At 65.0% G+C, this 55,863-nt stretch carries 52 protein-coding genes and 1 pseudogene (1 of these 53 only partly in view); 29 read left to right on the top strand and 24 right to left on the bottom strand.

Annotation, left to right across the window (positions count from 1 at the left end; genetic code table 11):
- The 3 genes from lepA to AC1RUR_RS30520 form a co-directional block, all read left to right on the top strand.
- Positions 1–259 carry the 3' portion of a translation elongation factor 4 gene (lepA, locus tag AC1RUR_RS30530; protein WP_492850956.1) on the top strand. It extends 1,553 nt beyond the left edge of the window, so 259 of the gene's 1,812 nt are visible here — the last part of the coding sequence; its start codon lies off the left edge, out of view; it ends in the stop codon at positions 257–259.
- 304 nt (positions 260–563) lie between these two features.
- Positions 564–806, top strand: a complete 243-nt coding sequence (locus AC1RUR_RS30525; protein WP_492850954.1) for a hypothetical protein — start codon at positions 564–566, stop codon at positions 804–806.
- 7 nt (positions 807–813) lie between these two features.
- Entirely contained in the window at positions 814–1,161 is a 348-nt protein-coding gene (locus AC1RUR_RS30520) for a hypothetical protein (RefSeq protein WP_492850952.1), read from the top strand.
- Between the two features lie 353 nt (positions 1,162–1,514).
- Here the strand turns inward: AC1RUR_RS30520 and AC1RUR_RS30515 are convergent, their stop codons facing one another.
- Together AC1RUR_RS30515 and AC1RUR_RS30510 are read right to left on the bottom strand one after the other, a co-directional pair.
- Positions 1,515–1,931 (bottom strand): SRPBCC family protein, encoded by a 417-nt coding sequence (locus AC1RUR_RS30515; protein ID WP_492850950.1) that lies wholly within the window; start codon positions 1,929–1,931, stop codon positions 1,515–1,517.
- Between the two features lie 180 nt (positions 1,932–2,111).
- Positions 2,112–3,413 (bottom strand): serine hydrolase domain-containing protein, encoded by a 1,302-nt coding sequence (locus AC1RUR_RS30510; RefSeq protein ID WP_492850948.1) that lies wholly within the window; start codon positions 3,411–3,413, stop codon positions 2,112–2,114.
- A 207-nt stretch (positions 3,414–3,620) separates the two neighbouring features.
- On the opposite strand from AC1RUR_RS30510, the gene AC1RUR_RS30505 reads away from it, so the two are divergent.
- Both AC1RUR_RS30505 and AC1RUR_RS30500 read left to right on the top strand, forming a co-directional pair.
- Positions 3,621–4,121: a GrpB family protein gene (locus AC1RUR_RS30505; protein WP_492850946.1), complete on the top strand. Its 501-nt coding sequence runs from the start codon at positions 3,621–3,623 to the stop codon at positions 4,119–4,121.
- A 34-nt stretch (positions 4,122–4,155) separates the two neighbouring features.
- Complete coding sequence (locus AC1RUR_RS30500; RefSeq protein ID WP_492850944.1) at positions 4,156–4,602, top strand: GNAT family N-acetyltransferase; 447 nt, start codon at positions 4,156–4,158, stop codon at positions 4,600–4,602.
- A gap of 139 nt (positions 4,603–4,741) precedes the next feature.
- Here the strand turns inward: AC1RUR_RS30500 and AC1RUR_RS30495 are convergent, their stop codons facing one another.
- A complete protein-coding gene (locus tag AC1RUR_RS30495; RefSeq protein ID WP_492850943.1) occupies positions 4,742–6,382 on the bottom strand; it encodes an amidase family protein in 1,641 nt (546 codons plus the stop codon).
- 78 nt (positions 6,383–6,460) lie between these two features.
- Between AC1RUR_RS30495 and AC1RUR_RS30490 the strand changes: the two genes are divergently transcribed.
- Positions 6,461–6,925 carry a GNAT family N-acetyltransferase gene (locus AC1RUR_RS30490; RefSeq protein ID WP_492850941.1) on the top strand — a complete coding sequence of 155 codons (465 nt, stop codon included), beginning with the start codon at positions 6,461–6,463 and terminating at the stop codon, positions 6,923–6,925.
- 24 nt (positions 6,926–6,949) lie between these two features.
- Here the strand turns inward: AC1RUR_RS30490 and AC1RUR_RS30485 are convergent, their stop codons facing one another.
- A complete protein-coding gene (locus tag AC1RUR_RS30485; RefSeq protein ID WP_492850939.1) occupies positions 6,950–7,342 on the bottom strand; it encodes a VOC family protein in 393 nt (130 codons plus the stop codon).
- 153 nt (positions 7,343–7,495) lie between these two features.
- Between AC1RUR_RS30485 and AC1RUR_RS30480 the strand changes: the two genes are divergently transcribed.
- Entirely contained in the window at positions 7,496–8,647 is a 1,152-nt protein-coding gene (locus AC1RUR_RS30480; RefSeq protein ID WP_492850937.1) for an acyl-CoA dehydrogenase family protein, read from the top strand.
- A 196-nt stretch (positions 8,648–8,843) separates the two neighbouring features.
- On the opposite strand, the gene AC1RUR_RS30475 is transcribed toward AC1RUR_RS30480, so the two are convergent.
- Both AC1RUR_RS30475 and AC1RUR_RS30470 read right to left on the bottom strand, forming a co-directional pair.
- Complete coding sequence (locus AC1RUR_RS30475; RefSeq protein WP_492850935.1) at positions 8,844–11,015, bottom strand: EAL domain-containing protein; 2,172 nt, start codon at positions 11,013–11,015, stop codon at positions 8,844–8,846.
- Between the two features lie 436 nt (positions 11,016–11,451).
- Positions 11,452–11,895 carry a L,D-transpeptidase gene (locus tag AC1RUR_RS30470; RefSeq protein WP_492850933.1) on the bottom strand — a complete coding sequence of 148 codons (444 nt, stop codon included), beginning with the start codon at positions 11,893–11,895 and terminating at the stop codon, positions 11,452–11,454.
- A gap of 138 nt (positions 11,896–12,033) precedes the next feature.
- Between AC1RUR_RS30470 and mepA the strand changes: the two genes are divergently transcribed.
- The 5 genes from mepA to modC all read left to right on the top strand — a co-directional run bounded on the left by mepA (position 12,034) and on the right by modC (position 16,085).
- Positions 12,034–12,978: a penicillin-insensitive murein endopeptidase gene (gene mepA, locus AC1RUR_RS30465; protein WP_492850931.1), complete on the top strand. Its 945-nt coding sequence runs from the start codon at positions 12,034–12,036 to the stop codon at positions 12,976–12,978.
- Between the two features lie 244 nt (positions 12,979–13,222).
- Complete coding sequence (locus tag AC1RUR_RS30460; protein WP_492850929.1) at positions 13,223–13,726, top strand: hypothetical protein; 504 nt, start codon at positions 13,223–13,225, stop codon at positions 13,724–13,726.
- Positions 13,727–13,914: 188 nt separating this feature from the next.
- Positions 13,915–14,697 carry a molybdate ABC transporter substrate-binding protein gene (gene modA, locus AC1RUR_RS30455; protein ID WP_492850927.1) on the top strand — a complete coding sequence of 261 codons (783 nt, stop codon included), beginning with the start codon at positions 13,915–13,917 and terminating at the stop codon, positions 14,695–14,697.
- Between the two features lie 27 nt (positions 14,698–14,724).
- Complete coding sequence (modB, locus tag AC1RUR_RS30450; RefSeq protein ID WP_492850925.1) at positions 14,725–15,420, top strand: molybdate ABC transporter permease subunit; 696 nt, start codon at positions 14,725–14,727, stop codon at positions 15,418–15,420.
- 2 nt (positions 15,421–15,422) lie between these two features.
- A complete protein-coding gene (gene modC / locus AC1RUR_RS30445) occupies positions 15,423–16,085 on the top strand; it encodes a molybdenum ABC transporter ATP-binding protein (RefSeq protein ID WP_492850924.1) in 663 nt (220 codons plus the stop codon).
- Positions 16,086–16,396: 311 nt separating this feature from the next.
- Here the strand turns inward: modC and AC1RUR_RS30440 are convergent, their stop codons facing one another.
- Positions 16,397–18,190, bottom strand: coding sequence for a potassium/proton antiporter (locus tag AC1RUR_RS30440; protein ID WP_492850922.1), 1,794 nt, complete (start codon positions 18,188–18,190; stop codon positions 16,397–16,399).
- A 465-nt stretch (positions 18,191–18,655) separates the two neighbouring features.
- Here AC1RUR_RS30440 and AC1RUR_RS30435 point away from each other — a divergent pair, with 465 nt between their 5' ends.
- The 3 genes from AC1RUR_RS30435 to radC all read left to right on the top strand — a co-directional run bounded on the left by AC1RUR_RS30435 (position 18,656) and on the right by radC (position 21,710).
- Positions 18,656–19,972, top strand: coding sequence for a mechanosensitive ion channel family protein (locus AC1RUR_RS30435; RefSeq protein WP_492850920.1), 1,317 nt, complete (start codon positions 18,656–18,658; stop codon positions 19,970–19,972).
- A gap of 115 nt (positions 19,973–20,087) precedes the next feature.
- Positions 20,088–20,906, top strand: a complete 819-nt coding sequence (map, locus tag AC1RUR_RS30430) for a type I methionyl aminopeptidase (RefSeq protein ID WP_492850918.1) — start codon at positions 20,088–20,090, stop codon at positions 20,904–20,906.
- A 90-nt stretch (positions 20,907–20,996) separates the two neighbouring features.
- A complete protein-coding gene (gene radC / locus AC1RUR_RS30425) occupies positions 20,997–21,710 on the top strand; it encodes a RadC family protein (protein ID WP_492850916.1) in 714 nt (237 codons plus the stop codon).
- A 252-nt stretch (positions 21,711–21,962) separates the two neighbouring features.
- On the opposite strand, the gene AC1RUR_RS30420 is transcribed toward radC, so the two are convergent.
- A complete protein-coding gene (locus AC1RUR_RS30420) occupies positions 21,963–22,931 on the bottom strand; it encodes an outer membrane protein (RefSeq protein WP_492850914.1) in 969 nt (322 codons plus the stop codon).
- Positions 22,932–23,278: 347 nt separating this feature from the next.
- On the opposite strand from AC1RUR_RS30420, the gene AC1RUR_RS30415 reads away from it, so the two are divergent.
- Positions 23,279–24,313 carry an AraC family transcriptional regulator gene (locus AC1RUR_RS30415; protein WP_492850912.1) on the top strand — a complete coding sequence of 345 codons (1,035 nt, stop codon included), beginning with the start codon at positions 23,279–23,281 and terminating at the stop codon, positions 24,311–24,313.
- A gap of 227 nt (positions 24,314–24,540) precedes the next feature.
- A pseudogene (locus AC1RUR_RS30410) lies at positions 24,541–24,668 on the top strand (JAB domain-containing protein); the annotation flags it as partial.
- 39 nt (positions 24,669–24,707) lie between these two features.
- Here the strand turns inward: AC1RUR_RS30410 and AC1RUR_RS30405 are convergent.
- The 7 genes from AC1RUR_RS30405 to AC1RUR_RS30375 form a co-directional block, all read right to left on the bottom strand.
- The gene (locus AC1RUR_RS30405; protein WP_492850910.1) at positions 24,708–25,028 is read right to left on the bottom strand and encodes a YMGG-like glycine zipper-containing protein; all 321 of its coding nucleotides are present in this window, start codon (positions 25,026–25,028) and stop codon (positions 24,708–24,710) included.
- A 166-nt stretch (positions 25,029–25,194) separates the two neighbouring features.
- On the bottom strand, positions 25,195–25,569 hold the full coding sequence (locus AC1RUR_RS30400) for a hypothetical protein (RefSeq protein ID WP_492850908.1): 375 nt from the start codon (positions 25,567–25,569) through the stop codon (positions 25,195–25,197).
- A gap of 81 nt (positions 25,570–25,650) precedes the next feature.
- Positions 25,651–26,373 (bottom strand): AprI/Inh family metalloprotease inhibitor, encoded by a 723-nt coding sequence (locus AC1RUR_RS30395; protein ID WP_492850906.1) that lies wholly within the window; start codon positions 26,371–26,373, stop codon positions 25,651–25,653.
- Positions 26,373–27,362: a 2-hydroxyacid dehydrogenase gene (locus tag AC1RUR_RS30390; protein WP_492850904.1), complete on the bottom strand. Its 990-nt coding sequence runs from the start codon at positions 27,360–27,362 to the stop codon at positions 26,373–26,375. Before AC1RUR_RS30390 ends, AC1RUR_RS30395 begins: the two co-directional genes overlap by 1 nt.
- Positions 27,362–28,177 carry an ABC transporter permease gene (locus AC1RUR_RS30385; RefSeq protein WP_492850902.1) on the bottom strand — a complete coding sequence of 272 codons (816 nt, stop codon included), beginning with the start codon at positions 28,175–28,177 and terminating at the stop codon, positions 27,362–27,364. The genes AC1RUR_RS30390 and AC1RUR_RS30385 overlap by 1 nt, the downstream gene beginning before the upstream one ends.
- Positions 28,174–28,989 (bottom strand): ABC transporter ATP-binding protein, encoded by an 816-nt coding sequence (locus AC1RUR_RS30380; RefSeq protein ID WP_492850900.1) that lies wholly within the window; start codon positions 28,987–28,989, stop codon positions 28,174–28,176. The genes AC1RUR_RS30385 and AC1RUR_RS30380 overlap by 4 nt, the downstream gene beginning before the upstream one ends.
- A 104-nt stretch (positions 28,990–29,093) precedes the next feature.
- Complete coding sequence (locus tag AC1RUR_RS30375) at positions 29,094–30,116, bottom strand: ABC transporter substrate-binding protein (RefSeq protein ID WP_492850898.1); 1,023 nt, start codon at positions 30,114–30,116, stop codon at positions 29,094–29,096.
- A 151-nt stretch (positions 30,117–30,267) separates the two neighbouring features.
- Here AC1RUR_RS30375 and AC1RUR_RS30370 point away from each other — a divergent pair, with 151 nt between their 5' ends.
- The 5 genes from AC1RUR_RS30370 to AC1RUR_RS30350 all read left to right on the top strand — a co-directional run bounded on the left by AC1RUR_RS30370 (position 30,268) and on the right by AC1RUR_RS30350 (position 36,954).
- Positions 30,268–31,074 carry a creatininase family protein gene (locus AC1RUR_RS30370; protein WP_492850896.1) on the top strand — a complete coding sequence of 269 codons (807 nt, stop codon included), beginning with the start codon at positions 30,268–30,270 and terminating at the stop codon, positions 31,072–31,074.
- 139 nt (positions 31,075–31,213) lie between these two features.
- The gene (locus AC1RUR_RS30365) at positions 31,214–31,474 is read left to right on the top strand and encodes a hypothetical protein (RefSeq protein WP_492850894.1); all 261 of its coding nucleotides are present in this window, start codon (positions 31,214–31,216) and stop codon (positions 31,472–31,474) included.
- A gap of 342 nt (positions 31,475–31,816) precedes the next feature.
- A complete protein-coding gene (locus tag AC1RUR_RS30360) occupies positions 31,817–33,856 on the top strand; it encodes a carbohydrate porin (protein WP_492850892.1) in 2,040 nt (679 codons plus the stop codon).
- Positions 33,857–33,885: 29 nt separating this feature from the next.
- Entirely contained in the window at positions 33,886–35,619 is a 1,734-nt protein-coding gene (locus tag AC1RUR_RS30355) for an ABC transporter permease (RefSeq protein ID WP_492850890.1), read from the top strand.
- Positions 35,620–35,634: 15 nt separating this feature from the next.
- The gene (locus AC1RUR_RS30350; RefSeq protein WP_492850888.1) at positions 35,635–36,954 is read left to right on the top strand and encodes an ABC transporter ATP-binding protein; all 1,320 of its coding nucleotides are present in this window, start codon (positions 35,635–35,637) and stop codon (positions 36,952–36,954) included.
- A 32-nt stretch (positions 36,955–36,986) separates the two neighbouring features.
- On the opposite strand, the gene AC1RUR_RS30345 is transcribed toward AC1RUR_RS30350, so the two are convergent.
- Together AC1RUR_RS30345 and AC1RUR_RS30340 are read right to left on the bottom strand one after the other, a co-directional pair.
- Positions 36,987–37,718 (bottom strand): sulfite exporter TauE/SafE family protein, encoded by a 732-nt coding sequence (locus AC1RUR_RS30345; RefSeq protein ID WP_492850886.1) that lies wholly within the window; start codon positions 37,716–37,718, stop codon positions 36,987–36,989.
- A 115-nt stretch (positions 37,719–37,833) separates the two neighbouring features.
- Positions 37,834–39,909: a methyl-accepting chemotaxis protein gene (locus tag AC1RUR_RS30340; protein ID WP_492850884.1), complete on the bottom strand. Its 2,076-nt coding sequence runs from the start codon at positions 39,907–39,909 to the stop codon at positions 37,834–37,836.
- 247 nt (positions 39,910–40,156) lie between these two features.
- Between AC1RUR_RS30340 and AC1RUR_RS30335 the strand changes: the two genes are divergently transcribed.
- A complete protein-coding gene (locus tag AC1RUR_RS30335) occupies positions 40,157–41,455 on the top strand; it encodes a hemolysin family protein (protein WP_492850882.1) in 1,299 nt (432 codons plus the stop codon).
- 171 nt (positions 41,456–41,626) lie between these two features.
- Here the strand turns inward: AC1RUR_RS30335 and AC1RUR_RS30330 are convergent, their stop codons facing one another.
- The 3 genes from AC1RUR_RS30330 to AC1RUR_RS30320 all read right to left on the bottom strand — a co-directional run bounded on the left by AC1RUR_RS30330 (position 41,627) and on the right by AC1RUR_RS30320 (position 44,826).
- Positions 41,627–41,866, bottom strand: coding sequence for a PilZ domain-containing protein (locus tag AC1RUR_RS30330; protein WP_492850880.1), 240 nt, complete (start codon positions 41,864–41,866; stop codon positions 41,627–41,629).
- A 105-nt stretch (positions 41,867–41,971) separates the two neighbouring features.
- Complete coding sequence (locus AC1RUR_RS30325; protein WP_492850878.1) at positions 41,972–43,690, bottom strand: FMN-binding glutamate synthase family protein; 1,719 nt, start codon at positions 43,688–43,690, stop codon at positions 41,972–41,974.
- Between the two features lie 362 nt (positions 43,691–44,052).
- Positions 44,053–44,826 (bottom strand): ferredoxin--NADP reductase, encoded by a 774-nt coding sequence (locus AC1RUR_RS30320; RefSeq protein ID WP_492850876.1) that lies wholly within the window; start codon positions 44,824–44,826, stop codon positions 44,053–44,055.
- 375 nt (positions 44,827–45,201) lie between these two features.
- Here AC1RUR_RS30320 and AC1RUR_RS30315 point away from each other — a divergent pair, with 375 nt between their 5' ends.
- Positions 45,202–46,011 carry an ATP-grasp domain-containing protein gene (locus tag AC1RUR_RS30315; protein ID WP_492850874.1) on the top strand — a complete coding sequence of 270 codons (810 nt, stop codon included), beginning with the start codon at positions 45,202–45,204 and terminating at the stop codon, positions 46,009–46,011.
- A 434-nt stretch (positions 46,012–46,445) separates the two neighbouring features.
- On the opposite strand, the gene AC1RUR_RS30310 is transcribed toward AC1RUR_RS30315, so the two are convergent.
- Both AC1RUR_RS30310 and AC1RUR_RS30305 read right to left on the bottom strand, forming a co-directional pair.
- Positions 46,446–47,372, bottom strand: a complete 927-nt coding sequence (locus AC1RUR_RS30310; RefSeq protein ID WP_492850872.1) for an amino acid ABC transporter substrate-binding protein — start codon at positions 47,370–47,372, stop codon at positions 46,446–46,448.
- Positions 47,373–47,381: 9 nt separating this feature from the next.
- Positions 47,382–48,680 carry a dicarboxylate/amino acid:cation symporter gene (locus tag AC1RUR_RS30305; RefSeq protein WP_492850870.1) on the bottom strand — a complete coding sequence of 433 codons (1,299 nt, stop codon included), beginning with the start codon at positions 48,678–48,680 and terminating at the stop codon, positions 47,382–47,384.
- A gap of 212 nt (positions 48,681–48,892) precedes the next feature.
- On the opposite strand from AC1RUR_RS30305, the gene AC1RUR_RS30300 reads away from it, so the two are divergent.
- From AC1RUR_RS30300 to AC1RUR_RS30280, 5 genes are all read left to right on the top strand, one after another.
- Positions 48,893–49,894, top strand: coding sequence for an NADP-dependent oxidoreductase (locus tag AC1RUR_RS30300; RefSeq protein WP_492850868.1), 1,002 nt, complete (start codon positions 48,893–48,895; stop codon positions 49,892–49,894).
- A 260-nt stretch (positions 49,895–50,154) separates the two neighbouring features.
- Positions 50,155–50,988: a hypothetical protein gene (locus AC1RUR_RS30295; RefSeq protein ID WP_492850866.1), complete on the top strand. Its 834-nt coding sequence runs from the start codon at positions 50,155–50,157 to the stop codon at positions 50,986–50,988.
- A 122-nt stretch (positions 50,989–51,110) separates the two neighbouring features.
- Positions 51,111–51,326 (top strand): hypothetical protein, encoded by a 216-nt coding sequence (locus tag AC1RUR_RS30290; RefSeq protein WP_492850864.1) that lies wholly within the window; start codon positions 51,111–51,113, stop codon positions 51,324–51,326.
- A gap of 191 nt (positions 51,327–51,517) precedes the next feature.
- Positions 51,518–52,672, top strand: a complete 1,155-nt coding sequence (locus tag AC1RUR_RS30285) for an FAD-dependent monooxygenase (protein ID WP_492850862.1) — start codon at positions 51,518–51,520, stop codon at positions 52,670–52,672.
- Positions 52,669–54,282, top strand: coding sequence for a benzoate-CoA ligase family protein (locus tag AC1RUR_RS30280; protein WP_492850860.1), 1,614 nt, complete (start codon positions 52,669–52,671; stop codon positions 54,280–54,282). The genes AC1RUR_RS30285 and AC1RUR_RS30280 overlap by 4 nt, the downstream gene beginning before the upstream one ends.
- A gap of 355 nt (positions 54,283–54,637) precedes the next feature.
- Here AC1RUR_RS30280 and AC1RUR_RS30275 read toward each other — a convergent pair whose 3' ends face one another.
- Together AC1RUR_RS30275 and maiA are read right to left on the bottom strand one after the other, a co-directional pair.
- Positions 54,638–55,150, bottom strand: a complete 513-nt coding sequence (locus AC1RUR_RS30275; protein ID WP_492850858.1) for a MarR family winged helix-turn-helix transcriptional regulator — start codon at positions 55,148–55,150, stop codon at positions 54,638–54,640.
- Positions 55,140–55,772 carry a maleylacetoacetate isomerase gene (maiA, locus tag AC1RUR_RS30270; RefSeq protein ID WP_492850856.1) on the bottom strand — a complete coding sequence of 211 codons (633 nt, stop codon included), beginning with the start codon at positions 55,770–55,772 and terminating at the stop codon, positions 55,140–55,142. Before maiA ends, AC1RUR_RS30275 begins: the two co-directional genes overlap by 11 nt.
- Positions 55,773–55,863 lie beyond the last annotated feature (91 nt).

Genomic DNA, 55,863 nt, shown 5'->3' with positions numbered 1-55,863 from the left:
GGTCGAGAAGATGAAGGAGCTGATCCCGCCGCACATGTTCCAGATCCCGATCCAGGCGGCGATCGGCGGCAAGGTGATCGCCCGCGAGACGGTGCGCGCACTGCGCAAGGACGTCACCGCAAAATGCTACGGCGGCGACATCACGCGTAAGCGCAAGCTTCTGGAGAAGCAGAAGGAAGGCAAGAAGAAGATGCGGCAGTTCGGCAAGGTCGACATCCCGCAGGAAGCCTTCATTGCCGCGCTGAAGGTGGATAGCTGAGGGGCTGACTGGACCAGTTTGACGTAACGAGACTGGTCAGGCCCGGCTATCCGGGACCGGCAAACTAAAACCTCGAAAACAACCCCATGCACAGTAACCGGCCCGTTGTCGGCATTGCGGTTTTTTGATTTACCGAAATTTGCGTGACCCGTCGGGCAAAACAGTGGCAGGATGGCATCATCGCGGGTGTGGCGCAGAGCCCGACCGTCAGCTCCGGGCAACCGGATTGGTTGCCACCGTTCATATTGCTGCAAGGCGATTTATATAATCAGGTGAGTTCAGCCGCACTCACCGGGAATCTGTCATGGCCGACATCACAGTACACCTCGACGATGAGCTTTACGACAAGGCCTCGCGAGTTGCCCGACTGGACAATGTGAGCGTCAAGGAACTCGTCGAGGACGTCATGCGCCGCCATCTCGACTACGTCGAGGTGGTACAGGATTTTTCCAAGATGCCACCGTTCTCGCTCGAGAACTATGAGCTTCATCGCGATGCCGACGAAAGCGATGAGGACTACGCATTCAGGCGCTCACTTTTCCAGTGAGTCCTGAATGGCTCCGCCTTTCCGACGTGGCGACATGGTCTGGAGTTACTTTCCTTTTGCCGAGACTCCCGACATACCCGCGCGGACACGACATGCGGCGATCATAGTCGGTGCTTTTTCTGCAATCGAAGCCTCCCGGATGCTGGGACACCAGTCGCCGGCGTATGGGGCCGCGGTGGCGGTTTACACCTCGTCTCAAGTCAGAAAATTTGGTGGCAATCTGCCGATCGGAATCATCCAAGTGCCATTGGACCGGGCGCGCCAGAACAAGAACAACTCCGCGTTCTTCATCGATACGCGTCCGGGCATACCTTCCGATCCACAAGGACTACTTTCCCGATCTGGATGCGCCTGATCATGGTCTCATCACGTCCATTGATCCGGGATTGTTCAAACGCGTCATGGAAGAGTTTGCACGAGTCAACGAGCGGGCAAGAGAGCAAATCGTAACGGTAGGGCCGCTTCGGCCGCGCTGAAAGCGGATAGCTGAGGGCCATATCATTCCGGGGCGCGCCACTTGGCGCGAGCTCGGAGTGACAAGCTCGTAGGGGTGACAAGCTCGCAGGATGGGTAGAGCGAAGCGAAACCCATCACCCCGACGGGGGGACGCGGTATCTCGCAATTCTCGTTGGCTCGATCCGATTGCGAGGATGAAGTTTGATGGGTTTCGCTTCGCTCTACCCATCCTACGAACTGCCCCGCCCGGCTTCACGACGTCTCCTGCTTCGCCTCGACGTATCGTGCGAAATTGTCGAGGATCGCCTGCCAGCCGCCCTGCTGCTGCTCGACCGAATGCGTCGGTTCGCCATCGAAGACGACGCGGACGACAATGCCCTCCGGGCCGGGCTCGAACGCGACTTCGGCCTTTCGATCGCCGAACGCGTATTCGATCCGCTTGCGTTCGACGATCTTCGTGTAGGTGCCCGCGAAGTCAAAGCCCATGCTGCCGTCCTTGGCCTCCATGCGCGACGAGAAGACGCCGCCTTCCCGCAGGTCGACCGTCGCCCGGGTCGTATGCCAGTCGTCGGACGCGGCGTTCCACTTCATGATGTCGGCAGGCGTCGTATAGGCACGCCAGACCCGATCGATGGGGGCGGCTACGGTGGTTTCGACGGTGATCCTCATGAACATGGCTCCTGGTTCGGTTTTGACGGCTCGAGGTGACGACATCACTGACGTGTGCGGGTCTACCCAAGGACGATCGGGACCGGTCCATGCCGACAAGGTCGCGCCGTCAATTGTCCTAAAAATGCGATAGCGGGCAGCCAGGTACGCCGTGATGAGGCTCACGGAGCTGCCGGATCATCATTTCCCGAGCTGTTGAAGCACGGCGAACCACAACGCAAGCGGCTCCCTGAGGGCTCCCGGCTCGGACGGCTTTTGGCGAACGGCCGTGTGCACCATGACGAGCTTCGAGGCTGGATCGACCAGGATGACCTGACCGCGTATGCCGAGCAGGGCAAACCTGCGCTGCTCGCCGGGGAGGATCCACACCTGATAGCCGTAGCCGAAATAGGGTGTGGCCACGCGCGGAGCGAGATGGCTATCCTCCGGTCTGACGGTCGTGGCATCCAACAGCCACTGCCGCGGGATCAACTGACGACCTTCCCAGGCGCCGTCGTGTGCGAGCAACCGGGCCAGGCGCGCATAGTCGCGCAAGGTCGCGTTGAAGCAGCAAAAGGCAATCTCCTGCCCGCTACCGTCGATCGCCCATGAGGCATCCGCTTCGGTGCCGATGGCATCCCAGATCCGGTCGTGGAGATAGTCCGCAACCGGGGTGCCGGTGGCGGCGCGCAGGACCAGGCCCAGTATCTCGGTTTCCACGCTTGCATAGTGCCATCTGGTTCCCGGCGGGGCGGTTCTTGTATTGAATTGCGCGACGACGGCGGCCGGATCCTTTGCCTCGCCGACGAACAGGGCTCGTCCAAGCCGGGCTATGTCATCTTTCCCATCGTAGACTTCCGAAAATTCGACGCCCGAAGACATGTTCAACAAGGCCCGGATGGACGTGTTTCCATATTCCGTTTCCGCAAGGCCGGAGACGTAGCTGGAGACGAGGTCGTCGATCGACTTGATCCGCCCTTCCGAGACCGCGATCCCGACCAGCATCGCCACCAGCGTCTTGGCCATGGACTGCGAAAGAAAGCGATCGCGATCGGTCCGCGCATATTGATAGTGCTCGTACAGGATGGTGTCGTCCCTGGCGATCAGGAGCCCCGTCACCGGGTTGCGCTTGAGATAGTCCGCGATGTCCAGCCGTTCCGTGCCGAAACTGTAGGCGATCGACGGCTCCGGCGCGCGTTTGAATTGCCAGGGCGCCGTCGCGCGCGCGATCGGACGCGAGGCGTAGATCTCGCCGAAATGGCTGTAGACCCCGACGAGCTTGTCGAGCTGGGTGGTGGTCCCCCGCGTGCCGACCGGATAGCCCTCGGCCGCGCCGTAGAGCGCGGCATCCGGTCCGCTCTCCGAAAAGACCGGCCCCGGCTCGCCGGGCGAGCTTCGGACGTCCTGCGCGCAGGCTGAAGGCACCCAGACCGCGGCGGCGAGAATGACAGTGAGGAAAAGCCCGCGGCAACCGTGTGGCCTGCGGAGCGTACCCCCATTCATTGGACTTGCCTCCTCATGCATTCCTGTGTGTGCGTTCATGAGAACAACATCGCAGGCCGGTGACGAGAGGCATGCTATCATTGGGGGTAGCCGGTGTCAGCATGCGGCCCCAGAGCCGACGTCGGCCGAAATGAGCCGCCCCATTTCTGCTTCGACCGCTTGCGGCGCGAACTAGGCGGCGCTCCTGTTTCGGCTTAATGTTCAGACGTGCCGCTCACCAGCCCCATCACGCCTTACGATCCGGCCTGGCCGCAGCAATACGCGGCGGAAGAGGCGCGGCTGAAGCCCGTTTTCGGTCCGGCATTGATCGGAATTCATCACGTCGGGAGCACCGCCGTGCCCGAACTGGCCGCGAAGGCGGAAATCGACGTGCTTGCCGTGGTCCGGTCGGATAGCGGGCTGGAAGATTGGAGCCGATCCTTGGTGACCCTCGGCTATCGTCGTGGCGGCGACCTTTCCGCGGGCCACCATTTCTTCAAGCGGGACATGAACGGTGTCCGCACCCACAAGCTTCATGTGTGCCTGGATGGTCACGAACAGATTACACGGATGTTGAAATTTCGAGATCGCCTGCGCGAGCATGCCGGAGATCGTTCGAGATATCAGGAGTTGAAACTAAGGCTCGAGCGTGAAAATACCGCGGGTCTTCAACAATACCTGATCGCCAAAGATCCGTTCATCCGGGACGTTCTGGGCAACCTCGATTGATCGCTCCTCTTCCGATGGTCCGGTGAAACAGGTCATGACCATGACGTCGCTCGAGCGAACGGCCGATGCTCTTCCCGCAAGTTTTCCCGAGCTCGAGGCCGACGCCAGGGCAGATGGCCACGCCCACATGACCCGCCTGGCCGCGGAGTTCACAGCCGATCGCGCCACGTTTCACGCGATATTCACGTGCCATCTGGATGGCAGATTGGCAGGGATCGGCGCGATAACCAACGAGCCTGCGCCGACGTCGCGACCGACGTGGCGGATGCGGCGGCTTTACGTGCACCGACACTATCGAAGGCGCAAGATCGCCCAGGCGATCGCGAACGCCTTGCTGCAAGAAGCCGCGGGGACCGTCTCCATTGTCACCGTCCACGCAGGCAATGATGGCGCTGCGCGGTTCTGGGAAGCCATTGGATTCAGCCGGGTCGACGGGCAACCATGGTCGCACGAAGCCGACGTGCCGACCTTCGATCATTAAGTTGACGTCACTTCAGAAGATTGTCGCGCCGCAGCCCCTCACCCGGATTGCATCAAGCGATGCGATCCGACCTCTCCCTACGAGAGAGGTGATTCGAATTCCAGGCACGCGTTTCGATCCAATAAAAGCTCATCGCGCTTTAGAGCGCCGGCAAACCGGGCGGCGGCTTGCGCATGTTGGACGCCTGCTCGTAGGCGTAGGCGAGGCGCAGCAGCTTGTGCTCGCTCCAGGCGGGCCCAGCGAAGGTGACGCCGAACGGATGATCGGGCGTCTCCTTGTCGCGGACACCGGACACGAAGCCGCCGGGCACCGAGACGCTGGGATAGCCCGCCTTCGCAGGCATCACGCAGCCTCCGCTGCCCGGGAACAGCACCGCATCCAGCTTGTGCCCGTTCATGTAGGCGTCCATCCCGCGTGTCCTGGCGGCGAGCAGGTCCATGGCGCGCGCCGATTTGTACTCGCGCTCACTGAGGTCGCCCCGGGTCGCGTTGGCGGCGAGGAACAGGTCCTGGCCGTAACGTAGCGCCCTCTCCGCATTGGCCTCGTTGAAGGCGACGATGTCGGCGAAGGTCTTGATGTCGGTGCCGGTCGCCCAATCCTTCAGATAGAGATTGAGACCGTACTTCAGCTCGTAGAGGAAGACGATCGGCGCCCCCGTCGGATTGCCCTTGTTGGGGCTCAGCGGATTGCGGTTGAGCACGGGCATGCCTGTGCCCGGCCCACCGATCCAACCGGCCGCCGGCATAGCCGCGCGCACGATGATGGCGCCGAGGTCCTCCAGCACCTTGATCGCATCCGCCATCACCTTCGCCGATGCCGGCGGCAGCTTGCCGTAATAGGGATCGTTGAGGGGATCGGCGGGGTCGCTGGGCACGCCGATGCGCGCGCCCTTCATCGCATCGCGCGTGAGGCCAGCGGTGTAATCGTCAGGGCGCTTCTGCTGCTCAGTGGCGGGATCGCGCGGGTCACTGGCGGCCAGCACGTTGAGGAGCAGTGCCGCGTCGCGCACGGTGCGCGTCATCGGTCCCGCGGTGTCCTGGCTGTGCGTGATCGGCACGATGCCGGCGCGGCTGATCAGCCCGACCGTCGGCTTGACGGTGACGAGGCCGTTCTGACTGGCAGGAAACAGCAGTGAGCCCGAGGTCTCGGTGCCGATCGAGGCCGCGCAGAGACCTGCGGCCACGGCGACCGCCGAACCCGAGCTCGAGCCGCCGGGAGTGACGACCGGACTACCGTGCTCGTCCATCAACGCCGGTGCATAGGGGTTTTTTACCTGCCCGCCCAGCGACGAATAGCCCGAGGGCATCTCGATCGCGAGGATGTTGGCAAACTCCGTGAGATTCGCCTTGCCGAGGATCACCGCGCCGGCTTTGCGCAGCAGCTTGACGATGGTGGCATCGCCTTTGGCGCGCGCGCCCTCCAGCGCCAGCGAGCCCGCCGTGGTCGGCTGCCTGTCGCCGGTGGCGATGTTGTCCTTCACCAGGATCGGCACGCCGGCCAGCGGCCGCTTGGCCGACGGCCTCGTGCCGTCACGCTTGCCAGCGATCGCGAGTGCGTCGGGATTGAGCGCGCGGACGGAATTGAGCATGGGCCCATCGCGATCGTAGGCCTCGATGCGCGCGAGATAGGCTTGGGCCAGCGCGGTGGCGGTGATCCGCCCGGCGGCCAGGGCATCTATGATGTCGCTCATCGGCGCGTCCGCGAGCTTCGGCCCGATCGACGGCGCGGCACTGGCGGCAGCCGTAGCGCGGCGCGCGCCGCGGCGGGGTGGCTTCTTCATGACGTGCTTCTTGCATGGCCCCGAATGCGCTACTGAAGGTAGCATTGGGTTCGATAGCGCGACAAGTGGAGTTATCGCATGGACTGCACGATCCGGCCCGCGCTGGAGGATGACGCCGACGGCATCAGCGGCGTCATCCTGCGTGCGCTGCGCGAGACCAATGCAAAGGACTATACGGGCGAGATCATCGAACGGGTCGAGAGCAGCTTCAGTCCGGACGCGGTGCGGGCGCTGATCGGAAAACGCACCGTTTTCGTCGCCATCCTCGGCGGCCGCGTCGTCGGCACGGCGAGCCTCGACGGACACGTCGTCCGCACCGTCTTCGTGGCTCCCGACGTTCAGGCCCGCGGGATCGGCAGGCTGTTGATGGCCGAGATCGAGCGGACGGCGCGCGGGCGGAGCGTTGCCGCGTTGACCGTGCCCTCGTCGATCACCGCCGAGAGCTTCTACGCAAAGCTCGGGTTCACTGCCGTGCGTGACAGCTATCATGGTGAGGAACGCACGATCATCATGGAGCGGTTGCTCGACGGCGCCATCGACTAGTCCGTAGCCCGGATGGAGCCAACCTCATGGCTTCGGCTGCAGGAGGTCCCAGCGATTGCCATAGAGATCGTCAAAGACCGCGACGGTCCCATACGGCTCGACGCGAGGCACTTCCCGAAACAATACGCCTCTCGAGCGATAGGCTTCGTAATCGCGCCAGAAATCATCCGTGTGCAGGAAGAGGAACACGCGCCCGCCGGTCTGATCCCCGATGCGTTGCGCCTGATCCGCCGTGACCGCCTTCGCCAGCAGAATGCGGGTTTCCAGAGAGCCCGGTGGCGCAATTAGAACCCACCTTTTGCCATTGCCGAGGTCTGTGTCCTCAGCCAGCGCAAATCCCAGCCGCTCGATGAAGTAAGCAATGGCTTCATCGTAGTCGCGGACCAGAAGGGATACGTAACCGACGTGCTGTCGCATGGTGGAACCAGTCTACGCATCCGGCCAAGGTCTGCAACGGCCCGAGAGTCCGCTTGGCCTCGGACGCTTCGCCCCACCTTGATCCTCTCCACCAAATGGACCACCATCGCCCCCCCTACACCGCTCACAGCAAGAATGGGCGAGGAAACGCGCATGAACGCAGCTCCCGGAGTTGGCCTGGTCGAACGCGCCCGCGCCATCGCGCCGCTGATTGCGGGCGAGGCCGACGAGATCGAGCGGACGCGGCGGCTGACGCCCGCGGTCGTTTCCGCGCTGATCGAGAACGGGCTGTATCGCGCCCTCCTCCCGCAAAGCCTCGGAGGCGCGGAGGTTCCGATCGACGCCTTCATGCAGATGCTGGAGGAGATCGCGAAGGCGGATGCCTCCACCGCCTGGTGTCTCGGCCAATGCAGCGTCTGCGCGATGATCGCGGCCTCGCTCGATCACGACACCGCGCATGAGATCTTCAACGCAGGCCCCGGCATCCTCGCCTGGGGCGCGATCGCGCACGAGGCGCGCAGCGTCGAGGGCGGCTATCGTGTCACCGCGCGCTGGGACTTTGCCTCGGGCTCGCGGCAGGCGAGCTGGCTGGGCGCGCATGTGCGCATCGTGGGTCGCGACGGCGTGCCGCGCAAGAACGCCGACGGCTCGGTGGAGGTGCGCACCATCCTGTTTCCGGTCGCGAGCGCCGTGCTGCACGACGTGTGGCAGGCGATCGGGCTCGCCGGCACCGGCACGGATTCGTATGAGGTGAGCGACCTCTTCGTCCCCGAGCGCTTCACCGCGTTGCGTGACGTTGCGTCCGCATTGCGCGAGACGGGGCCGCTCTACAGGATCGGCACCGGCTCGACCTTCAGCCTGGGTTTTGCCGCGGTGTCGCTCGGCGTGGCGCGCGCCACGCTGGATGCCGCCATCGCGCTGGCGCGCGCAAAGCACCCGTCGCTGGCGACGAGCACCATGCGCGACAACCAGGCGGTCCAGGGCCTGATCGGCCGCACCGAGGGCGATTTGCGCGCCGCGCGCGCCTATCTCTATGCAACCGCCAATGCGATGTGGCGCGACCTGTCCGCGACCGGCACGTTCAGCGCGGCGCATCGCAGTGCGGTTCGCCTCGCTGCGACCTGGACCATTCACCAGTCGGCACGCGTGGTCGACGCGGCCTACCACATGGCCGGCGCCACGGCCGTGTTCCGCAGCAACCCGTTCGAGCGCCGCTTCCGCGACATGCACGCCATCGCGCAGCAGATCCAGGCGCGGGATACGCACTATGAGGATGTCGGGAAGGCGATTTTGGCGGGGGGCTGAGGCGGAATGATGACGGGGTCACTCGTGGCCCATCCTTCGAGACGCCCGCTTGTGGCGGGCTCCTCAGGATGAGGTCTTGGTTCGCGGCGAGATGTTGGACCCTCATGGTGAGGAGCCCGCCCTAAGCGGGCGTCTCGAACCATGCAGGCCGGAAAGGGCGCGGCTTGCGCAAGGGGTCGCAATGCGAGCCGCGAGCTCACGCCACCATCGCGGCGTCTTCGTCGTCGGCGCCATCGATGCCGCGCTGGGCGGCGAGCAGGCTGATGATCTCGATGTTCGGCCGGGCCTTGCTGAACAGAAAGCCCTGACCCTCGTCGCAGCCCTCGGCGCGCAGGCAGCTCAGCTCGGCCTCGGTCTCGACGCCCTCGGCGGTGATGGTGACGCCGAGGCCCTTGCCGAGGCTGACGATGGAACGGATGATCGCCTGGGCCTCGCGGTTGGCGCCGAGATCGCGCACGAAGGACTGGTCGATCTTGATCTTGTCGAAGGGGAAGCTTCTGAGATAGCTGAGGCTGGAATAGCCGGTGCCGAAATCGTCCATCGAGATGCGCACGCCGAGCGCGCGCAGCGCATGCAGCGTCGCCAGCACCTGGGCGCTCTTCTCCAGCAGCAGCGTCTCGGTGATCTCGAGCTCGAGCCGGCGCGGCGGCAGGCCGGAATGTTTCAGCGCGTCGGTCACCATCGAGAGCAGATTGCCGCTGCGAAACTGGAGCGGCGACAGATTGACGGCGACGCGGACGTCGTCGGGCCAGGTCGCAGCATCCAGGCACGCGCGGCGCAGCATCAGGCCGCCGAGCGGATTGATCAGGCCGGTTTCCTCCGCGACCGGAATGAACTCGGCCGGCGAGACCATGCCGCGCTCGGCATGCGGCCAGCGCACCAGCGCCTCGAAGCCGGTGATGCGGCCGCTCGAGAGGTCGACCAGCGGCTGGTAATAGGGGCGCAGCACGTCGTTCTGGATCGCATCGCGCAGCTCGACCTCGATCTTGCGGCGGCTCTGCGCCTTGGCATGGAGCGCCGCCTCGAAGAAGGCGAAGGTGCCGCGCGCGTCGTTCTTGGCGCGCGACAGCGCCATGTCGGCGCTCTTGAGCAGCTTTTCGGAATCATCGCCGTCGCCCGGCGCCATCGCGATGCCGATGGAGGCGCCGATCACCACGGAATGGCCGTCGAGCAGATAGGGATCGGCGATGGCCTCCAGCAGGCGCTTGGCCAGCATCACCGCGTCCTCGGGGCGCGTCAGGCCGCTCTGCACGATCGCGAACTCGTCCGAGTTGAGCCGCGCCAGCGCGTCCTCCTCGCGCAGGGTCGAGCGCAGCCGCTTGGCGACGCCGCGCAGGAGCTTGTCGCCGATCGCATGTCCGAGCGTCTCGTTGACCGCCTTGAAATTGTCCAGCCCCAGCATCAGCACCGCGACCTTCTCGGCGCTGCGGCGCGTGTGCAGCAGCATCTCGTCGACCTGCTGGCGCAGCAGGTTGCGGTTCGGCAGGCCGGTCAAGCCGTCATGCTGGGCCATGAAGGCCAGCCGCGCCTCGGCGCGCTTGCGCTCGGTGATGTCCATCAGCGCGAGCAGCACCGCGGGCCGGTCGGCATAGGTCAGTTCGCGCGAATAGATCGCAAGGTCGATCAGCGCGCCGTCGGCCTTGACGTGCTTCCAGGTCCGCGCGGCCTGCTCCTCGCTGGAGCGGTCGGTGGTCCAGGGAGGCTCGCTGTCGAAGGCCTGAAGGCTGCGAATCGTCAGCCTCTCGAACTCGGCGCGGCTGTAGCCGTAATGGGCGACCGCGGCGTCGTTGACGCCGAGGATGCGCTCGTCGTCCAGCGCGCAGACGATCATGGGGACGGGATTGCCGTCGAACAGCAGGCGGAACGAGGCCTCGCGCTGCTTCAACTCGGTGATGTCGACGCGCAGACCGACCACGCCGCCGTCGTCGGTGCGGCGCTCCTCGATCAGGATGACGCGGCCGTCCGACAGCGTCTGCTCGTGACGCGCGCCGGGCTGATAGAGCTTCTTCAGCCGCTGCGCGATCCACTCTTCCTCGTGGCCTGCGGCTTCCGGATAGTCGCCGCGGGCGACGCCAACGCGCAGCGTGTCTTCGAGGCGGGCGCCTTCGGCGAACAGATCGGCGGTCTTGCTGTAGATCTCGGAATATTGCTTGTTCCAGAGAACGTAGCGGCCTTCGGGGTCGAGGATCACGATGCCCTGCGGCAGCAGGTCGACGGCCTGGCGCAGCCGCTCATGCGATTTGCGCGCCTCGATGATCACCGCTTCGGCTTCCGCGCGGCTCTGCACGAGTTCGTCGTGTACGACGGGCCGATGCGGCGCGCGCGCGAAACGCGGCTTGCGCGGCCGTTGGCCGGCTCCGGCAAGCACGTTGCGCTTTCGCTTTCCTGGTTTTCGAGACCCCAAACTCAACTTCACATGTCCCAGTCGCGCCCCGTGGCCGCAGAGCCTCAGGGCAAGTCTTGCAGCAAGCCTTGGGGCAAGTCTTGAGGCAAGTGTCTGAAAAAAATGTAATCTTCGCCGGCCTGGCCACGGGACCGCGAGCCTTGCAGCGCGCGTGCACCCGGCCTCCGTGCCTGTTTGCAAGGCGCGAAAACCTCGGCGTGCGCAGCAAGCCGGTATCGCCGTCGCAATTGGACGGCGCGCTGGCGCAAAATTGCGCGCTCGCTTGAATCGTTTCCGCGATCGCGCACGATTGCATACCGACCGCGGTTATTCCTCATGCCGCGCACGAATTTTGGTCAATGCAGGATACGGTTATCGCGCCGTTAAGAATCGACCGGCCATCATGCGATTCTGTGATGATCTAATTGGAAATATGGATCGTCGTGTTGCGCGCGCCCTCGCGCTGGACCAGCGCGAACAGGGCCGCCGCATGGGCGGGATGCAGCCGGATACAGCCGTGCGAGGCCGGGCCGCCGAGCCGGGAGATGTCGGTCGTGCCGTGGATGGCGAAGCCGTAGTGGAAGAAGATCGCGTGCGGCATCGGTGCGTTGTAATATTTGCGCGAGAAATAGCGCCGCATCATCGCCTGCGGATGAAAGGTGCCACTCGGCGTGCCGTAGCCGCTGCGGCCCGTCGACACCGGCCAGGTGTAGCGCGGCGCACCGTCGACACGCACCGACATGCGCTGTGACGATTTGTCGATGTCGACCCTGAGGTCGGCCCGCGCCGGCGTCACGCAACATCCCGCCAGCACAAGCGTCAGAGTCGCGGCCCGCATCGCGAGCCGCACGAATTGCCCGTTCATGACCAAAGCCCCGCAGCCTCTTGTCCTGCCCGCATGATGTCGGGGCGGGACCGGCGCTGTAAAGACAGCGTGAGGCGGCAGCCGGTCGAAAGCCTAATTGTTAACCCTGACGCTGCGTTGGGCTATAAGGTGATCAGCATGAGTCCCCGCCGCTTCACCCCTCTCCTGCTTTTCATGACATTCCTGACCGCCGGCGGCGCGCTGGCCCAGGACAAGGGCAGCGTGACCCCGAAGCCGCTGCCGCCGCTCGCCAACCCCAACGATCCCAGCATCGGCGCCAAGGAGCTGTTCGCGCGAAAGCTGCTGCCCTCGAAAGGGCCGGCGCATGTCATCGGCTCCTACACCAGGGGCTGCATCGGCGGCGCCGAGCCGATGCCGCTGAACGGCGACAATTGGCAGGTGATGCGGCTGTCGCGCAATCGCAATTTCGGCCACCCCGCGATGATCGCGCTGATCAAGCGGCTCGCGGCCAGGGCGCACAAGGACGCGGGCTGGCCGGGCATCCTGGTCGGCGACATCGCCCAGCCGCGCGGCGGGCCGGCGCTGTCGGGCCATGCCAGCCACCAGATCGGCCTCGATGCCGACATCTGGCTGACGCCGATGCCGGACCATCGTCTCTCACGCGAGGAACGCGAGGAGATGTCCGCGGTGATGATGGTGCGGCAGGACCGGCTCGACATCGATCCGAAGGTGTTCACGCCGTCCCATGTGCTGGTGCTGCGCGACGCCGCGCAGGAGCCGGCGGTGCAGCGCATCTTCGTCAATGCCGCGATCAAGAAGGCGCTGTGCCGCGAGGCCAAGGGCGACCGCTCCTGGCTGTCGAAGATCCGGCCGTGGTGGGGCCACGACTATCACTTCCACATCCGCATGCACTGCCCGGCGGGCTCGAGCGAATGCGAGGGCCAGCCGTCGCAATCCGAGGACGAAGGCTGCAAGCCCGCCGATCTCGCCTACTGGTTCTCCGACGCCGTGCTGCATCCGAAGCCGCCGCCGGAGCCGCCCAAGCCGAAACCGCCGATGACGCTGGCCCAGATGCCGGCGGCCTGCAAGGCGGTGCTGCACGCGGGCGATGCGAAGCCGTAGGGCTCTGTCGTGTCGTCCCGGCCGAGTGCGCAATTGCGCACTCGACCGGGTCGACGCGTGGAGAGATCGTGCCATTTGGCTTGTCCGGGATGACGAACCAGTTGGTTGGTCCCCACCCCCCAAATGCGCTAGGATTGTCCTGCCGCCGTGCCGTAAGCCCGCGGCATTCCGGGACGCGCATCCCGCTCTCTAACAAGCCTGTCCGCAAGCCCGCACCTCGGCGCGGCCAACGATGAGATTTGACATGCGCGTCCTCATTTTCCTCGCTGCGCTCACGCTCGGCGCGACCTCCGCTCTGGCGGCCGAAGAGCCCAGCGGCTGCGACAAGTTCAAATGGCCGATCGAGCGCGAGCGTGTCGCGCTGACGGCGCCGGACCGTATCAAGCTCGCTTCGGGGAGCGAACAGCCGACCCTGCCCTCAACAGCCGTCACATTGGGCCTCGTCACGCCCGCGGATGCAAAACTGCCCTCGCCGCCGGAGCGGGCGCCGAAGGACGGCAGCTTTGCCGGCTTTACCAGCATCAAGGCGGCGAAGGCAGGCCTCTACACGGTCAGCCTGTCCAGCGGGGCCTGGGTCGACGTGGTCCAGGACGGGCATGTCCTCAAGCCCGTGGCCTTCAGCGGCGCGACCGATTGCGACGGCATCCGCAAGACCATGAAATACGAGCTGTCGGCAAAGCCTTTCGTGGTCCAGGTCAGCGGCGCCAAAGAGAATTCGCTCTCGATCGCGATCCTTCCCAGCGAGTAGCCAAGGGTCGGACCAAAGGTCGCCTTTGACCTGTTCCGCCAGCCTGTTATGGTCGCCCAGCGATATCCCGAAGGACCGTAAGTCCCGTCGGGCTCACCGGAACAGCGCGTCCGCCGATCGCACCCCTGACTCAACCAACGCCGTCTTGCGTGCGCTATTGGCGCGCATACGCGCATGGAGCGCTCCCGATGTCCCGCCTTTCCGTCGTTTTTTCCGCCTTCGTCGTTCTGCTCGCGGCCTTCGCGCCTGCCGCCGCGCAGGACAAGACCATCACCGTGTTCGCGGCAGCCTCGATGAAGAACGCGCTCGACGAGATCGACGCGGCCTACACCGCCAAGACCGGTGTCAAGTTCAGCGTCAGCTATGCCGCAAGCTCGGTGCTCGCCAGGCAGATCGAGCAGGGCGCGCCAGCCGACGTGTTCGTCTCCGCCGACACCGACTGGATGGACTATGCGGTCTCCAAGAAGACCATCAACGAGCCTTCCAGAGTCAACCTGCTCGGCAACAGCATCGTGCTGATCGCGCCGAAGGACTCCAGGATCGACAACGTCACGATCGCGCAGGGTTTCGACCTCGCAAAGCTCGCCGGCGACGGCAAGATCGCGACCGGCGACGTGAAGTCGGTACCGGTCGGCAAGTATGCGAAGGCTGCATTGGAGAAGCTCGGTGCGTGGCAGGCCGCGGAGCCGAAATTCGCCATGGCCGAGAGCGTGCGCGCCGCGCTGACGCTGGTGGCGCGCGGCGAGGCCGGCCTCGGCATCGTCTATTCCACCGACGCCAAGGTCGAGCCCGGCGTGAAGATCATCGGCACCTTCCCGGCGGAGTCGCATCCCGCGATCATCTATCCGGTCGCCGCGACCGTGACCGCGAAGGGCGAGACCGGCGACTATCTCGCCTTCCTGCGCTCGACCGCGGCCAAGGCGATCCTGGAAAAATACGGCTTCAAGTTCCTGATCAGCCCGACGACTTAGTTTTTGCGACGTGATACCCACGACTTGATGTCCGAGATCTCACCTGCCGAATGGACGGCGATCCTGCTCTCGCTCAGGGTCGCGCTCATCGCAACGCTGGTGGCGACGCCGTTCGGCATTGCGCTGGCATGGCTGCTCGCGCGGCGCGATTTCTGGGGCAAGTCGCTGCTCGATGCGCTGGTGCATCTGCCCCTGGTGTTGCCGCCGGTCGTCACCGGCTATCTGCTGCTGCTCAGCTTCGGCCGCCGCGGCCTCGTCGGCGGCTTCCTCGCCGACCATCTCGGCATCGTCTTCTCATTCCGCTGGACCGGCGCGGCGCTCGCCTGCGGCGTGATGTCGTTTCCGCTGCTGGTGCGGCCGATGCGGCTGTCGATCGAGGCGATCGACCGCAAGCTCGAGCAGGCCGCCGAGACGCTCGGCGCGGCACCGTGGAAGGTGTTCTTCACCGTGACGCTGCCGCTGGCGCTGCCCGGCGTGCTCGCCGGCATGGTGCTCGGCTTTGCCAAAGCGATCGGCGAGTTCGGCGCGACCATCACCTTCGTCTCCAACATTCCCGGCGAGACCCAGACGATTTCCTCCGCGATCTATTCGCTGATCCAGACGCCCGATGGCGACGCCGCCGCAGGCCGCCTCGTGATCGTCTCGGTGATCCTGGCGCTGGGTGCGCTGATCGCCGCCGAATGGTTCGCCCGCCGCGCCACCGCGCGCCTGCACGGGAATTGACCATGCTGCGGGTCGATATCGAAAAGCAGCTTGGCGAGTTCTCGCTGTCCGCATCCTTCGCCAGCGAAGGCCGCGTCATCGGCCTGTTCGGCGCGTCGGGCGCCGGCAAGACCTCGCTGGTCAACATGATCGCAGGACTGTTGCGGCCCGACCGCGGCACCATCGTGATCGACGGCGAGACCGTGGACGACACCGCAGCCGGCATCCACGTGCCGGCCTGGCGCCGCCGCATCGGCTATGTGTTCCAAGATGCGCGGCTGTTTCCGCACCTCAACGTCGCGCAGAATCTCGACTACGGACGGCGGATGAACCGGCTGCCGTCCGATCCGGCCCAGCACAAGCGCATCGTCGACCTGCTCGACATCGGCGCGCTGCAGGGCCGCCGTCCCGGAAAACTCTCCGGCGGCGAGCGCCAGCGCGTCGCACTCGGCCGCGCTCTGCTGTCAAAGCCGCGCCTGTTGCTGCTCGACGAGCCGCTCGGCGCGCTCGACGAAGGCCGCAAGCTCGAAATCCTGCCCTATCTGGTGCGGCTGCGCGACGAGGCCAATGTCCCCATGGTCTATGTCAGCCACGACGTCGCCGAGCTGCGGCAACTGGCGACGCAGATCGTGATGTTGAAGCAGGGGCGCGTGACGTCGTTCGGCGGGGTGAAGGTGCTGACGTGAGGCCACACTGCCGCAACACTCTCCGCCGTCGTCCCGGCGCAGGCCGGGACCCATACCGCGTGATCTATCGAGAGCGTTCGATGCGAGTCCCGGCGAAGCAGAGATAACCACGAGTCTTCGCCAAACTGCTTCCTGTGGTTATGGGTCCCGGCCTTCGCCGGGACGACACGAAGGAGATAGCGTAGCAAAATGTGCGACGGGTTGGGATGACGGTCCCCCCTCATCCACCAGTGCCCGAACGGAGAGATCACCCTACCCCGCTCGCGCTGTGTGCGATCGACCCTCCCTCTCCAGGGCAGGGCAAGAGAGCGCTAAACCCCGGCCACCGACGTCCAGATATCCGCAAGCTTCTTCCGCAGCGCTTGGCGGCGCGTCAATGGCGGCGGCGCCTCCTCGTCTTCCGGCAGGCGCAGGCCGACGACGTTGACGCGGCCGCCGGAGATGCTGCGTGCGACCAGCACGATCTCGTCCAGCGCAAGCTCGGCGCCCTCTTTCGGCGCGCGGTCGAGATGGACGTCGAAATAATCGGCAAGCGTCAGCTTGCCCTCGTCCTCGCTCACCTTCACGCCGTAGATCTCGGCGAGCTCGGCCAGCGTGTGCTCGCCGGAGACCATGAAATCGCCGAGCAGATGCGGGTCAGGCGCGGTGCTCGGCTGCATGTCGACGAAGAAGCGATCGAGCGACTCGGCCTTTTCCGGCGGCGCCAGCAGGTAGATGTAGTCTCCCGGCGCGATCGGATCGGCCTCCACTGGCGTCAGGATGTTCTCGTTGCGGATCACCAGCGTCGGCTTGGACCAGGACGGGATCAGGCCGCGGCGGAAGTACAGGCTCTTGGGCCGCACCGGATATCCGACCAGTTGCTGCTCGAGCTGGCCGGGCAGATCCAGCTCGACGCGCCGCGGGCCGCGCTCGGCACGCGGCAGCGCCACGTGCAGCTTGCGTGCGGCCGGCGCCAGCGTCCAGCCTTGCAGGAGCAGCGAGATGATGACGACGACGAAGGCGACGTCGAAATAAAGATAGGCCTTGGACAGGCCGACCAGCATCGGGATCGACGCCAGGAAGATCGCGACGGCCCCGCGCAGGCCGGTCCAGGCGATGAAGATCTTCTCGCGCCAGTTGAAGCGGAACGGCGCAAGGCACACGAACACGGCGAGCGGCCGCGCCACCAGCATCAGCACGAGCGCGACGGCGACCGCCGGCAGCACGCTCGAGCCGAGCCGGCTCGGCGAAACCAGCAGGCCGAGCAGCACGAACATCACGATCTGCGCCAGCCAGGTCGCCGCATCGAGGAAGGTCACCACCGAATTATGCGCGCGGGTCGGACGGTTGCCGATGATGATGCCGGCGAGATAGACCGCAAGGAACCCGGAGGCGTGCATGATCTGCGAGCCGCCGAAGATGACGAGCGCACCCGTGGTCACGAACGGCGCATGCAGGCCCTGCGGCAGCGCCACCCGGTTGAGTGCGATGACGACGAGGCGACCGCCGAAGAAGCCGACGACGGCGCCAAGCACCGTCTCCTGGATGAACTCCATCGCCACATGCCCGGCCGAGCTCGACCCCAGCGAGATGTATTCGACCAGCATCAAGGTGAGGAAGATCGCGAAGGGATCGTTGGTGCCGGATTCGGCTTCCAGCGTCGCGCCGACGCGCGGGCGCAGGCGCAGGCCCTGGGTGTGCACCAGCAGGAACACCGCGGCGGCGTCGGTCGAGGCCACCACGGCGCCGACCAGCAGCGCCTCCGTCCAGTTGAGGTCGAGCGCGTATTTGGCGAACGGGGCGGTGACCAGCGCGGTCAGGAGCACGCCGACGGTGGCGAGCACCACGGATGGGGCGAGCACGGTGCGGATGCTGGCAAAGCGCGTCTTCAGGCCGCCGTCGAACAGGATCAGAGCGAGCGCGACAGAACCGACCAGATAGGTGGTGCGGACGTCGTCGAACTGGAGCTGCCCGGGGCCGGAATCGCCGGCCAGCATGCCGATCACGAGGAAGACGAGCAGCAAGGGCGCGCCGAAGCGCAGCGCAAGCAGGCTCGACAGAATGCCCGCCATCACGAGGACGGCGCCGAGCAATATGGCGAGGCTGACAGAGTCGAGGGAAGCCATGCGGTGCTGCGGGTTACTCCGAGAGATCGACGAATTCAGTTCAGGGGGCCACCGGCCGGACTTTCCCTCGCCCCGCCTGCGGGGCCGGGATGAGCATAGCTCACCCTGAGAGGGTGGGGTGAGGGAGAGCCTCCGCGGGGGTGTTGACAGCGGGACTCGCGGAGAGTCCCCCCCACCCGAAATTCAAGCTGCGCTCGAATTTCGACCTCTCCCCGCAAGCGGGGCGAGGTGAAGCGTGCCGCGACCGACGGATTTGCCCCTCTCGAAATCATGTGCTCCAGCATCCTTATCGTCGCTGTACCGGCGCGCCAACCCATTTTCGCTCCTCGCGGCAATCTGCCAGCATTTTACGGCCTTAACGCACTTCACTTCACGGTGTATCGATGGCCCGGCCGCGCCCTTTGTGGGATTCTGCGGCGCCCTCGAATCAATTCCTCCCGCCCGCTTCCCGACGAGACCGACCCGATGGACATGGACCTCAAGGACTTCATGGAGTTCGTGCAGACCACCGCGCGCAGCGTCGGGGCGGAAATCTCCTCACCCTGGTTCTACCTGCAATTCGGCCTCATTCTGGCCGCGGCCGGCATCGCCTATGCCGCGGAAGCCGGCGTGCGCAACCGCGTCGACATGAGCTCGCTGGCGATGCGCTGGCCGCTGCCGCTCCGGCACTTCGCCCGGGTGATGGTGAGCAGCGCCTCGACGGCGGTGTTCACCCTGTTCGTGATCGTCTCCCGCGTGGTGATGTATCACGCGACCTGGCCGAGCCGCAGCTATCTCTTGATGGTCGCCGCCAAGCTGGGCCTCGCCTGGCTCGCGATCCGGCTCGTGACCTCGGTGCTGCGCAACGCCTTCATCGTCAAGCTGGTGTCGATCACCGCCTGGTTCGTCGCAGCGCTCTCCATCCTCGGCCAGCTCGACGCGACGGTCGAACTGCTCGACTCCTTCGCGATCGTGCTGGGCGGCCTCAGGTTGACCCCGCTCCTGGTGATCAAGGCCGGCGCGCTGCTGCTCATCGCGCTGTGGGCCACCAACATCGCCAGCAATTTCGCCGAGAGCCGGATCAATTCGACGACTGACTTGACCCCGTCGGTGCAGGTGCTGCTGGTCAAGATCATCCGCATCGGGCTTCTGGCCATCGCAATCGTCATTGCGCTCGGCGCGGTCGGCATCGATCTCTCGGCGCTCGCGGTGTTCTCCGGCGCGGTCGGCGTCGGCATCGGTATCGGCCTGCAGAAGATCGTCGCCAATTTCATCTCGGGCATCATCCTGCTCGCCGACAAATCGGTGAAGCCCGGCGACCTCGTCACCATCGGCGACAACACCGGGCGCATCAGCGCGATGAAGACGCGTTATATTTCCGTCGCCGCCGGCGACGGCCGCGAGTTCCTGGTGCCGAACGAGGACCTGGTGACGCAGAAGGTCGTCAACTGGACCTATACCGACAAGAACACGCTGGTGAAGATCGCCTTCGGCACCAATTACGACGCCGATCCCAGGCTGGTCTGCAAGCTCGCCATCGAGACGGCCGTAGCTCATCCCCGCGCGCAGAAGGGCAAGCCGCCGAACTGCATTTTGACCGAGTTCGCGGAGGCCGGGATGAAGTTCTCGCTGACCCTCTGGCTCGCCGACCCCGACGGCATGGACAATGTCAAAAGCGACGTGATGCTGGCGCTGTGGGACGCCTTCAAGCGCGAGGGGATCCGGGTTCCCTATCCCGTCCGCGAAATCCGTGTCCGCGGCGGCGCCCTGCCGGTGGAAACCACCGTAGAAGTCCCGAATTAGGCCCGCTTTCGGGCGCAAGATGCATGCTCGGCTTGCATGAAGGCCCGCAATCATTAAATTGGGCCTGAAATCAAGCCTTTCCGCTGACAATCGAGCCCGCAAAGACCTTACCAGCATGAGCTACGTCGAAGCCTCCGATACCTCCCTGCGCAAGACCGGACAGATCAAGCTGCATGGGCCGAGCGCCTTTGCAGGCATGCGCAAGGCGGGCGCGCTGGTGGCGAAGTGCCTCGACGAGCTCACCGACATCGTCGGGCCCGGCGTTCCGACCGAGCGCATCGACCAGTTCGTGCGCGAATTCGCATTCGATCACGGCGCCTTTCCGGCGACGCTGATGTATCGCGGCTATCGCTACTCGACCTGCACCTCGCTCAACCACGTGGTCTGCCACGGCATGCCCGGCGACCGTCCGCTGAAGGAAGGCGACATCGTCAACATCGACGTCACCTTCATCCTCGACGGCTGGTATGGCGATTCCAGCCGGATGTATGCGGTGGGCCCGATCGCGCGCAAGGCCGAGCGGCTGATCGAGGTGACCTACGAATCCCTGATGCGCGGCATCGCGGCGGTGAAGCCCGGCGCCACCACCGGCGACATCGGCCACGCCATCCAGAGCTTCGTCGAACCGCAGGGCATGAGCGTGGTGCGCGATTTCTGCGGCCATGGCCTCGGCCGCATGTTCCACGACGAGCCGAACATCATCCATATCGGCCGGCCCGGCGAGGGCGTTCAGCTCAAGCCCGGCATGTTCTTCACCATCGAGCCGATGATCAATCTCGGCAAGCCGCATGTGAAGATCCTCTCCGACGGCTGGACCGCCGTCACCCGCGACCGTTCGCTGTCGGCGCAGTTCGAGCATTCAGTGGGCGTGACCGCCACCGGCGTCGAGATTTTTACGCTGTCGGAGCGGCACGGCGAGAAACAGATCGGGTGATTGTCCAGGGGGCGCCGACTAGCGTGAACCCAATTTGCCGTCGCAATTGACGGTTGCAAAAGCGACGGCCCCCGGCGATGCTGGCGGCCGATGTCCGCCAAAGCCGACCACGACAAGAGCAAGCCGGAGGACGCGCCGCACTATCACGGCCATCGCGAACGGCTGCGCGAGCGCTTCTACAGCGCCGGCGCGGATGCGCTCAGCGACTACGAGCTCTTGGAGATGGCGCTGTTTCCGGCGCTGCCGCGCCGCGACACCAAGCCGCTGGCGAAGCTTCTGATCAAGACCTTCGGCTCGTTCGCCGAGGTCGTGCACGCGCCAGTGGCGCGCCTGCGCGAGGTCGACAGCGTCGGCGACTCCGCGATCCACCAGCTCAAGCTGATCGCCGCGGCGGCGCACCGCGTCGCCAAGGGCGAGGTCAACGGCCGCAACGCGCTGTCGTCCTGGAACGAGGTGATCGACTATTGCCGCTCCAGCATGGCGTTCTCGGACAAGGAGCAATTCCGCCTGCTCTTCCTCGACAAGCGCAACCAGCTGATCGCCGACGAGGTGCAGCAGACCGGCACCGTCGACCACACCCCGGTCTATCCGCGCGAGGTGATCAAGCGCGCGCTGGAGCTGTCGGCCACGGCGCTGATCCTGGTCCACAACCATCCGAGCGGCGATCCCTCGCCGTCACAGGCCGACATCCAGATGACCAAGGCGATCATCGACATCGCCAAGCCGCTGGGGATTGCGGTGCACGACCACATCATCGTGGGCAGGAACGGACACACGAGCTTCAAAGCGCTGAGGTTGATCTGACTACTGTCGCGCCAGCCTAATCGGTTCGCTCACTTTCCGGCAGCCGGCGCCGGCTATCGTGGCCGTTTTCGGCAAACCGCCAGCCCTCGCCCCGCGCCGGCAGCGAGACGCGGTCGCGGCGATCCAGCCCCCGGCACGTGAAATTCAACCGTGCAATGGCGGGATCGCAGCTCGGCTTTACCGTCAGCACGGAGCCGTCACCCGCTGTCCTGGTGGAGAGCGTCAACCCGCACAGCGGTCCGCCGCCGGTTCTTAGCGGCCGTCGCCACCGAACCTGTAGTTGATGCCAACCTTTACGAGCTGGAGCTTGTGTTCGATGGACTGATTAAAACCTAGCAGCCCCAGGGTGGTGGCGAAGGTCTCGTCCTTGCTTCCAAAATCAAGATAGTTGTACTCGATCTTGGCTGACCAGCTGTTGAGGATGGCATATTCAAAGCCGGCGCCGATCGTCCATCCCACGCGTGTGCTGCTCTGCGTGCCAAGATCGATGAAACTGGGAGTTGTCTGGAAGAGCGAGTAACTGTCTTTGAATTCGGCACTGGCCAGGCCGCCCTTGACGTAGAGCAGCGAGCGGTCGAAGGCGTAGCCGAACCGGCCTGTGACCGTCGCCAGCCAGTTTATCTGGGAGCGCGCCTTTGCGGTGGTGCCAGGCGAAAACTCCGGAGTAAAGGCGCCGCTGTCGCTGCCGTCGCTGTCAATCAGCGACAGATCAGCGCCGATGCCGACGACCCAGTTGCCAAATTGATGGTCGGCGCCGCCCTGGATGCCGCCGAGGAAACCATTCGACCGCGGGTTTTGTGGATCTGTGGTGACCGGGACCGGTAATGGTGAAACGGTGCCATTCCAGTTGCTGGAGCTCCAGCCATAGCCGCCATGAACGCCCAAATAGAAACCGGACCAGGAGAACGGTCGCGGCGGCTCAACGTAACCTCCCTTCACCGGAAATTCGGCGGCCATTGCCGATGACGCAGCCGATGCCAATGCGCGGCTCGGGGCACTAGCCGGCACAATTGCTTGCCGTGTCGCGCGCGTGTCATTTTGTCGGCGGAGCGCCGAAAGTTCGTTGCGCATTGTTTCGTTGTCACGGCGGATAGCTTGGTTGTCGCGCTGCAGGCTTTCGAGCCGCGCCATGACGTCATCCAGCGTAGCGGCTGCACCGGGAGCAACCGCTGCGGCAAGGCTCGCAAGGCCCGCCGCAGCACCAAGCAGATAGTTCTTCATTTCCATGCCCCTATTCATGCACGGCGCGCCTTGCAGCAAACCTCACGGCTGCTCCCGCGAGCAGCGCAAGATCCCAAACAGCTGTAACGGCGCGATGCGCGACTCATCTTGGGGCGCTTTCGATCGCTCCAGGATTCGACCAACGCGTAGATGTTAACTCGTCGCGTTGCCGGAAGGTTTCTCTCAACCCGAACGCAGCTTGCACTCCGCTGAGAAAATTTCTTGACCTGTTGCGAACCAGACTTGCACTCGGGCGAAGTCGGCGGCCCTTGTGGCGTTCGACTTCGCCGGCGACTTGCAGTACCCTTCGCAGAGACGGTGCGATCTTGCGCACAGCGGGCGACATCATGCGAAGCATTGCCTTCTCCTCCGACGATCTTCCCGACAAGTTCGACGATCGTGCACGCATTTCCGCCTGGCAGGATTTCCTGGCGGAAGTCTATGCCCCGCACGAGGTCTCGGGTCTGCCCCACCGGCCCTTCTCGCAACGCTTGCGCGGCAGCCGGTTCGAGGACAGTTCGACGCCGGTAGACGTCTTGCGGTTTTCCGGGACCGCAGGGCGCATGGTGTGGACGACCCGGGGTCGAAGCACGCCACGCGCGACGCATTTCGTGCTCTGCTTCAACCAGAGGCCCGCGCCGCTATCGCTCACGCAGTTGGGGCGCGAGGCACAGCTCGACTCGCAAACCGCAGCGATCGCGACCTGCACGGAGCCGGGCAATTTTTGTTCCGCCGACCCGCAGGACTTTTCCGCCATCGCCATCGACCAGCGACGGTTGCACGAGCTTGTCGATCGGGTCGAAGACCTGGTGGCCAGGCCGCTGCCGACCAGTCCGGCGCTGCGGCACTTGCAGCGGTATCTCGAGATACTTCCCTGCCGGGAGGAAGCCGAGGACGAGCCGGACTTGCTCGCACATATCGGAACGACCTTGACCGACCTGGTCGCACTCGCGTTGGGCGCAGGACGTGACGCGGCCGAGTTCGCGACGATGCGCGGTCTCCGCGCGGCGCGACAGCATGAAATCATCAGGGGAATCCGCGCACGCTTCGCCGATCCAGACTTCTCCGCACAACAGCTCGCCGTCCGAATGGGCGTAACCGAACGATACGTCCAGGACTTGTTACACGAATCCGGGCCGAGCTTCAGTCAACGCGTGCTCGAACTCAGGCTTCAGCGTGCCCGTGCGATGTTGCAGGATCGCCGGTATGACCGGCTCAACGTCAGCGAGGTCGCCAATGCCAGCGGCTTCAGTACAATTTCCTATTTCAATCGCTGCTTTCGCCGGCGATTTGGGACAACGCCCGGTCACTTCCGCAGCGGACAAGCAGTGGGTCAAGCAAACGGCGAATCAACGCCGTATTGGCAGCGGCCTCCTGCTTGATCACATCGGCCGCGCAGCCTTCGACGCCGCGATCAGTCAATTTCCTGTTGAGCGCCTGACGTTGCCCAAAGGTGTGATGACGTGCTCCAAAATGATCGACCGCGAGGTATCGTGTGCCGGCGGGGTGATCACGAGCAGTCACCAATTACAGCCCCCAATTGCCGCTCCCAGGCGCTGTTCGCAAGTGACGCTCTAAGACGCTTTTCAATATCACAGGCCGTTTACAACAGGCCGACATCCAGATGACGAAAGCGATCATCGACATCACCGAGCCGCTGGGGATTGCCGTGCACGATCACGTCATCGTCGGCACGAGCGGGCGCATGCGAGCCTGCGCGGGATGCGGTTTATCTAGGAGACAGGCGTCATCTGCGTGGCGCCGGCGGCCGATCGCTCAATAGCAATACCGTGGATGGACCCGGACATAATAGCCGTCCGGGCGCTGCACGTAGCAGCCGCGCTGATAGGCGTAGTAGCCGGAGCGGCGGCGTTCGCCTTCGGAGGCGATCGCGGCGCCCGTGCCGGCACCGACGACGGCGCCGATTGCAGCGCCGCGGCCGCCGCCGAGCGCGCCGCCGAGGATCGCTCCGCCGACACCGCCGATGATCGCGCCGCCGACGGCATCCTGGGCCGCCGCCTCATGCACCGGCAGCGCCATCGCAACCGTCAGACAGGCCGCGATTCCCAAACTTCCAATGCGAAGACCTCGAAACATTGCTCGCCCTCCCCTGTGGTGAGCTGTGTCATAGCGCCGGAAGCGGATTCGGGAAAGGACAATTGCCGGCGCCGCCACCCGGCACGCTCCGCGACGGCGCCGCAGGCTCTGTTCGACGGCCGCTCAGACCGTGCCGCGTGCGATGCACGCGCCGGACATCGCCATGTCAGGGTTCGACCCAGCGCTGCACGGCTTCGGCGGTGTCGGCGGGCGTGGTGTTGAAGCAGATCGCCGCATCCGGTGCCAGGCGGTGGACGAGGTTGAGCACCTTCTCGAACAGCAGCAGATGCTCCTTCGGCTCGCGCAGCCCGGCGTCGATCACGATGCAGTCGAAGCTCTCCTCGCGCAACGCCGCCGTCACTGCGGCTTCCGCGGCCGCGTCGAGATCGATCAGGCAGCTCGTGACCTCGTAGCCGAGATCGCGCAGGCGCAATAGCTGCGCCTCGATATACCCGCGCACGAGCTCCGGCGTCAGCTGCGGGAATGCGCTGTAATCGGCATTGCCGGGTTCGATGCCGATCGCGAGGACGCGTCTGGCCATGCCGCGCTCCAGTCAATTCGCACCAGACCGCAACGCCTGCGGCCACCGCCATGCCAACGACGAGGTCGCCCGCGAAGTTCCCTACTGACGCAGCATGATCAGGGGATCGGCGGTGTCGGGGACGCGCCGCCACTGCGCGTTGTCGTCGGCCTCGAACTGCCAGACATCGCCTGTTTTCGACATCAGGATGATCTGGCCGCGTTCGAGCCGCCATTGCGTCGGATTGAACTGCGCGATGGCCGCGTCGCATCTCGGCTTGAGGAAGACCTGGAAATTGTCCGGCCCCGCCTCGGTATTGGTCAGCGTCAGCCCGCAGACCGGCTGGCCGTTGCCGCGCACCATCGACCAGTCGCCGATCATCTGGTCCATCGACTTGGCCATCGAACGGGCGGCGGCGAGGTCCTGCAGGATGTAGACGCCTTCGCCCTGGCGCAGGCCTTCGAAGATACCGGCCTCGACCTCGGTGAAGTCGATCACGGATTCACCGGTCGCATCCTGCAAGCGAACGATGTCGAGCCCCCTGACGCTCCAGGCGACGATGTCCCTGGTGAAGGGCAGCGCGGTCTTGCAGGCCGGCTCCAGCTCCAGCTTGAAGCCCTGGCCGGCAGCGTCGGCCTTCATCGTGACCACGCAGGTCTTGCTGCGCTCGGTGGTCGAGAGCTCCCACTGCCCGGGCATCTGCTTCTTCAGGGTCGTCGCATCCTGCGCATGCGCGATGCCGATCGCGGCCAGGTAGGCCGTGACGGCGCCGATCGCGGCCAAGCAGGCCGCGACGGCGAATGCAACGACCCGAAGAACGGTCATCAGCGCCCCTTGAACGGCGTTTCCGCAACCGGGGTCAACGGCGCCTTGCCGGCGAACCAGGCCTTGAGATTGTCGACCACGAGCTGGTTCATCGCGTTGCGCGTCACCACCGAGGCCGAACCGATATGCGGCAGCAGCACGACGTTCTGCATGGTCTTGAGCTCGTCCGGCACGTTCGGCTCGGCCGCAAACACGTCGAGGCCGGCGGCGAGGATGGTGCCGGATTTCAGCGCCTGCACCAGCGCCGCCTCGTCGACCACCGAGCCGCGCGCGACGTTGACCAGCACGCCGCGGGGCCCAAGCGCCTTGAGCACCTCGGCATTGACCATCTTGTTCGTGCTGGCGCCGCCGGGCACGATCACCATCAAGGTGTCCACCGCCTTCGCCATCTCGACCAGATCAGGGTAGTGCTTGTAGGAGACGTCCTTGGACGGATTGCGCGAATGATAGACGACAGGCACCAGCGAGGCATCGAGCCGGCGCGCGATCGCCTGGCCGATCCGGCCCATGCCGACGATGCCGACCTTGCGGTCGCGCAACGAGCCGACGCTCAGCGGGTAGTTCTGGGTCTGCCAGAGACCGGAACGCACGTAACGGTCGGCCTTGATGAATTCGCGCAAGGTGCAGATCAGAAGGCCCATCGCGACGTCGGCGACCTCCTCGGTCAGCACATCAGGCGTGTTGGTGACGATGATGTTGCGCTCGGCCGCGTATTTGGCATCGACATGATCGTAGCCGACGCCGAAGCTCGACACGAGCTCGAGCTTGGGCAATTGCGCCAATGAATCCTTGTCGACGCGGGCGGTGTGATCCGTCACAGCCACGCCGCGGATCTTTTCGCGGATCGCGGGGGTCAGCCGCTCGAGGTCACCTCGCGTCTCGGCCTTGTGCACGACGAAATGATCGGAAAACCCGTTTTCGAGGATCGGCCGCGCCGGCCCATAGATCAGAAGGTCGATCTTGTCGGACGAAATCGAACCGGTAGACATCAGTTTTCCTTTCCAAGCGCGCTCTCATGCCAGCGCCGTAAAACGAGGTGGGAAATTAGCGCCAGCACCCCATAGATGACAATCCCGGCCAGCGACAACAACAGCAGCGCGGCGAACATGCGGGGTATGTTCAACCGGTAGCCTGACTCGGCGATCCTGTAAGCGAGCCCGGAGCCGGCGCCGGCCGTTCCAGCCGCGATCTCGGCCACGACGGCGCCGATCAGCGACAAGCCGCCTGCGATGCGCAGACCGCCGAGGATATAGGGCAGCGCCGCCGGCAGCTTCAGGAAACGCAGGGTTTGCGGCTTTGATGCGCCATAGAGCTGGAACAGGCCGGCGAGGTTGCGGTCGACCGAATTGAGCCCCAGCGTGGTGTTGGAGAGCACCGGGAAAAAGGCGACGATGAAGGCGCAGACGACGACCGCGGTCTGCTGCTCCAGATAGATCAGCAGCAGCGGCGCAATCGCGATGACAGGCGTCACCTGGAGCACGACGGCGTAGGGGAACAGCGAATATTCCACCCATTTCGACTGGTTGAACAGCAGCGCCAGCGCGATGCCGCCGACGCTCGCCGCCACAAATCCTTCGAGCGTGGTCAGAAGCGTGGTCGCGAGCGATTGTGACAGCACCGCCCAGTCCTTGATCAGCGTCAGGAATATGACGGAGGGCGCAGGCAGCACGTAAGGCGGGATCTCCCTGATGCGGACCACGAGCTCCCAGGCGAGAAGCCCGGCCGCAAGCACGATGACGGGAAGCACGAAGCGCACCGCACGGTGCGCGCCGGACGGCTTGGCGGCGGAGGGCTGCGCGCTCATAGCACCGGTTGCCCCGAATAGGACGGCGCCAGCGCGGCCGACACGCGCCGGCAGTAATCCGAATAGGCGACCGAGGTGCGGAACTCCTCGCCGCGCGGCTCGACCGTCTCGATGCGGATATCGGCCTGGATGCGGCCGGGCCGCGCCGTCATCACCACCACGCGCTGCGACAGATAGACGGATTCGAACACCGAATGGGTGACGAAGATGACGGTCTTGCCAAGGCTGCGCCACAGCGCGAGCAGGTCGTTGTTGAGACGGAAGCGCGTAATCTCGTCGAGCGCCGCGAACGGCTCATCCATCAGGAGGATATCGGGGTCGGTGACGAGCGCGCGCGCCAGCGAGACCCGCATCTTCATGCCGCCGGAGAGCTCGCGCGGATAGGCGTCGGCGAAATCGGCAAGCCCGACGCTGGCCAGCGCTTCGTCGACCCGCGCGCGCGCCGCCGCCTTCGGAACGCCTGCGAGCTTCAAGGGCAGCCGCACGTTCTCGCGCACGCTGGTCCAGGGCATCAGGGTCGGCTCCTGGAACACGAAGCCGATGCCGTGGCCCGGTTGTGCCGGTCCTTCGTGACGGGCCATCCGCACGATGCCTGACGACGGCGTGCTGAGCTCCGCGATCAGGCGCAGCGCGGTCGACTTGCCGCAACCGGACGGACCGAGCAGCGAGATGAACTCGCCCTTGCGCACGGCGAGGTCGAGCGGGCCGAGCGCCATGACGCCGTTGTCATAGACCTTCGTCACACCGCGCAGGCTGACGGCGAGCGCCGTCAGGCTGGCCTCGACCCCGGACGAGGTTTTGCGCTCTACCATTGAACGCTGGCTGTGATGTGGTGGGAGCGAGCCGCAACCTGTACCTCTCCCCAACGGGGAGAGGTGAACGATGCGGCTACGTCTCGGCTTGACCTCAACATCCGTTACGGCTTGGTCGGGCGCAGCTCGACGCCGACGCCCTTGTTGACGAAGCGCAGCGTATAGGATTTGCGGAAGTCGAGATCCGCCTTCACCACACCGGCCTTCACCATCTTGTTGAAGAAGGAGGTGTAGCGCTCGTCGCTCATGGCGCCGATGCCGTTCTTGAGGGACTCGCCGGAATCGACGATGCCATGTTCCTTCATCTTGGCGACGGAATAGGCGAGCAGATCGTCAGTCATTTCAGGGTTGAGCTTCTTGATCATGGCATTGCCGGCGGAATTGTCGCGGTAGATGTAATTGTACCAGCCGACCATGGAGGCATCGACGAAGCGCTGCACCAGATCGGGCTTCTTCTCGACGATGTCGCGGCGCGTCTCGATCAGGGTCGAATAGGTGTTGAAGCCGTAATCGGCGAGCAGCAGCACGTTCGGCTTGAAGCCGGCCGCCTTCTCGACCGCGAAGGGCTCGGAGGTGACGTAGCCCTGCATCGCGCTCTTGGGATTGGCGATGAAGGGCTGCGGATTGAAATTGTAGGGCCGGACGTTCTTCTCGCTGAAACCGTATTCGGACTTCAGCCACTGGAAGTAGCTGGTCATGCCCTCCTTGGAGACGAACAGCGTCAGCGGCTTGAGGTCCTCGATCCTGGCGACCTTGGCGTCCGGCTGCGTCAGCATCACCTGCGGATCCTTCTGGAAGATCGCGGCGATGGTGACGACGGGGACGTTGTTGGCGACCGCGTCGAACGACATCAGCGTGTTCGCGGCCATGAAGAAATCGATCTTGCCGGCGATCAGGAGCATCCGGTTGTTCTCGTTCGGACCGCCGGGGACGATGGTGACGTCGAGGCCGTATTTCTTGTAGGTGCCGTCGGCGACCGCCTGGAAGAAGCCGCCATGCTCGGCCTCGGCGACCCAATTGGTGCCGAACATGACCTTGTCCAGCGTCTCGGCGCGTGCCGGGAGCACCGAAACCAAAGCGGCCATCAAGCCTGCCGTTAACGCTCGCCGCAGATGAGAGGGGCTCATGGGTGCACTCCGTCGATCGCTTGTAGCCGATGCCAGTCCAACGCGATAAAACCGCAAGACGTCAGGGGACGCGAGCCGGCCAGGCCCGCGTCCCCTCCATACCCCAAATTACGTGACAAATTCGGGCAAAGAAACCTCCAGGGAAGACTTGATGACGCCGTCCCGCGACTGGACCGAGATCCGCTGGCCCGACGCCGGCCTTGCGGACGCGGCGCGCTGGATCGCGGTGCTGCCGCTGGCGGCGACCGAGCAGCACGGCCCGCATCTGCCTGTGACCACCGACGTCCTGATCGCCGAGGCCTATCTGGCGCGCGTGCGCGAGCTCTTGTCCGAAACCGTTCCGGCCAGTTTCCTCCCCGTTGAACCGGTCGGGATTTCCACCGAGCATATCGACTATCCGGGCACGCAGACGCTGCCGACCGATGTGGCACTGAAAAGGTGGACAGGGATCGGCGAGGACATCGCGCGTCGCGGCGTGAGGAAGCTCGTCATCATCACCAGCCATGGCGGCAACAGCGCGGCCATGATGCTGGTCGCGCAGGATCTGCGCGCGCATCAAAAACTCTTCGTGGTGACGACATCGTGGTCGCGGCTATCAGGCGCGGACAAATTGTTCCCGGCCGAGGAGGTGCGCCACGGCATTCATGGCGGCGCGATCGAAACCTCGATCATGCTGGCGCGCTATCCCGACCAGCTGCGCAAGGATGCGATCGCGGATTTTCCCGCGAGCAGCGTCGCGATGGAGCAACAATATCGCTGGCTGTCGACGCAGCGGCCTGCGCCATTCGCCTGGCAGGCGCAGGATCTCAACCCCAGCGGCGCCATCGGCAATGCGACGCTGGCCGTGCCTGAAAAAGGCGAGCAATTGCTGGATCAGGGGGCGCGCGCCTTCTGCGAGCTGCTTGCCGAGGTCGATAACTTCGACGTGACCAGGCTCGCCAAAGGGCCTCTCGGCTAGCCGCCACCCCACTGAAATCATTGGGGAAAGAGCCTCGCTCCGAGGCCGTATCCGCGGTCTTCGAACCGGATGCGGGCAACCTCCGTCCAACTGGCCACGCGGACCACAACGGACCGCCTCAACCCGGATGGAGTTTCACATGTCGATCAAGACCAGGATTGCCGCCGCAGCTCTCGCGACCCTCGCCATCGCCGGCAGCGTCGTCACCACCACCTCCTCGGCCGAAGCCAAGCAGCCCGGCTGGGTCCTGGGTGTCGGTGCCGGCATCGCCACCGCCGCCGTCGTCGGCACCGCGATCGCCGCCAGCAACGATCCTTATTACGGCTATCACCGCTGCGGCTGGGTCGCCCAGTACAACGCCTTCGGCCAGTACGTTGGCCGCGTTCGCAGCTGTTACTGATTTGACTACCTGAGGCCGATCTCACGTGGATCCTGCGTCCGACACGGGCGCCTCATCCACCCCGTGTCGTGCCCCCGACCCCGCCCGACTGTCCCCCCGGGCGGGGTCACCCATTTTTAGGCACCGGGAATTTGTTGCAGGCGCGTCACACAGCGGTGCGAACCAGCACCTGCGGCAATCCGCACTAGTTGCTATTGCGAATTAATCGCAATAAGGTTCGCAACAGGCACAGGAACTTGGGAAGAATTCGCGTCGGATCGAGGTCATCTCGGCCAATGGCGTGGACAGCCGGAACCTGGTGACAGGGCCGCTGCGAATCGGCAGGGATGTCGGTTGCGGCGGATGGGACACATTCGCGTTTTGGGGGCGTGCGTTTTGACGTTGAGAAGTCACCGTTACAGGTATTTGCGGACGGCCGCGGCGATTGCCTCGGGCGTGCTGGCTTTTCCCGCCGCGAGCTTGGCGGCCGACCTGCCACTCAAGGCGCGCGCCGCGAAGACGGTCTATGACTGGACCGGCTTCTATGTCGGCGGCCATTTCGGCTACGGCGATGCGAGCTTTGGGCCGGGCACCAATTCACTGCCGCTGCAAGGCGTGATCCTGCCGCCCAGCGCCACCGGGTTCAGCGGCGGCTACCAGCTCGGCTACAATCGCCAGCTCGCCAACCGTGTCGTGCTCGGCATCGAAGCGGACTCCACGTTCACCGGTGCACGCGACATCGTCGCGCATGAACGGTCGCCGGCGCCCTTCAACACCACGCTCGACTATGTCGGCACCGTGCGCGGCCGTATCGGTTATGCCTTCGACCGCTTCATGCCGTTCGTCACCGGCGGTTTCGCCTGGGGCCACACCCACATCAACGTCAACGATGCCGACGGAGTGTCGGAGCTGTTCCCGGTCGGAAAGTATCAGACCGGCTGGACGGCGGGACTCGGCCTCGAATTCGCCGTCAGCGGCAATTGGACCGCGAAGGCCGAATACGATTACGTCGCGCTGTCGCGCCGGACCTACGACCTCAGCAGCTTTGGCCTCGCCAGTGTCGATGTCGAACCGCGCGTTCACCTGTTCAAGCTAGGCCTGAACTACCAGTTTGGCGACACGCCCTGGATGGCGCCGGTCAACGGCAAGACCAAACTGCCGGAGTCCAGCGACTGGAATGTTCACGCGCAGACGACCGTGCTGCCGCAGGGCTACGGGCCGATCCATTCGCCTTATGCGAGTCCGCAGAGCTTGCCAGGCGGAGGCCAGTTCCAGGCGACGTGGACGACCACGGCCTTCCTGGGCGCGCGGCTGTGGGACGGCGGCGAATTCTATTTCAATCCCGAGCTGGCGCAGGGCTTCGGCATCAACGGCACGCTGGGCCTTGCCGGCTTCTCCAATGGCGAGGCGCAGAAGGCCGGTGCGCCATTCCCGAAAATCCGTGCGCAGCGCTACTATTTCAAGCAGACCTTCGGCCTCGGCGGCGAGCAGGAGGACGTGCCGGACGCGCCGAACCAGCTGGCGGGCAAGCGCGACATCGACCGCGTCACGCTGATCATCGGCCGTTTCGCCGTCGGCGATTTCTTCGACGGCAACTCCTACGCAAAGGACCCGCGCGCCGACTTCATGAACTGGGCGATGTGGTCGTCCGGCGCTTACGACTTCCCGGCCGATCTGCCGGGTTACACCCGCGGCGCCGTGGTCGAGCTCAATCGCAAGGACTGGGCGGTCCGTGGCGGCCTGTTCCAGGTCCCCGATGCGCCCAACAGCGATACGCTGGTCTACAAGACCGGCGGCGCGGTGATCGAGTTCGAGGAGCGCCATTCGATCTTCGAGCAGCCGGGCAAGCTGCGGGTCGGCGTCTTCGCCAACGAAGGCCACACTGCGAATTATCGTGAAGTCGTCGCACTGGCTGCAGCCAATCCCGCGCTCGACATCAACGACATCACCATCGCGAACCAGCGCAGCCGCTCCAAATACGGTTTCTACGTCAATCTCGAACAGCAGCTCGTGACCGACGTCGGACTGTTCGCCCGCGCGAGCTGGAACGACGGTCAGAACCAGATTCTCTCCTTCACCGACATCGACCGCAGCGTTTCAGGCGGCGTATCGATCAAGGGCAGCCGCTGGGGCCGGCCGGACGACACGATCGGCATCGGCGGCGCCATCAACGGCCTGTCGGCCGCACATCGCGATTTCCTGGCGGCCGGCGGCACCGGTCTCCTGATCGGCGACGGCCAGCTCAACTATCGCAACGAACGCATCCTCGAGGCCTACTACGCCTACTCGGTGATCAAGAACGTCACCCTCACCGCCGACTATCAATTGATCACAAACCCGGCCTATAACGCCGACCGTGGGCCGGTCTCGATCTTCTCGGGCCGCCTGCACGCAGAGTTCTAGCCCAAAATTCCAGCCCAAGGGCGGGCCCCATGAAGCCGAGAGATCTACGTAGCGCCGCGATCGGGCAGGCGCTACGCCCCAATGTCTGGGACATCGCCGCACTGATCCTGGTGGTCGGCGCCATGGTACTGATCGTCTATGGCGGCGAGCAGACCACGGCGCCGCTGTCGGAGCTCGAGCTGACGCCGGTGTCGCTCGACCCGTCGAACCTGCCGCTCTATGCGCTGCGCACGACGCTGCGGATGCTGCTCGCGATCGTCTGCTCCACCATCTTCACGTTCGCCTATGCGGCGATCGCGGCCAAGAGCCGGCGTGCCGAGATGGTGATGGTCCCGCTGCTCGACATCCTGCAATCGGTGCCGATCCTGGGCTTTCTGACCTTCACGGTCGTGTTCTTCATGAACCTGTTTCCCGGCCAGGTGATGGGCGCGGAGCTTGCTTCGGTGTTCGCGATCTTCACCAGCCAGGCCTGGAACATGACCTTCAGCATGTACCAGTCGATCCGCAACGTGCCGAAGGATCTGGAGGAAGCCACACAGAGCTTCCACCTCTCCGGCTGGCAACGCTTCTGGCGCCTCGACGTGCCGTTCGCGATGCCGGGCCTGATCTGGAACGCGATGATGTCGATGTCGGGCGGCTGGTTCTTCGTGGTGGCCTCCGAAGCGATCACCGTCGGCAACACCACGGTGACGCTGCCGGGCATCGGCTCCTATGTTGCGATGGCGATCCAGCAGCAGAACCTGGGGGCGATCTTCTACGCGATCCTGGCGATGCTGTTCGTCATCATCGCCTATGACCAATTGCTGTTCCGCCCCATCGTCGCCTGGGCCGACAAATTCCGCTTCGAGCAGACCGCTTCGGGCGAGGCGCCGACCTCCTGGATGCTCGACCTGTTCCGCCGCACCCGCGCGCTGCGCGCCGTCACGCGTCCCTTCGCCGCGGTAAACAGGATGGTCTCGAATTTGCGCATCCCGCTGCCGAAGCTGTCTCCCGCGGGACGCGGCAAGGGCCGCCCGTCGCGCCTCGTCGACGCGCTCTGGATCGCCGTGATCCTCGCTGGCACCGGCTATGCCGCCTGGCTGACCTATCGCTACCTCTCGGCCAGCCTCGACCTGTCCGACGTCGCCATCGCGATCCGCGACGGGCTGATCACCCTGCTGCGCGTCGTCGTGCTGATCAGCATCGCCACGCTGATCTGGGTGCCGATCGGCGTCTGGATCGGGCTTCGGCCGAAGCTCGCCGAGCGCGTGCAGCCGCTGGCGCAGTTCCTGGCGGCCTTCCCTGCCAATCTCGCCTTCCCCGTCTTCGTCTTCATCATCGTCCACTATGGGCTCAGCGCCAATATCTGGCTGAGCCCGCTGATGATCCTGGGTACGCAGTGGTACATCCTGTTCAACGTGATCGCGGGCGCGAGCGCGTTCCCGACCGATCTGCGCGAAGCCGCCGGCAGCTTCCATCTCGGGGGATGGCGCTGGTGGTTCAAGGTGATCCTGCCCGGCATCTTCCCCTATTACATCACCGGCGCGATCACGGCGTCCGGCGGCTCGTGGAACGCATCGATCGTCGCGGAGGTCGCAAGCTGGGGCGAAACGCATTTGCAGGCCACCGGATTGGGAGCCTATATCGCCTCTGCGACGGAGGCCGGCGACTTTCCGCGGGTCGTGCTTGGTATCGCCACGATGTGCGTGATGGTGACGCTGTTCAATCGCCTGCTCTGGCGGCCGCTCTATGCCTTCGGCGAGCGCCGCCTGCGTCTCGGCTGATAAGGAGGGACAATCATGCTTGACCAGGTAAAGTCATCCGCCCTCGTCGACATCCGCAACGTCTGCCGGTCGTTTCCGAAGGGCAGCGGCGAGCAGCTGCTGGTGCTCGAAAAGGTCGACCTCACCATCCATTCCGGCGAGATCGTCGGCCTGCTGGGCCGCTCCGGCTCCGGCAAGTCCACGCTGCTTCGGATCATCGCCGGCCTTATGGCGCCCTCATCGGGCAGCGCGACATGCCGCGGCGAAACCATCATCGGCCCGCCGAACGGCGTCGCCATGGTGTTCCAGTCGTTCGCGTTGTTTCCCTGGCTGACGGTGTTGCAGAACGTCGAGCTGGGGCTGGAGGCGCTCGGAGTCGATGCCGCCGAGCGGCGCAAGCGCGCGCTGGCCGCGATCGACCTGATCGGCCTCGACGGATTCGAATCGGCCTATCCAAAAGAGCTTTCCGGCGGCATGCGCCAGCGTGTCGGCTTCGCCCGTGCGCTGGTCGTGCATCCGGACCTGCTCTTGATGGACGAACCCTTCTCTGCGCTCGACGTGCTTACGGCAGAGACGTTGCGCACCGATCTAATCGATCTCTGGATCGAAGGCCGCTTGCCGATCAAGTCGATCCTCATGGTGACGCATAACATCGAGGAAGCGGTCCTGATGTGCGATCGCATCCTGGTGTTCTCGTCCAATCCGGGCCGGGTTGCGACCGAGATCAAGGTCGACCTGAAGCATCCGCGCAATCGGCTCGATCCGTATTTCCGGCAGCTCGTCGACAATATTTATGCGCGTATGACCCAGCGCGCCGAGCCGCGAGCAGCTTCGGTAGAGGGCATTCCCGGCACCGGCGTCGGCATGGTCCTGCACCACGTCTCATCCAACGTTCTTTCGGGCCTGATCGAGACACTGGCCGCGCCGCCCTATCATGGACACGCCGACCTGCCCGTGCTCGCAAGCCAGCTCCAGTTTGAAGCCGACGAGATCATTCATCTCGGCGATTCCCTCCAGCTCCTGCGCTTTGCGCAGCTCAGCGAAGGCGACCTGATGCTCACGGACGCGGGAAAGCGCTTTGCCAATATCGAGACCGACGCACGCAAGAAGCTGTTCGCCGAGCATCTCGTCACCTACGTACCGGTGATGGGACTGATCCGACGCGTGCTGGACGAGCGTCCTTCGCACACCGCGCCCGCAACCCGATTCCGCAACGAGCTCGAGGACTACATGTCCGAGGACTACGCAGACGAGACGCTGAAGACGGTCGTGTCCTGGGGACGCTACGCCGAGCTGTTCGCCTATGACGAGCAGTCCGAAACGTTCAGCCTGGAGAATCCGGGCGAAAGCGCCTGATTTCCGCCTGCCATAATTTGGGTGAGCGCGACTCAGAACAGCAGCGCGACGCCGGAGACGAACAGCAGCGCCAGCACGATCTTGCGGAATGCAGCCTCGTCGATCCGGCCGAACAGCTTCAGCCCGAGCCAGGTGCCGGCAAACAGGAACGGCAGGCCGAGCACGAACAGCTTCACCGTCTCCAGCGTGAGCGCTCCCCTGGCGCCCAGCAGAAGCGCCGTCACGGCGAACACCACGACGGCGACCGGCTGGAAGGTTGCGCGCTGGACGTCCTTCGGCAGGCCGCGCAGATTGCACCAGATGGTGATGACGATGCCGGCAAGGCCGGTCAGTCCGCCGAGCAGGCCGTTGACGAAACCGACCGCCATGTCGGCGGCCGGCGACACGATGGTCGCGACCTCAAGCTTCGGCCGCAGGAACGCGTAGAGGCTGTAGACGACCAGGATCGCTCCGACTGCGATGCGGACACTGCCCGGATCGGCCCAGGTCAAGAGCGACACGCCAGCCGGCACGCCGGCGACGGCACCGACGATGAAGGGCCACAGCCGGCGCCAGTCGAGCGCGCCGCGCAGCTTCCAGACCGAGTAGCCCTGCACCAGGAGGCCGAAGCCGACGATCAGGCTGGCGCTCTGAAGCGGCGTCAGCACGTAGAGCCACAGCGATGCCGCGACGAGGCCGAAGGCAAAGCCGGAGAGGCCGGCGACGAACGCACCGGCGAAGGTGGCCAACAGGAAAAGCGGAAGCTCGATTGCGATCCCGTCCATTGCTCGCTCCATACGTCAGCGAGCAGCGCTTGCGTGGGATCACCACTTCACGGGGAGGCTGCGGCACCCCCGTGATGCAAGTCTAGGAGAAGCGCGTCCTCTCCACAATGGGCACCTAAGCGGCCCGGATCGCATCCAGGAATTTGCCGACCTCGACCTTGAGACGGGTGCTCTCGCCCGACAGCGATTTGGCCGCCGCGAGCACATGGGAGGATGCCGAACCGGTCTGGCTGGCGCCGTGCTGCACGTCGACGATGCTGGCGGAGACCTGCTGGGTGCCGCGCGCCGCCTGCTGCACGTTGCGGGAAATCTCGCGCGTTGCCGCGCCCTGCTCCTCGACCGCCGAGGCGATCGCGGACGCGATCTCGGACATGCGGGTGATGGTATCGCCGATCGCCTTGATGGCGCCGACCGAATCCTCCGTCGCCGCCTGGATCCCTGAGATCTGCTGGCTGATCTCGCCGGTCGCCTTGGCGGTCTGCTCGGCCAGCGCCTTGACCTCGGAGGCGACGACCGCGAAGCCGCGTCCGGCCTCACCGGCGCGCGCCGCCTCGATGGTGGCATTGAGCGCCAGAAGATTGGTCTGGCCCGCGATCTGGCTGATGAGCTCGACGACGTCGCCGATCCGGCCGGCGGCCTTGGCCAGCTCGCCGACATGGTCGTTGGTTCGCCCCGCCTGCTGCACCGCTTCGCCGGCGACGCGCGCGGAGTCCTGGACCTGCCGGCTGATCTCGTCGACCGAGGAGGCCATCTCCTCCGCCGCCGCGGCGACGGTCTGCACGTTGGTGGAGGCCTGTTCGGACGCGGCCGCGACCGTGGCGGTGACCCTTTCCGATTGCTCGGCCGTGCTCGACAGCGTTCCCGCCGACGTCTCCAGCTCCGAAGAGGCCGACGCGACGGTGTTGATGACCTCGCCGATCATGGCCTCGAAGTCACGCGCGATCTGGTCCATGCGCTGGCTGCGACGCAGCTTCGCCTCGGCTTCGACCGCGGCCGCCTCATCGGCCGCCTTCTTGGCGACGAGCGAATCCTTGAAGTGCCGCAGCGAGCCCGCCACCTGGCCGATCTCGTCATCGCGGCCGGTCGCGGGGATCTCGACCTCATGCTGTCCGGCGGCGAGCGTGCCGATCACGTCGGCGAGCCTCGCGAGCGGCGTCACCACGCGGCTGCGCAGCATCATGGTCACGCCGGCGAGCGTGCCGAGCAGCGCCAGCACCGCGACGCCCGCAAGCGCCAGCATCGCCAGCGCGCCGTCACGCGCAGCCGCGGCGCGCTCGGCAGCTTCGGCCAGCGCGGCGTCGCGCACGCCGTAGAACATCTGGATCGCCGGCACGATGACATTGGCCAGATCGTCGGCGCCGATGGCGTATTTGCCGTCACCGCGCGCGGCGGGCATCTCTTTATCGATCACCGGCGCGGCTTTTCCGAAGTAGGAATCCGTCGCCGCCTTGTACGCAGCGGCGATCCGCGGCGGATTTCCGAGCTGGTCGATGCCGGCCTCGATGCGCTCGCGGTCCGCCTCGACGCGTCCCTGCATGCGATCCATCAGCGACGCTTCGGCCACCGTCAATGGCCGGCGCGCGGTCAGCGGCGGCGACAGCGTGGCCGCGCGGCTACCGGCCGCAACACGCAGATCCTGCGCCGTCCGCGCCAGGCTCAGCAACGCCGCAAGCGAGGAATCGGCATTGATGACCTTCGCTTCGAGCCGGTTCATGACCGGTTCGATATTGCCGAGCACCTCGGCAACGCCAGGCAGGAAGCCCTTGATCGCGGTGCTGTCGCGGGCCGCCAGCGGAACGCTCATCGCGCGATCTGCCGCAGTGTGGATCTCCTTCAGCCGCCGTGCGGCACGGTCGAGATTCTCGGCCATCGCCCCGCCGTCATCCAGCACCATGATGGCCCGCTTGGCACCCTCGAAAGCGGTCTCGGCGGCTTTCGCGGCCTTCGCGGCAGCGTCGATCTGGGCCTGCGTCGCAACGGCTTCCTGGAAGATCACTCCAATGTAGGGGGCGCGAAGGCCGGCGACGTGCTGGCTGACCATCAGGGTCGCACCGAAAGCGTCGACGGTCTTGATCGCATCGGATCGGTTCGTGAAGATACGCGCCTGGGGTATCAGCACCTCGGCGCCGAGGATGACTGCAAAAACCGTCACCGTCAGCATCGACAGCGCGAAGAGCTTTCCGATCCGCATCTTGGTCCCCGAATACATTTCTGCAAATGCCGAGAACCTAGCGAGCCGCCACTAAGGGCCCGTTAAACAACGGCGCGCCCGTAGTTCCGCGGGGTGACATGCCGTCGCGGGGCCTTCCGCAGCGCATCACCCCCGAGGTTCCCTCGCGGTGAGGATGCGACAGAATTGCCGGCAATTTCGTCCCGGAATACCTATATCAGTGCGTGCACCGCCAACCGTGCCGCACTCGCTTACCTCCGGAACATCAATGCTCTCGGTCGAACTCGTCGTCGTCGTCGTCCTGATCGTCATCAACGGCCTGCTCTCGATGTCCGAGCTGGCCGTGGTCTCGTCCCGCCCGGCCCGGCTGTCGCTGCTCGCCGCCAAGGGCGTGCGCGGCGCGGAGCGGGCGCTGCGGCTTGCCGCCGATCCCGGCAAATTCCTCTCGACGGTTCAGATCGGCATCACGCTGGTCGGCGTGCTCTCGGGCGCGTTCTCGGGCGCGACGCTCGGGCAGCGGCTGACGCAATGGCTGGCCGAGCTCGGTCTTTCCGCCGGCATTGCCGACATCGTCGGCGTCGGCATCGTCGTCACGCTCATCACCTACGCCACCCTGATCGTCGGCGAGCTGGTGCCGAAGCAGGTGGCGCTGCGCGACCCCGAGAGCATCGCGGTCAAGGTGGCGCCAGCGATGCACCTGCTCGCCAAGATATCGCTGCCGCTGGTCTTCCTGCTCGATCTCTCCGGCAAGCTGATCCTCACGCTGCTCGGCCGCAGCGGCAAGGCCGAGGAGAAGGTCTCGGAGGACGAGATCCATCACCTCGTCAGCGAAGCCGAGAACGCCGGCGTGCTCGAGCCCGGCGAGAAGGAGATGATCGCCGGCGTGATGCGGCTCGGCGACCGGCCGGTCGGCGCCGTCATGACGCCGCGCACGGAGGTCGACGAGATCGACCTGAACGACGCCCCGCAAGCCATCCAGGAGATCATCGCTAAGAGCCCGCATTCGCGCTTTCCGGCGTCGGACGGCGATCGCGACAAGCCGATCGGCGTGCTCCAGGCCAAGGACCTGCTGGTCGCGTACATGAACGAACGCACGCCCGATCTGCGGGCACTCGTCCGCGAAGCGCCCAGCATTCCCGCCTCGGCGGATGCCCGCGATGTGCTCGCGATCCTGCGGGCCGCGCCGGTCCATGTCGGTTTCGTCTATGACGAGTACGGCGCCTTCGAGGGCGTGGTCACCGCAGCCGACATCCTGGAATCGATCGTCGGGGCGTTCCATTCCGAGGAGGGCCCGCCGGAGCCGGCTTACGTCAAGCGCGCGGACGAATCGCTGCTGGTCGCCGGCTGGATGCCGGTCGACGAATTCGGCGAGCTGCTCGGGATCGAGCTGCCGCCGCACCACCGCTTCAACACGGTGGCGGGCCTGGTGCTGCAACAATTCAACGTACTGCCCGACGTCGGCGACGCCTTCGACCTCGGCAGCTGGCACATCGAGGTGATCGACCTCGACGGCAGGAGGATCGACAAGATTCTGGCGACCCGGAGAGGCGAGCAGGCGGCGGCGTGAGTTGCTCTCGTCGTCCCGGCGCAGGTCGGGACCCATAGCCACAGGGAGTAGTTGTAGCGCGATATCTGAGTTAGCCAGTCTTCGCCAAATTCAATCCTGGGATTATGGGTCCCGGCCTGCGCCGGGACGACAGCTGAAATTGGAGCGCGCGCTCAGGCCAAACCCAGCCCCTCACCCGAACTTCACCCCGATCCGCTTTTCCTTGCGCCAGACCACGGTGCACGACAGATGCGTTCCGTCAGCCTGGATGAACAGGGTGAAGTGTTCGGGGATGCCGACCGGGCTGGTGACGTCGAGGGCTGCGCCGGTATCCGAGAAATTGCGAACGGTGCAGTCGATCGCGCCGCCGCCGAACTCGATCGTTCCGGCCTTCAGCACGCGATGTCTGGCCTTGTTGCGTCGCTCGTCCATGGGACGAATTTACACTCAAAGTTGAATCAGACGTTAAGCCCCCGCTCCCCCCCGCGACAAATTTTGTCGCCTCGCGCGGCCGCATCAGGCAACCGGCCCGACGCCTCACAGCGCCGGCTCGAACGTCTCCGCCCGCGCCATCCGCCAGGCGTCGCGGAAGCGCGGGTCCTCGGTGCCTTCGAGCAGTTCACCCGGACGCAGCGCCGGATAAAGCTGGGCGAAGGATTGCACCTGGGTCGTCGACGTCCGCTGGCTGAAGTGGATCGGGCGCAGCTGCTGGGGATGTTCGAGGCCGGCCGCGGCGATCAGCTCGGTCAGCGAGTGCAGCGTGGCGAGATGATAATTGTGCACGCGGTCGATCTTGAGCGGCACGTAGAGCGCACGCGCACGCGTCGGGTCCTGCGTCGCGACCCCGGTCGGGCAGCGGTCGGTATGGCAGCTCAGCGACTGGATGCAGCCGAGCGAGAACATGAAGCCGCGCGCCGAATTGCACCAGTCGGCGCCGATCGCCATCGCCCGCGCCATGTCGAAGGCGGTGGCGATCTTGCCGGACGCGCCGAGCTTGATGCGGTCGCGCGCGTTGATGCCGATCAGCGCATTGTGGACGAAATTGACGCCCTCGCGCATCGGCATGCCCAGATGATCCATGAACTCCAGCGGGGCTGCGCCGGTGCCGCCTTCGTTGCCGTCGACGACGATGAAATCCGGATAGATGCCGGTCTGAAGCATCGCCTTGCAGATCGCCAGAAATTCCCAGGGGTGACCGATGCACAGCTTGAAGCCGGCCGGCTTGCCGCCGGAGAGACGGCGCATCTCCGCGACGAACTGCATCATGCCAACAGGCGTCGAGAAGGCGCGGTGCGAGGCCGGGGAGATGCAGTCCTCACCCATGGCAACGCCGCGGATCTTCGAGATCTCCTCCGAGACCTTTGCGGCCGGCAGCACGCCGCCATGTCCGGGCTTGGCGCCCTGGCTGATCTTGAGCTCGACCATCTTGATCTGGTCTTCGCCGGCGACGCGCGCGAACGCCTCGGGGTCGAAACTGCCGTCGAGATGGCGGCAGCCGAAATAACCCGAGCCGATCTCCCAGATGATGTCGCCGCCCATCTCGCGGTGATAGGGGCTGAAGCCGCCCTCGCCGGTGTCATGGGCGAAGCCGCCCTTCTTCGCGCCGGCATTGAGCGCCCGCACCGCGTTCGGGCTGAGTGCGCCGAAGCTCATCGCCGAGATGTTGAACACCGAGGCCGAGTAAGGCTTCTTGCAGTCGGGTCCGCCGATGGTGATGCGAAACTTCTCCTCGGCATGCGTCTTCGGCGACACCGAGTGATGCATCCATTCGTAGCCCTCGCGGTAGACGTCCTCCTGGGTGCCGAACGGACGCTTGTCGAGCTGCATCTTGGCGCGCTGATAGACCACCGCACGGATGTCGCGCGAGAACGGCATGCCGTCCTTCTCGCTCTCGAAGAAATACTGCCGCATCTCCGGGCGGATCTCTTCGAGCAGGAAACGGATGTGCGCCGAGATCGGGTAGTTGCGCAGCACCGCGTGGCTCTTCTGGAGCAGGTCGCGGACGCCGAGCAGCGTCAGGGCACCGAAGATCAGGATCGGGATCAGCAGGATGTCGAAGATCTTGCGGTCGGCGATGCCGATGCCGATCAGCAGCGCGGTGACGACCGCGCAGATCGTCAACACGATGAAGCGCGGCGAGAATGGAATCAGCAGGGTCTCCATGATCCCCTCGTCCGCCAGCGCCAGGCGCTTGGGCGATGCGGGATTGGGCGATGCGAGTTTGGGCGATTCCTGCGTCTTGTCGTCGTCGGCCACGATTCCGATCCTCTCGCCAGCTTGAGGCGGTACGATACGCCTGCGCCTGTCATACGGATATGACGCGGCCCTTGTTTCAGGCTAGCGAATTCCGCCGAGGGAAATCAATCCGCCGAGAGGACGGGCTGCTGCAGTGCAACAGAGGAGCAGGAACGGGGGCGGGTAGCCGGGCAACGGTGCTTTACCCACCGCCGTCGTCCTGGCGAAGGCCGCCGAAGGCCAGGACCCATGACCCCAAAACGGGGTTGCGCGAAGACTGACAACGACCAGCCTTCGCCAAACTTGACTCGGTGGTTATGGGTCCTGGCTCCCGTGCGCAATTGCGCACCAGGCCAGGACGACACCGAGACAACGAGCGGCGCTCAGCGCTCGACGAACGCCTTCTCGATCACGAAATGACCGGGCCTGTTGCCGCTTCCCTCGACGAAGTCGCGGCCTTCGAACATCACCTTCAGCTCTTCCAGCATCGCCGGGCTGCCGCACATCATGACGCGGTCGGTTGCGATGTCGAGCGGGCCCTGGCCGATGTCGTTGAAGATCTGCTCGGAGTTGATGAGGTCGGTGATGCGGCCGCGATTCCTGAACGGTTCGCGGGTCACGGTCGGATAATAGACGAGCTTGTCCGCGAGCAGTTCGCCGAACAGCTCGTCCTCGCGCAGATTGGCGACGAGCTTCTCGCCATAGGCGAGCTCGGAGACCTGGCGGCAGCCATGCACCAGCACGATGGTCTCGAACTGCTCGTAGACCTCGGGGTCCTTGATCAGGCTCGCGAACGGCGCAAGGCCCGTTCCGGTCGAGAGCAGCATCAGCCGCTTGCCGGGAATGAGGTTGTCGGTGATCAGCGTGCCGGTCGCCTTGCGGCCGACCAGGATGGTGTCGCCTTCCTTGATCTTCTGGAGGCGCGACGTCAGCGGACCGTCCTGAACCTTGATCGAGAAGAACTCGAGCTCTTCCTCGTGGTTGGCGCTCGCCATGCTGTAGGCGCGCAGCAGCGGACGGCCGTCGACCTCGAGGCCGATCATGGCGAACTGGCCGTTCTGGAAGCGGAAGCCGGTATCGCGCGTGGCGCGGAAGCTGAACAGCGTGTCGGTCCAGTGCTGGACGGAAAGAACCTTCTCTCGGTAAAACGCGCTCATGATTTTCGATATTCCGAATAATTGCGGTTTTAGGGCAAAAGCGTTGCCCGGCCCCTGAAAGCGGGGCGGACACCATTGCCATGGCGGAGGATTTCGCGTGAGTGATCTACGCCATTGAGACCAATAATCAACCTCGTTTCGGATGCAATTGATGCCGATCAAACCGGCATTTGCGGCGGAATTGGCCGCAGCATTAACGGATCTGCTGTCCTGACTGCATCGAGGGCAATTTCTTTTCCCCGAGGGGCTCAATCGCAGCACTTAATTTCCGTCGCGCTCGCGAGAATTTCATTAAGAATAGCTCTGATTTTCACCCCGGTCTGGCGCCGATTCCCGCATTTTTGCGGCTTTTGGCGACAGGAACGATCGAGACACATGGCCAGCAGCGAACGCATCTTCGTCCAGGCGATCAGGCGCTATTGCGCCCGGCATGGCATTGCCGTGGATGTCCGTTCGGGCGGCTGGCTGATCGCGATGCGCCGGGGCGAGGCGCGCCGCTTCGCGTTCGGCTACGACATCGGCCTCAACAGCGCGATCGCGCATCGCCTCGCCAACGACAAATCGGCGACCGCCGAGGCGCTGACGCTTCAAGGCGTGCCCTGCATTCCCCATCATCTCTTCCTCAATCCGAAGCTGGGTGCGCAAATCGTCGGCCCTGCCTGGCGTGACGCGATGCTGGCCCTGCTCGCGCAGAATCCGCAAGGCGTAGTCGTGAAGCCGAACGAGGGCACCTCGGGGCGCGCGGTGTTCAAGGTGACGATGGAGGCGGAGCTCGACCACGCGGCTGCCGAGGTCTTTTCGATGAGCGCAGGGCTCGTGATCTCGCCCTACCTCGCGATCGAGGACGAGGTCCGCGTGATCCTGCTCGATGATGTGCCTCTCGTCGTCTACAGCAAGCAGCGCGGCTCGGATTGGCGGCACAATCTCGATGCCGGTGCAAAGCCGGTGCTGCTGGAGGACGGCGAGGCCCGCGCGGCCTGCGTGACGCTCGCGATCGATGCCGCGAGCGCCATCGGCATCGCCTTTGCCTCGATCGACGTGGTCCGCGTGGGCGGCACCTGGCGTGTGCTCGAGATCAATTCCGGCGTGATGATGGAGACGCTCGGGAAGCTCTATCCGGAGCTGGTGCAGGCGACGTATGATGCGGCGCTGGACCGGGTGTTTGGGGAGAGCGACAAGGAATAATAGCCACGGCACAGGTACCCACCCTCCCCTGGAGGGCAGGCAATCGCTGATGGCGTGCACGGTGTGGCGGCATCGGCAGTGAGCTCCCTCCCCCGCCTGCGGGGAGGGTTGGGGAGAGGGCTGTCTCCGCAATGGGATTGTCGAGAGTTGCGGAGGGAATCCCCAAGTGGTGAGAGCCCTCACCCGCCGCGCTCTGCGAGCGCGTCAGCCTCTCCCGCAAGCAAGCGGGCGAGGCGGAGCAAGCCCGCGATCCCCGTTAAATCCATATGCGATTGCCCTACCCTGGAGGGGGAGGGTCGGCTCGCAACGCGTCAGCGATGAGAGACGGGGTGGGGTGACAGTCTCTCCACCGAAACAGTGCCCGTGTGGAGAGATCACCCCACCCCGCTCGCGCTTCGCGCGATCGACCCTCCCCCTCCAGGGGAGGGTAAGAGTCAATTGTTCGCGCTCGCCGAATCGTCCATCGCCTTGAACGCTTCTTCCAGTTGCAGCGAGATCGGCACGTTGAGCCGTTCGCCGGTCGGAAGCCTGGCGGTGAACCATTTGTTGTAGAGCGGGACAAGGTCGCGGTTGGAGCCGAGCTTGCGGAAGGTGCGTTCGACCACGGCCGACAATTGCGGCTCGCCCTTGCGGAACATGATGCCGTAGGGGTCGTAGGACAGATAGTCGCCGGTGACGCGGTACTTGTCCTGCGCCTTGTGGCGCGCGATCAGGCCGAAGAGCAGGATGTCGTCGGTCGCGAACGCGTCCGCCTTGCCGTCGACCAGCAACTGGTACGACTGCTCGTGATCGGCACCAACAGCGATGTTCAGCCCCAACGCGAACTTCTTGTCCGCCGCCTGGATCGCCTGCTCGTTGGTGGTGCCTTTCGTCACCACGATGGTCTTGCCCTTCAGGTCAGTCAGCGACTGGACGCTCGAGGCCTTCGGCACCATCAGCTTGGTGCCGGCGACGAACATCAGCGGCGAAAAGGCGACGCGCTTGCCGCGCTCGGCATTGGCCGTGGTCGAGCCGCATTCCAGATCGATCTTGTTCTGAAGCACGGCGTCGATGCGGTCGTCCGAGGTGACCTTGACGTAGTCGATCTTCAGATTGGGATCGTCGACCTCGACGCCGATCTCCTCGACGACGGCCTCGCACAGCTCGAGGCTGTAGCCGATCGGCCGGCCCGACTGGTCGAGGAAGGAAAACGGCGGCGAGCTCTCGCGATAGCCGAGCCGCACGACATGCGCCTTCTTGATCGCCGACAGCGTCGGGCTGAGCCCTTCACCGCCGGTCTGGGCGGACGCCGTGGTCGCAAGCAACGATGCCGCGAGCCACAGGGCGCCGCCGATCACTGACTTCGTCAGTGTCTGGCCCATGATGTGCTCCTAACCATGGCCGGCCATGGCGGGCACTTCTCCCGGCACCATGTCGTCAGGCACGGCCTCGCCGGGTCCAAGCTCGTGCTCGGATCCGAGCTCGCCTTCCCACTTCGCCACGACCGAGGTCGCCAGCGTGTTGCCGATCACGTTGGTGGCGCTGCGGCCCATGTCGAGGAAGGTGTCGATGCCCATGATCATCAGGAGGCCCGCCTCGGGAATGTTGAACTGCGCCAGCGTCGAGGCAATCACGACGAGGGAGGCGCGCGGCACGCCGGCGACGCCCTTCGAGGTGATCATCAGCGTCGCCAGCATCGCCAGCTGCGTGCCGAGCGGCATGTCGATGTGATAGCTCTGCGCGATGAAGACGGCCGCGAAGGTGCAGTACATCATCGTGCCGTCGAGATTGAAGGAATAGCCGAGCGGCAGCACGAAGCTCGAGATGCGCGACGAGGCGCCGAAGCGGTTGAGCGCCTCCAGCGTCTTCGGATAGGCCGCCTCCGAGCTCGCGGTCGAGAACGCGATCATCAGCGGCTCGCGGACCAGCTTCAGCAGATGGCTGTAGCGCGGCCCGATCACGATGAAGCCGACGATTACCAGGATGGTCCACAGCAGCGCCAGCGAGAGGTAGAAGCCGCCCATGAAGACGACGAGCTTCCAGAGCACCAGCAGGCCGTTCTTGGCCACCGTTGCGGTGATGGCGGCCCACACCGCGAGCGGCGCGAACAGCATCACGTAGCTCGTGACCTTCAACATGATGTGGCCGATGTCGTCGATCAGCGCCAGGATCGGCTTGGAGCGCTCGGGCATCGCGCCCATCGCCACCGAGAAGAACACGGCGAAGATCACGATCTGGAGGATCTCGTTCTGCGCCATCGCGTCCGCGATCGAGGTCGGGATCAGATGGGTCAGGAATTTCTCGATCGAGAAGGCCGAGACCGGCAAGCCGGTCGACTGGCCTGCCGCAGGCAGCGTGCCGGGGAAATTGGCGCCGGGCTGAAGCAGATTGACCATGACCAGGCCGAGCAGCAGCGACACGAAGGAGGCGCTGATGAACCAACCCATGGTCTTGGCGAAGATGCGGCCGAGCTTGGAGCCCGAGCCCATATGGGCGATGCCGCCGACCAGGGTCGCAAACACCAGCGGCGCAATGATCATCTTGATCAGGCGCAAGAACATCATGGCGATCAGGTTGATCGACGAGGCCCAGTCGGCGCGCGTATCGGGCAGAAAGTTGTAGATCGCCGAGCCCATGACGATGCCCAGCACCATCGCGCCCAAGATGTATTGCGTAAACCTGTTCGACATCGCTTACCCCCACGTACACCGGCGCTTCATGATGTCGCAGATATGACGAGTGTGCAACACGCTTGGCGAGTCGCCCGCGTTGGCCGGATGTTCCCGTTGTGAAACTGCCCCTCGCCATCTAGCCTTCATGCAGCGCACAACGAATGCGGCTTGCACGTTTTCTTTGCGGCGGCTGCATCAATAATCGTCAAACAAACGAAGAGGGAAACGCCATGAGCGGCAACATCAATCGCCAGATTCTTCTGGTGGAAAAGCCCAGCGGCAAGCTCGGCCCCGAACATTTCAAGATGATCGATGGCGCGATGCCGGAGCCGAAGGACGGCGAGGCCCTGCTGCGCGTCCGCTACATCTCGCTCGACGCGGCCAACCGCGCCTGGATGCACGGCGCGACCTATCGTTCGGCCGTGGAGGCGAACAGCGTGATGGCCGGCGGAGCGATTGCCGAGGTCGTCAGCTCGAAGGCGCCGGAGTTGGCGGCCGGCGACATCGTGTTCGGCGACACCGGCTGGCAGGAGTTCGCCGCGGTGCCGACAAGGCATCTCACCAAGATGCCGAAGCTCGAGCCGATGACGCATCTGCTCAGTGTGTTCGGCATTGCCGGCCTCACCGCCTATTTCGGCTTGCTGGAGGTCGGCAAGCCGAAAGAGGGTGAGACCGTCGTGGTCTCGGCAGCGGCCGGCTCGGTCGGCTCGATCGTCGGGCAGATCGCCAAGCTCAGGGGATGTCGCGTGATCGGCATCGCCGGCGGCGCCGACAAGTGCAACTGGCTGACCTCCGAGCTCGGCTTCGATGCCGCCGTCGACTACAAGGACGGCGCGGTGTTCAAGGCCCTGCGCGCGGCCGCGCCCAAAGGCATCGACGTCTATTTCGACAATGTCGGCGGCGACATTCTGGAAGCCTGCCTGCCGCAGATGAACAATTACGGCCGCATCGCATGCTGCGGCGCAATCTCGCAATATGACGGCGCGCCTGCCGCGCACGGCCCGCGCGGCGTGCCCGGCCTGATCGTGGTGAAGCGGCTGGTCATGCAGGGCTTCATCGTGATGGACTACATGAAGGACAGCCAGCGCGCGCTCGCCGACCTCCAGGCCTGGGTCAAGTCCGGCAAGCTGAAGGTGCAGGAGGACATCATCGACGGCCTCGCCAGCACGCCGAAAGCGCTGATCGGATTGCTTGCCGGCGAGAACCGCGGAAAGCGCATGGTCAAGCTCTGAGGACGCATTGTCCGGGCATGATCTCCGCGCAACCGCGTTCCGCGCTTGTCGCGAGGGAAGACCGCTGCGCTTTGCGCTAACGCGGCCCCTCGGGTCCGGATCATGATCGAGCTGCGTCGCAATCGCGTCGGCATAATCTACTTGCGGTAGAAGCCAAAGCGGCCAAAGATATACCGCGCGCGAGGCATCACGCGCGACGATTGCGCTTGTATCATTTTAAATAAAGCAACCGCGTTACCGACAGGGCAGGATTCACTCAAATGTTCAACACGTTGAAACATGCATCAACGCGCGCGGCGTTGCTGGCGGCCGCATTCTTCGCAACTGCAACAGGCGCCTTCGCGCAGGCGCCGACCGACGCGCAGAAGAGCGCGATCCGGTCCGCTTGCCGCTCGGACTTCATGGCGCACTGCTCGAGCGTCACGCCCGGCGGCGTGGAAGCCTATCAATGCCTGGCGAAGAACATGTCCAGCCTGTCGTCGGGATGCCAGACCGCGGTTCGCGCGGTCGAGCCGGCCGCGGCGCCAAAGACCGAAGCCGCTCCCGCCGCACCGAAGAGCGAAGCTGCGCCCAAAGCTGCGGAGCCGGCGCCGAAGGCTGAATCGGCTCCCGCTGAAAAGCCCGCGGCCGCGCCGGCGCCCAAGGCCGCTGCCGCCAAGCAGCCGAGCAGCGCGCAGGTTGCTGCGGTCAAGAGCGCGTGCCGCGCCGATTATCCCAAGGTCTGCGCCAGCGTGCCGCCGGGCGGCGCGCCCGCGCTCGAATGCCTGGAGAAGAACAGGGCCAAGGTTTCCCCCGCCTGCGAGAAGGCACTGAGCGTCGCGGCGGGCGGCGGCGCGGCAACAACGGCAGCGCCTGCGGGTGCAGCTCCCGCGGCGGCGGCAGCACCGGCGGCCGCACCTGCCGTGATCGTTCTGCGCCCGTTGCGGCCGCGCGAAGAGCTGTTCATCGTCCGATCCGCTTGCGGCGCCGACATCCGCACGCTGTGCGCCGGCGTGGCACCCGGTGGCGGCCGCATCGTGCAGTGCATCGCCGGCAATGCCGCCTCGCTGTCGCCGGCGTGCAAGGACGTGCTCGCCCCGTTTGCGGCACGGTAGTACGGGCACGAAGGCCCGCAACGACAGGCGGTGCGCGTAAGGAACATTTCGTACGCCGGCAACTCCAATCGCGAACCTTGACCGACAATCGATTTCGATCACGACAAGACCGGGAGGACAACATGCGTTCATTGCTGCTCGTTGCTTCTGCGCTGCTCGCCTTCGGGGCGACCATGACCTTCGAGGCCTCCGACGCCAATGCGGTGGTCTGCGCTCGCGGCGTCTATCGCGCCGGCTGCGCCGGGCCGAACGCGGCCGTCGTGGTCCGCAAGCCGGTTCCGGCGGTCCGCTGTACCAGGGTGCTGGTGAACGGGGTCTACGTGAAGCGTTGCGTCTGACCCCCGGGTGGCCAAGCCAGCGCGGTTTGGCTATGATTCGCGCCTGACGGTTTTCGGACACGCGCAAAACGTGTGACCGGAAGCGGGTTTCGGCGTGCCATGCCCAGCCAATAATTCCGCTGGCGCCGGACGCCGGAGCACATTAGTCTACCCCTAGATAGTAAGTATACTGTCAATTAGGGAGGCAGACGTTGCGGATCGCCGTGATTGGCGGGGGGCCCGGCGGGCTCTACTTCGCCTATCTCTGGAAGAAGCGTCACCCCGAGGATCAAGTCGACCTGTTCGAACAGAACCCGGCCGACGCGACCTGGGGCTTTGGCGTGGTATTTTCCGACCAGGCCCTGGAATTCCTGCGCACCGACGACCCCGAGACGGTCGACGCGATCGCCCCCCATATGGAGAGCTGGGAGAACATCACGCTGAACCTTCATGGCGACAGCGTCGCCATCGACGGGGTCGGCTTCTCCTCGATCGGGCGGCTCGAGCTCTTGCAGTTCCTTCAGCAGCGCGCGCTCGATGTCGGCGTCACGCCGCGCTTCGACACGCAGATTCACGGAATCGACCAGCTCGGCGGCCACGACCTGATCGTCGCCGCCGACGGCCTGAACTCGCTGGTGCGTCGCGCCTTCGAGGGCGATTTCGGCACCTCGCTGTCCTACTCTTCCAACAAATTCGTCTGGTACGGCACCTCGAAGCGCTTCGACACGCTGTCGCAGACCTTCGTGAAGACCGACCGCGGCGCCTTCAACGCCCATCACTATCGCTATTCGCCGACCATGAGCACCTTCCTGGTCGAATGCGACCACGCGACGTGGCAGGCCTATGGCTTCGCCTACAAGGACGCCGAGCAGTCCAAGGGCGTCTGCGAGGAGGTGTTTGCCGACACGCTCGGCGGGCATTGCCTCGTCTCCAACAAATCGGTCTGGCGCAATTTTCCGTGGGTCTGGAACGAGCACTGGTCGTTCAAGAATATGGTGCTGATGGGCGACGCCCTGCACTCGGCGCATTTCTCGATCGGCTCGGGCACCCGGCTGGCGATCGAGGACGCCATCGCGCTGGTCAAGGCGCTGGAATCGGACGCGCATCTGTCGACCGCATTGCATCGCTATCAGGCTGCGCGAAAACCGGTGGTGCAGAAGCTCGTCAACGCCGCGCGGACCAGCGCCTTCTGGTACGAGCACTTTGCCCAGCACATGCAGCTCGATCTGATGGATTTCGCCTACAGCTACATCACGCGCTCCGGCCGCATCGATGATTCCCGCCTGCGCCATATGTCGCCAGCTTTCATGGCGCGCTACGAGGCCGCCAAGAACGGCGGGAACGTGAACGGCGGGGATGCGGCATGAGCAACGAGATTCGCGACCAGGTGCCCGCGGACAGCCCGGGCGCGCGCGAGATCGGCTTTGCCGTTCCCGACATCTACAACGCCAGCCGCGTGCTGTTCGACAATCTCGGCAAGGGGCGCGGCGACAAGCTCGCGCTCATTGGTCCGGCGGGCACGCGCAGCTATGCCGAGCTCTGCGCGGAAGCCTGCCGCTGGGGCAACGGTTTTGCCTCGCTCGGCCTGAAGCGCGGCGACCGCGTGCTGCTGTTCCTCGACGACACGCCGACCTACCCGGCCGCCTTCTTCGGCGCGGTGCGTGCCGGTTTCGTGCCGCTGCTGATCAACACGCTGACGCCGCCGGATCTCCTGCAATTCTATCTCGCCGATTCCGGCGCGACCGTTGCCGTCGCCGAGGCCGAGTTCTGCGCGCGCTTCAATGTGGAGGCCTGCAAGGACACGAGCCTGCATGCGCTGATCGTCGTCAACGGCGTGGTCGGCGATCACGCGGCACCAACGGCGGTGCCAGCGGCAAGCTGGCTCGCCCAATTCCCGGCCGAGCTGGTGGAAGCGGACACACATCGCAACGAGATGGCGTTCTGGATGTACTCCTCCGGCTCGACCGGCCGGCCCAAGGGCATCGTGCATCTCCAGCACGACATGGCCTATAGCGAGATGGCCTTTGCGCAGAACGTGCTGAAGCTGACGCCCGACGACATCTGCTTCTCGGTGCCGAAGATCTTCTTCGCTTACGGGTTCGGCAACTCCGTCACCTTCCCGTTTTCGGTCGGCGCGGCGACGCTGCTGCTGCCGGGGCAGCCGAAGCCGGCCACGATCTTCGCCGCGATCGAGCAGTACGGCCCGACGGTCTTCTTCGGCCTGCCGACGCTCTACACCTCGCTGACCAAGGCCGAGGGCGCGCAGCAGACGAACTTCTCGTCGCTGCGCATGGCGCTCTCCGCAGCCGAGGTGCTCTCGGCCGAGGTCTTCAACGGCTGGAAGACGCTGACGGGGCTCGAAATCGTCGAAGGCCTCGGCTCGACCGAGGTGCTGCACATCTATCTCTCCAACCGCCCCGAACGGAAGAAGCTCGGCGCCGCGGGCCTGCGCGTACCCGGCTACGAGGTCGCGCTGCGCGACAAGGACGGTCGCGAGGTCGGCGACGACGAGGAAGGCATCCTCTGGGTGCGCGGCGATTCCAACACGCCGCTGTACTGGAATCGGCCGGACAAATCCGCCGAGACCATCCGCGAGGGCGGCTGGATCTACACCGGCGACCGCTTCGTGCGCGATGCCGACGGTTTCCACTTCTTCCGCGGCCGCGCCGACGATCTCATCAAGATCTCAGGCCAATGGGTCTATCCGCTCGAGGTCGAGCTGTGCCTTGCCGATCACCCCGACATCCGCGAATGCGCGGTGTTCGCCGCCGAGCTGCCCGACCGTCGCATGACGCTGAAGGCCGTGGTGGTGATGAACAGCCGTGCCGACGACCAGAGCGAGGCAACGCGGCGGCTGCAGGATTACGTGAAGGGCAAGCTGCTGCCGTACAAATATCCGCGCGAGGTGATCTTCATCGACGAGTTGCCGAAGACGGGCACGGGGAAGATCGACCGGCAGGCGTTGCTCAGGATGTGAGAAGGCGCTGCCACACATTCAGCAATCGTAGGGTGGGCAAAGCGACTTGTCCGCCGTAACTCGAAGAGCGAAGGCGGAAGCGTGCCCACGGCTTTTGGTCCATCGAGAGAGATGGTGGGCACGGCGCAAGGGCGCCTTTGCCCACCCTTCGAGATTTCTCAGGATGTGAGGACGACAGAGCCGCCACACTCTCGGTGTCGTCCCGGCGCAGGCCGGGACCCATACGCCGCAGCCGCAGTTGTTGCGCGAGATGGTCATTGCCTGTCTTCGCCAAACCAAATTCGGTGATTATGGGTCCCGGCCTGCGCCGGGACGACGGCGGAGTTTTTAGCTGCCATCGAGGCAAATCGCCCCCTCACCCCGCCTTCCCCAGATGCTCCAGCGCGTCCTCGGCCCGCAGCGGCACGCGCGAGACTTCGTTGTTGAGATCGACGAGCTGCACCAGCAGCCCCATCAGCGCCTTGCGGTCGGCCGGTTTCAGCGGCTCCAGCATGCGCGCCTGGGCGCGCTCGACGGCGGGGATGATCTCGCGCAGGATCGCGGCACCTGATTTCGTCAGATAGAGCAGCTTGATCCGCTTGTCCTCGGGTGCGGGCTTGCGCTCGACATAGTCCTTGGCCTGAAGCCGTTCGATCACGCTGCCGAGCGTGGAGCGGTCGAACGCGATCACCGCCGACAGCCGCGTCGCATCGATGCCGGGATGGGTGTGGATCGCGATCAGCGCCCCATACTGCACCGGCGTCAGGTCGAACGCCTTGCACTCCTCCATGAAGATCGAGACCGCGATCTGCTGCATGCGCCGGAACAGATAGCCCGGCGCGGCATAGACCGCGTCCATCGTGATCGGAGGAGCAGGCTTACTCGGCATCGGGCTGCTTCTCCGGTGCCGCATTGGCGAAGGCCGGCAACGCCTTCGCGGCGGCCTCCGCCGTCAGCAGGCGCGGATAGGCGGCGACATCGACGCCGAACCGGCGTGCATTGGCGAGCTGCGGCACGAGGCAGAGATCGGCCAGCGTCGGCGCATCGCCGAAGCAGAACGGCCCCTTCTCGTCCTTGATCAGCGTTTCGCAGGCCGACAGTCCCTCGCGGTTGACCCAGGCGGCCCAGTCCTGGACCTTCTCTTCCGCAAGGCCGAGCTCGCGCAGGCGCGCCAGCACCTTCAGGTTCTGCACCGGATGGGTGTCGCAGGCGATCGCCAGCGCAAACGCCCGCACCTTGGCGCGGCGCAGCGGATCGTTCGGCAGCAGCGGCGGATTGGGGTGGGTTTCGTCGAGCCATTCGATGATCGCGACCGATTGGGTCAGCACCGCACCGCCATCGTTCTCCAGCGCCGGCACCAGCCCTTGCGGATTGATGGCGAGATAGGCGGGCGCGCATTGCTCGCCCTTGCGAAGATGATGCGGCAGGTGCTCGGCGCCGAGGCCCTTCAGATTCAGCGCGATCCGCACCCGGTAGGCGGCGCTGGAGCGGAAATAGCCGTGCAGCTTCATCAAAACCTCCCTCTCGGTTTCTTGCTCGTCCAGGACCTTCTACGTTGACGCTACAAAGATTGTCAGTATGCTGTCAATCTCAACGAGACCC

The sequence above is a fragment of the Bradyrhizobium sp. GW821-FHT12B03 genome (assembly GCF_058807535.1).
Note: the sequence above shows the minus strand (reverse complement) of the source record. Positions and strands in the feature narration are given on the sequence as shown.

Excerpts from the sequence above, each read along its gene's own strand:
- AC1RUR_RS30525 (WP_492850954.1), top strand. The coding sequence starts at position 564 with ATGGCCGACATCACAGTACACCTCGACGATGAGCTTTACGACAAGGCC.
- AC1RUR_RS30520 (WP_492850952.1), top strand. The coding sequence starts at position 814 with ATGGCTCCGCCTTTCCGACGTGGCGACATGGTCTGGAGTTACTTTCCT.
- AC1RUR_RS30515 (WP_492850950.1), bottom strand. The coding sequence starts at position 1,931 with ATGAGGATCACCGTCGAAACCACCGTAGCCGCCCCCATCGATCGGGTC.
- AC1RUR_RS30510 (WP_492850948.1), bottom strand. The coding sequence starts at position 3,413 with ATGAATGGGGGTACGCTCCGCAGGCCACACGGTTGCCGCGGGCTTTTC.
- AC1RUR_RS30500 (WP_492850944.1), top strand. The coding sequence starts at position 4,156 with ATGACCATGACGTCGCTCGAGCGAACGGCCGATGCTCTTCCCGCAAGT.
- AC1RUR_RS30495 (WP_492850943.1), bottom strand. The coding sequence starts at position 6,382 with ATGAAGAAGCCACCCCGCCGCGGCGCGCGCCGCGCTACGGCTGCCGCC.
- AC1RUR_RS30490 (WP_492850941.1), top strand. The coding sequence starts at position 6,461 with ATGGACTGCACGATCCGGCCCGCGCTGGAGGATGACGCCGACGGCATC.
- AC1RUR_RS30485 (WP_492850939.1), bottom strand. The coding sequence starts at position 7,342 with ATGCGACAGCACGTCGGTTACGTATCCCTTCTGGTCCGCGACTACGAT.
- AC1RUR_RS30480 (WP_492850937.1), top strand. The coding sequence starts at position 7,496 with ATGAACGCAGCTCCCGGAGTTGGCCTGGTCGAACGCGCCCGCGCCATC.
- AC1RUR_RS30470 (WP_492850933.1), bottom strand. The coding sequence starts at position 11,895 with ATGAACGGGCAATTCGTGCGGCTCGCGATGCGGGCCGCGACTCTGACG.
- mepA (WP_492850931.1), top strand. The coding sequence starts at position 12,034 with ATGAGTCCCCGCCGCTTCACCCCTCTCCTGCTTTTCATGACATTCCTG.
- AC1RUR_RS30460 (WP_492850929.1), top strand. The coding sequence starts at position 13,223 with ATGCGCGTCCTCATTTTCCTCGCTGCGCTCACGCTCGGCGCGACCTCC.
- modA (WP_492850927.1), top strand. The coding sequence starts at position 13,915 with ATGTCCCGCCTTTCCGTCGTTTTTTCCGCCTTCGTCGTTCTGCTCGCG.
- modB (WP_492850925.1), top strand. The coding sequence starts at position 14,725 with ATGTCCGAGATCTCACCTGCCGAATGGACGGCGATCCTGCTCTCGCTC.
- modC (WP_492850924.1), top strand. The coding sequence starts at position 15,423 with ATGCTGCGGGTCGATATCGAAAAGCAGCTTGGCGAGTTCTCGCTGTCC.
- AC1RUR_RS30440 (WP_492850922.1), bottom strand. The coding sequence starts at position 18,190 with ATGGCTTCCCTCGACTCTGTCAGCCTCGCCATATTGCTCGGCGCCGTC.
- AC1RUR_RS30435 (WP_492850920.1), top strand. The coding sequence starts at position 18,656 with ATGGACATGGACCTCAAGGACTTCATGGAGTTCGTGCAGACCACCGCG.
- map (WP_492850918.1), top strand. The coding sequence starts at position 20,088 with ATGAGCTACGTCGAAGCCTCCGATACCTCCCTGCGCAAGACCGGACAG.
- radC (WP_492850916.1), top strand. The coding sequence starts at position 20,997 with ATGTCCGCCAAAGCCGACCACGACAAGAGCAAGCCGGAGGACGCGCCG.
- AC1RUR_RS30420 (WP_492850914.1), bottom strand. The coding sequence starts at position 22,931 with ATGAAGAACTATCTGCTTGGTGCTGCGGCGGGCCTTGCGAGCCTTGCC.
- AC1RUR_RS30415 (WP_492850912.1), top strand. The coding sequence starts at position 23,279 with ATGCGAAGCATTGCCTTCTCCTCCGACGATCTTCCCGACAAGTTCGAC.
- AC1RUR_RS30405 (WP_492850910.1), bottom strand. The coding sequence starts at position 25,028 with ATGTTTCGAGGTCTTCGCATTGGAAGTTTGGGAATCGCGGCCTGTCTG.
- AC1RUR_RS30400 (WP_492850908.1), bottom strand. The coding sequence starts at position 25,569 with ATGGCCAGACGCGTCCTCGCGATCGGCATCGAACCCGGCAATGCCGAT.
- AC1RUR_RS30395 (WP_492850906.1), bottom strand. The coding sequence starts at position 26,373 with ATGACCGTTCTTCGGGTCGTTGCATTCGCCGTCGCGGCCTGCTTGGCC.
- AC1RUR_RS30390 (WP_492850904.1), bottom strand. The coding sequence starts at position 27,362 with ATGTCTACCGGTTCGATTTCGTCCGACAAGATCGACCTTCTGATCTAT.
- AC1RUR_RS30385 (WP_492850902.1), bottom strand. The coding sequence starts at position 28,177 with ATGAGCGCGCAGCCCTCCGCCGCCAAGCCGTCCGGCGCGCACCGTGCG.
- AC1RUR_RS30380 (WP_492850900.1), bottom strand. The coding sequence starts at position 28,989 with ATGGTAGAGCGCAAAACCTCGTCCGGGGTCGAGGCCAGCCTGACGGCG.
- AC1RUR_RS30375 (WP_492850898.1), bottom strand. The coding sequence starts at position 30,116 with ATGAGCCCCTCTCATCTGCGGCGAGCGTTAACGGCAGGCTTGATGGCC.
- AC1RUR_RS30370 (WP_492850896.1), top strand. The coding sequence starts at position 30,268 with ATGACGCCGTCCCGCGACTGGACCGAGATCCGCTGGCCCGACGCCGGC.
- AC1RUR_RS30365 (WP_492850894.1), top strand. The coding sequence starts at position 31,214 with ATGTCGATCAAGACCAGGATTGCCGCCGCAGCTCTCGCGACCCTCGCC.
- AC1RUR_RS30360 (WP_492850892.1), top strand. The coding sequence starts at position 31,817 with ATGGGACACATTCGCGTTTTGGGGGCGTGCGTTTTGACGTTGAGAAGT.
- AC1RUR_RS30355 (WP_492850890.1), top strand. The coding sequence starts at position 33,886 with ATGAAGCCGAGAGATCTACGTAGCGCCGCGATCGGGCAGGCGCTACGC.
- AC1RUR_RS30350 (WP_492850888.1), top strand. The coding sequence starts at position 35,635 with ATGCTTGACCAGGTAAAGTCATCCGCCCTCGTCGACATCCGCAACGTC.
- AC1RUR_RS30345 (WP_492850886.1), bottom strand. The coding sequence starts at position 37,718 with ATGGACGGGATCGCAATCGAGCTTCCGCTTTTCCTGTTGGCCACCTTC.
- AC1RUR_RS30340 (WP_492850884.1), bottom strand. The coding sequence starts at position 39,909 with ATGCGGATCGGAAAGCTCTTCGCGCTGTCGATGCTGACGGTGACGGTT.
- AC1RUR_RS30335 (WP_492850882.1), top strand. The coding sequence starts at position 40,157 with ATGCTCTCGGTCGAACTCGTCGTCGTCGTCGTCCTGATCGTCATCAAC.
- AC1RUR_RS30330 (WP_492850880.1), bottom strand. The coding sequence starts at position 41,866 with ATGGACGAGCGACGCAACAAGGCCAGACATCGCGTGCTGAAGGCCGGA.
- AC1RUR_RS30320 (WP_492850876.1), bottom strand. The coding sequence starts at position 44,826 with ATGAGCGCGTTTTACCGAGAGAAGGTTCTTTCCGTCCAGCACTGGACC.
- AC1RUR_RS30315 (WP_492850874.1), top strand. The coding sequence starts at position 45,202 with ATGGCCAGCAGCGAACGCATCTTCGTCCAGGCGATCAGGCGCTATTGC.
- AC1RUR_RS30310 (WP_492850872.1), bottom strand. The coding sequence starts at position 47,372 with ATGGGCCAGACACTGACGAAGTCAGTGATCGGCGGCGCCCTGTGGCTC.
- AC1RUR_RS30305 (WP_492850870.1), bottom strand. The coding sequence starts at position 48,680 with ATGTCGAACAGGTTTACGCAATACATCTTGGGCGCGATGGTGCTGGGC.
- AC1RUR_RS30300 (WP_492850868.1), top strand. The coding sequence starts at position 48,893 with ATGAGCGGCAACATCAATCGCCAGATTCTTCTGGTGGAAAAGCCCAGC.
- AC1RUR_RS30295 (WP_492850866.1), top strand. The coding sequence starts at position 50,155 with ATGTTCAACACGTTGAAACATGCATCAACGCGCGCGGCGTTGCTGGCG.
- AC1RUR_RS30290 (WP_492850864.1), top strand. The coding sequence starts at position 51,111 with ATGCGTTCATTGCTGCTCGTTGCTTCTGCGCTGCTCGCCTTCGGGGCG.
- AC1RUR_RS30280 (WP_492850860.1), top strand. The coding sequence starts at position 52,669 with ATGAGCAACGAGATTCGCGACCAGGTGCCCGCGGACAGCCCGGGCGCG.
- AC1RUR_RS30275 (WP_492850858.1), bottom strand. The coding sequence starts at position 55,150 with ATGCCGAGTAAGCCTGCTCCTCCGATCACGATGGACGCGGTCTATGCC.
- maiA (WP_492850856.1), bottom strand. The coding sequence starts at position 55,772 with ATGAAGCTGCACGGCTATTTCCGCTCCAGCGCCGCCTACCGGGTGCGG.